At 64.5% G+C, this 57,065-nt stretch carries 53 protein-coding genes, 1 tRNA gene and 1 pseudogene (1 of these 55 cut by a window edge); 21 read left to right on the forward strand and 34 right to left on the reverse strand.

The window, feature by feature from the left end:
* Window position 1 precedes the first annotated feature (1 nt).
* From NO366_RS12060 to NO366_RS12070, 3 genes are all read right to left on the reverse strand, one after another.
* Window positions 2–268, reverse strand: coding sequence for a cytochrome C oxidase subunit IV family protein (locus tag NO366_RS12060; protein ID WP_256531038.1), 267 nt, complete (start codon window positions 266–268; stop codon window positions 2–4).
* Window positions 269–508: 240 nt separating this feature from the next.
* Entirely contained in the window at window positions 509–3,070 is a 2,562-nt protein-coding gene (locus tag NO366_RS12065) for a cbb3-type cytochrome c oxidase subunit I (protein WP_256531039.1), read from the reverse strand.
* On the reverse strand, window positions 3,070–3,996 hold the full coding sequence (locus NO366_RS12070; protein ID WP_256531040.1) for a cupredoxin domain-containing protein: 927 nt from the start codon (window positions 3,994–3,996) through the stop codon (window positions 3,070–3,072). Before NO366_RS12070 ends, NO366_RS12065 begins: the two co-directional genes overlap by 1 nt.
* A gap of 314 nt (window positions 3,997–4,310) precedes the next feature.
* Between NO366_RS12070 and NO366_RS12075 the strand changes: the two genes are divergently transcribed.
* The gene (locus tag NO366_RS12075; RefSeq protein WP_256531041.1) at window positions 4,311–4,958 is read left to right on the forward strand and encodes an adenylate kinase; all 648 of its coding nucleotides are present in this window, start codon (window positions 4,311–4,313) and stop codon (window positions 4,956–4,958) included.
* 89 nt (window positions 4,959–5,047) lie between these two features.
* Here the strand turns inward: NO366_RS12075 and NO366_RS12080 are convergent, their stop codons facing one another.
* The 3 genes from NO366_RS12080 to NO366_RS12090 form a co-directional block, all read right to left on the reverse strand.
* Window positions 5,048–7,642, reverse strand: a complete 2,595-nt coding sequence (locus NO366_RS12080; RefSeq protein WP_256531042.1) for a vWA domain-containing protein — start codon at window positions 7,640–7,642, stop codon at window positions 5,048–5,050.
* Window positions 7,643–7,821: 179 nt separating this feature from the next.
* Window positions 7,822–10,203, reverse strand: a complete 2,382-nt coding sequence (locus NO366_RS12085; protein ID WP_256531043.1) for a vWA domain-containing protein — start codon at window positions 10,201–10,203, stop codon at window positions 7,822–7,824.
* A 322-nt stretch (window positions 10,204–10,525) separates the two neighbouring features.
* A complete protein-coding gene (locus NO366_RS12090) occupies window positions 10,526–12,034 on the reverse strand; it encodes a DUF7289 family protein (RefSeq protein ID WP_256531044.1) in 1,509 nt (502 codons plus the stop codon).
* 685 nt (window positions 12,035–12,719) lie between these two features.
* Between NO366_RS12090 and NO366_RS12095 the strand changes: the two genes are divergently transcribed.
* The gene (locus NO366_RS12095; RefSeq protein ID WP_256531045.1) at window positions 12,720–13,376 is read left to right on the forward strand and encodes a potassium channel family protein; all 657 of its coding nucleotides are present in this window, start codon (window positions 12,720–12,722) and stop codon (window positions 13,374–13,376) included.
* Window positions 13,377–13,418: 42 nt separating this feature from the next.
* On the opposite strand, the gene NO366_RS12100 is transcribed toward NO366_RS12095, so the two are convergent.
* On the reverse strand, window positions 13,419–14,441 hold the full coding sequence (locus tag NO366_RS12100; protein ID WP_256531046.1) for a DNA methyltransferase: 1,023 nt from the start codon (window positions 14,439–14,441) through the stop codon (window positions 13,419–13,421).
* 130 nt (window positions 14,442–14,571) lie between these two features.
* Here NO366_RS12100 and NO366_RS12105 point away from each other — a divergent pair, with 130 nt between their 5' ends.
* Together NO366_RS12105 and NO366_RS12110 are read left to right on the forward strand one after the other, a co-directional pair.
* A complete protein-coding gene (locus tag NO366_RS12105) occupies window positions 14,572–15,564 on the forward strand; it encodes a glutathione S-transferase family protein (protein ID WP_256531047.1) in 993 nt (330 codons plus the stop codon).
* A gap of 98 nt (window positions 15,565–15,662) precedes the next feature.
* Complete coding sequence (locus NO366_RS12110; RefSeq protein ID WP_256531048.1) at window positions 15,663–16,130, forward strand: MaoC/PaaZ C-terminal domain-containing protein; 468 nt, start codon at window positions 15,663–15,665, stop codon at window positions 16,128–16,130.
* A 171-nt stretch (window positions 16,131–16,301) separates the two neighbouring features.
* Here the strand turns inward: NO366_RS12110 and NO366_RS12115 are convergent, their stop codons facing one another.
* From NO366_RS12115 to NO366_RS12125, 3 genes are all read right to left on the reverse strand, one after another.
* Entirely contained in the window at window positions 16,302–16,937 is a 636-nt protein-coding gene (locus NO366_RS12115) for a helix-turn-helix domain-containing protein (RefSeq protein WP_256531049.1), read from the reverse strand.
* 68 nt (window positions 16,938–17,005) lie between these two features.
* The gene (locus tag NO366_RS12120; RefSeq protein WP_256531050.1) at window positions 17,006–17,662 is read right to left on the reverse strand and encodes an HAD family hydrolase; all 657 of its coding nucleotides are present in this window, start codon (window positions 17,660–17,662) and stop codon (window positions 17,006–17,008) included.
* A 108-nt stretch (window positions 17,663–17,770) separates the two neighbouring features.
* Window positions 17,771–19,555, reverse strand: a complete 1,785-nt coding sequence (locus tag NO366_RS12125) for a DNA mismatch repair protein (protein ID WP_256531051.1) — start codon at window positions 19,553–19,555, stop codon at window positions 17,771–17,773.
* 582 nt (window positions 19,556–20,137) lie between these two features.
* Between NO366_RS12125 and NO366_RS12130 the strand changes: the two genes are divergently transcribed.
* Window positions 20,138–20,350 (forward strand): hypothetical protein, encoded by a 213-nt coding sequence (locus tag NO366_RS12130; protein WP_256531052.1) that lies wholly within the window; start codon window positions 20,138–20,140, stop codon window positions 20,348–20,350.
* Window positions 20,351–20,521: 171 nt separating this feature from the next.
* On the opposite strand, the gene gvpM is transcribed toward NO366_RS12130, so the two are convergent.
* The 7 genes and pseudogenes from gvpM to NO366_RS12165 form a co-directional block, all read right to left on the reverse strand.
* On the reverse strand, window positions 20,522–20,848 hold the full coding sequence (gene gvpM, locus NO366_RS12135) for a gas vesicle protein GvpM (RefSeq protein WP_256531053.1): 327 nt from the start codon (window positions 20,846–20,848) through the stop codon (window positions 20,522–20,524).
* A 2-nt stretch (window positions 20,849–20,850) separates the two neighbouring features.
* Complete coding sequence (gene gvpL / locus NO366_RS12140) at window positions 20,851–21,786, reverse strand: gas vesicle protein GvpL (RefSeq protein WP_256531054.1); 936 nt, start codon at window positions 21,784–21,786, stop codon at window positions 20,851–20,853.
* A gap of 13 nt (window positions 21,787–21,799) precedes the next feature.
* Window positions 21,800–22,141, reverse strand: a complete 342-nt coding sequence (locus tag NO366_RS12145; RefSeq protein WP_256531055.1) for a gas vesicle protein K — start codon at window positions 22,139–22,141, stop codon at window positions 21,800–21,802.
* Window positions 22,142–22,180: 39 nt separating this feature from the next.
* Window positions 22,181–22,579: pseudogene (gvpJ, locus tag NO366_RS12150) on the reverse strand (gas vesicle protein GvpJ); the annotation flags it as partial.
* The gene (locus NO366_RS12155) at window positions 22,579–23,496 is read right to left on the reverse strand and encodes a hypothetical protein (RefSeq protein WP_256531057.1); all 918 of its coding nucleotides are present in this window, start codon (window positions 23,494–23,496) and stop codon (window positions 22,579–22,581) included. The gene NO366_RS12155 and the pseudogene gvpJ, both read right to left, overlap by 1 nt.
* 57 nt (window positions 23,497–23,553) lie before the next feature.
* A complete protein-coding gene (gene gvpG, locus NO366_RS12160) occupies window positions 23,554–23,808 on the reverse strand; it encodes a gas vesicle protein GvpG (protein WP_256531058.1) in 255 nt (84 codons plus the stop codon).
* Window positions 23,805–24,431, reverse strand: a complete 627-nt coding sequence (locus NO366_RS12165) for a GvpL/GvpF family gas vesicle protein (RefSeq protein WP_256531059.1) — start codon at window positions 24,429–24,431, stop codon at window positions 23,805–23,807. The genes gvpG and NO366_RS12165 overlap by 4 nt, the downstream gene beginning before the upstream one ends.
* Window positions 24,432–24,847: 416 nt before the next feature.
* Here NO366_RS12165 and gvpA point away from each other — a divergent pair, with 416 nt between their 5' ends.
* The 3 genes from gvpA to NO366_RS12180 all read left to right on the forward strand — a co-directional run bounded on the left by gvpA (window position 24,848) and on the right by NO366_RS12180 (window position 26,160).
* A complete protein-coding gene (gvpA, locus tag NO366_RS12170) occupies window positions 24,848–25,138 on the forward strand; it encodes a gas vesicle protein GvpA (protein ID WP_256531060.1) in 291 nt (96 codons plus the stop codon).
* Between the two features lie 22 nt (window positions 25,139–25,160).
* The gene (gene gvpO / locus NO366_RS12175) at window positions 25,161–25,664 is read left to right on the forward strand and encodes a gas vesicle protein GvpO, halophile-type (protein ID WP_256531061.1); all 504 of its coding nucleotides are present in this window, start codon (window positions 25,161–25,163) and stop codon (window positions 25,662–25,664) included.
* Between the two features lie 160 nt (window positions 25,665–25,824).
* Window positions 25,825–26,160 (forward strand): CHY zinc finger protein, encoded by a 336-nt coding sequence (locus tag NO366_RS12180; RefSeq protein WP_256531062.1) that lies wholly within the window; start codon window positions 25,825–25,827, stop codon window positions 26,158–26,160.
* 51 nt (window positions 26,161–26,211) lie between these two features.
* On the opposite strand, the gene NO366_RS12185 is transcribed toward NO366_RS12180, so the two are convergent.
* The gene (locus NO366_RS12185) at window positions 26,212–27,546 is read right to left on the reverse strand and encodes a winged helix-turn-helix transcriptional regulator (protein WP_256531063.1); all 1,335 of its coding nucleotides are present in this window, start codon (window positions 27,544–27,546) and stop codon (window positions 26,212–26,214) included.
* Window positions 27,547–27,639: 93 nt separating this feature from the next.
* Window positions 27,640–28,158 (reverse strand): DUF7984 family protein, encoded by a 519-nt coding sequence (locus NO366_RS12190; protein WP_256531064.1) that lies wholly within the window; start codon window positions 28,156–28,158, stop codon window positions 27,640–27,642.
* Window positions 28,159–28,474: 316 nt separating this feature from the next.
* Here NO366_RS12190 and NO366_RS12195 point away from each other — a divergent pair, with 316 nt between their 5' ends.
* Complete coding sequence (locus NO366_RS12195) at window positions 28,475–30,412, forward strand: beta-CASP ribonuclease aCPSF1 (protein ID WP_256531065.1); 1,938 nt, start codon at window positions 28,475–28,477, stop codon at window positions 30,410–30,412.
* A 186-nt stretch (window positions 30,413–30,598) separates the two neighbouring features.
* Window positions 30,599–30,820 (forward strand): hypothetical protein, encoded by a 222-nt coding sequence (locus tag NO366_RS12200; protein ID WP_256531066.1) that lies wholly within the window; start codon window positions 30,599–30,601, stop codon window positions 30,818–30,820.
* A gap of 46 nt (window positions 30,821–30,866) precedes the next feature.
* Here the strand turns inward: NO366_RS12200 and NO366_RS12205 are convergent, their stop codons facing one another.
* The 5 genes from NO366_RS12205 to NO366_RS12225 form a co-directional block, all read right to left on the reverse strand.
* The gene (locus tag NO366_RS12205; RefSeq protein WP_256531067.1) at window positions 30,867–31,754 is read right to left on the reverse strand and encodes an endonuclease III domain-containing protein; all 888 of its coding nucleotides are present in this window, start codon (window positions 31,752–31,754) and stop codon (window positions 30,867–30,869) included.
* A gap of 93 nt (window positions 31,755–31,847) precedes the next feature.
* Window positions 31,848–32,783 (reverse strand): cation diffusion facilitator family transporter, encoded by a 936-nt coding sequence (locus tag NO366_RS12210; protein ID WP_256531068.1) that lies wholly within the window; start codon window positions 32,781–32,783, stop codon window positions 31,848–31,850.
* Window positions 32,784–32,801: 18 nt separating this feature from the next.
* The gene (locus tag NO366_RS12215) at window positions 32,802–33,272 is read right to left on the reverse strand and encodes a DUF371 domain-containing protein (protein ID WP_382274308.1); all 471 of its coding nucleotides are present in this window, start codon (window positions 33,270–33,272) and stop codon (window positions 32,802–32,804) included.
* A 137-nt stretch (window positions 33,273–33,409) separates the two neighbouring features.
* On the reverse strand, window positions 33,410–34,753 hold the full coding sequence (locus NO366_RS12220) for an alkaline phosphatase family protein (RefSeq protein ID WP_256531070.1): 1,344 nt from the start codon (window positions 34,751–34,753) through the stop codon (window positions 33,410–33,412).
* A gap of 214 nt (window positions 34,754–34,967) precedes the next feature.
* Window positions 34,968–35,102, reverse strand: coding sequence for a hypothetical protein (locus tag NO366_RS12225; protein ID WP_256531071.1), 135 nt, complete (start codon window positions 35,100–35,102; stop codon window positions 34,968–34,970).
* A gap of 265 nt (window positions 35,103–35,367) precedes the next feature.
* Here NO366_RS12225 and NO366_RS12230 point away from each other — a divergent pair, with 265 nt between their 5' ends.
* Complete coding sequence (locus NO366_RS12230; protein ID WP_256531072.1) at window positions 35,368–35,934, forward strand: DUF420 domain-containing protein; 567 nt, start codon at window positions 35,368–35,370, stop codon at window positions 35,932–35,934.
* 51 nt (window positions 35,935–35,985) lie between these two features.
* Here the strand turns inward: NO366_RS12230 and purF are convergent, their stop codons facing one another.
* The 4 genes from purF to NO366_RS12250 form a co-directional block, all read right to left on the reverse strand.
* Entirely contained in the window at window positions 35,986–37,497 is a 1,512-nt protein-coding gene (gene purF / locus NO366_RS12235) for an amidophosphoribosyltransferase (protein WP_256531073.1), read from the reverse strand.
* Between the two features lie 370 nt (window positions 37,498–37,867).
* Window positions 37,868–38,044 (reverse strand): 50S ribosomal protein L37e, encoded by a 177-nt coding sequence (locus NO366_RS12240; protein WP_256531074.1) that lies wholly within the window; start codon window positions 38,042–38,044, stop codon window positions 37,868–37,870.
* Entirely contained in the window at window positions 38,041–38,286 is a 246-nt protein-coding gene (locus tag NO366_RS12245) for an LSM domain-containing protein (protein WP_256531075.1), read from the reverse strand. Before NO366_RS12245 ends, NO366_RS12240 begins: the two co-directional genes overlap by 4 nt.
* 213 nt (window positions 38,287–38,499) lie before the next feature.
* Complete coding sequence (locus tag NO366_RS12250; protein WP_256531076.1) at window positions 38,500–39,762, reverse strand: DUF1129 domain-containing protein; 1,263 nt, start codon at window positions 39,760–39,762, stop codon at window positions 38,500–38,502.
* A 391-nt stretch (window positions 39,763–40,153) separates the two neighbouring features.
* Between NO366_RS12250 and NO366_RS12255 the strand changes: the two genes are divergently transcribed.
* The 7 genes from NO366_RS12255 to NO366_RS12285 all read left to right on the forward strand — a co-directional run bounded on the left by NO366_RS12255 (window position 40,154) and on the right by NO366_RS12285 (window position 48,042).
* A complete protein-coding gene (locus tag NO366_RS12255) occupies window positions 40,154–40,990 on the forward strand; it encodes an FHA domain-containing protein (RefSeq protein WP_256531077.1) in 837 nt (278 codons plus the stop codon).
* Between the two features lie 33 nt (window positions 40,991–41,023).
* Entirely contained in the window at window positions 41,024–42,397 is a 1,374-nt protein-coding gene (locus tag NO366_RS12260; protein ID WP_256531078.1) for a vWA domain-containing protein, read from the forward strand.
* Window positions 42,398–42,439: 42 nt separating this feature from the next.
* On the forward strand, window positions 42,440–43,693 hold the full coding sequence (locus NO366_RS12265; protein WP_256531079.1) for a serine/threonine protein kinase: 1,254 nt from the start codon (window positions 42,440–42,442) through the stop codon (window positions 43,691–43,693).
* A gap of 8 nt (window positions 43,694–43,701) precedes the next feature.
* Window positions 43,702–45,369 (forward strand): PP2C family protein-serine/threonine phosphatase, encoded by a 1,668-nt coding sequence (locus tag NO366_RS12270; protein ID WP_256531080.1) that lies wholly within the window; start codon window positions 43,702–43,704, stop codon window positions 45,367–45,369.
* A gap of 63 nt (window positions 45,370–45,432) precedes the next feature.
* Window positions 45,433–46,644 carry a serine/threonine-protein kinase gene (locus tag NO366_RS12275; RefSeq protein ID WP_256531081.1) on the forward strand — a complete coding sequence of 404 codons (1,212 nt, stop codon included), beginning with the start codon at window positions 45,433–45,435 and terminating at the stop codon, window positions 46,642–46,644.
* 61 nt (window positions 46,645–46,705) lie between these two features.
* The gene (locus tag NO366_RS12280; protein ID WP_256531082.1) at window positions 46,706–47,029 is read left to right on the forward strand and encodes a hypothetical protein; all 324 of its coding nucleotides are present in this window, start codon (window positions 46,706–46,708) and stop codon (window positions 47,027–47,029) included.
* Window positions 47,030–47,085: 56 nt separating this feature from the next.
* Window positions 47,086–48,042 carry a zinc-dependent metalloprotease gene (locus tag NO366_RS12285; protein WP_256531083.1) on the forward strand — a complete coding sequence of 319 codons (957 nt, stop codon included), beginning with the start codon at window positions 47,086–47,088 and terminating at the stop codon, window positions 48,040–48,042.
* Window positions 48,043–48,653: 611 nt separating this feature from the next.
* On the opposite strand, the gene NO366_RS12290 is transcribed toward NO366_RS12285, so the two are convergent.
* Window positions 48,654–49,205 (reverse strand): hypothetical protein, encoded by a 552-nt coding sequence (locus tag NO366_RS12290; RefSeq protein ID WP_256531084.1) that lies wholly within the window; start codon window positions 49,203–49,205, stop codon window positions 48,654–48,656.
* 102 nt (window positions 49,206–49,307) lie between these two features.
* Complete coding sequence (locus NO366_RS12295) at window positions 49,308–50,258, reverse strand: AAA family ATPase (RefSeq protein ID WP_256531085.1); 951 nt, start codon at window positions 50,256–50,258, stop codon at window positions 49,308–49,310.
* Window positions 50,259–50,378: 120 nt separating this feature from the next.
* Between NO366_RS12295 and NO366_RS12300 the strand changes: the two genes are divergently transcribed.
* A tRNA-Ser gene (locus NO366_RS12300) sits at window positions 50,379–50,463 on the forward strand.
* 183 nt (window positions 50,464–50,646) lie between these two features.
* Here the strand turns inward: NO366_RS12300 and NO366_RS12305 are convergent.
* From NO366_RS12305 to NO366_RS12315, 3 genes are all read right to left on the reverse strand, one after another.
* Window positions 50,647–52,236, reverse strand: a complete 1,590-nt coding sequence (locus NO366_RS12305) for a 2-isopropylmalate synthase (protein ID WP_382274330.1) — start codon at window positions 52,234–52,236, stop codon at window positions 50,647–50,649.
* Between the two features lie 177 nt (window positions 52,237–52,413).
* Window positions 52,414–52,764, reverse strand: coding sequence for a DUF192 domain-containing protein (locus tag NO366_RS12310; protein WP_256531086.1), 351 nt, complete (start codon window positions 52,762–52,764; stop codon window positions 52,414–52,416).
* A 174-nt stretch (window positions 52,765–52,938) separates the two neighbouring features.
* Window positions 52,939–55,506, reverse strand: coding sequence for a methyl-accepting chemotaxis protein (locus NO366_RS12315; protein WP_256531087.1), 2,568 nt, complete (start codon window positions 55,504–55,506; stop codon window positions 52,939–52,941).
* 288 nt (window positions 55,507–55,794) lie between these two features.
* Here NO366_RS12315 and NO366_RS12320 point away from each other — a divergent pair, with 288 nt between their 5' ends.
* Window positions 55,795–56,346, forward strand: a complete 552-nt coding sequence (locus NO366_RS12320; RefSeq protein ID WP_256531088.1) for a DUF7097 family protein — start codon at window positions 55,795–55,797, stop codon at window positions 56,344–56,346.
* 44 nt (window positions 56,347–56,390) lie between these two features.
* Here NO366_RS12320 and NO366_RS12325 read toward each other — a convergent pair whose 3' ends face one another.
* Window positions 56,391–56,588, reverse strand: a complete 198-nt coding sequence (locus NO366_RS12325) for a DUF5800 family protein (RefSeq protein WP_256531089.1) — start codon at window positions 56,586–56,588, stop codon at window positions 56,391–56,393.
* Between the two features lie 101 nt (window positions 56,589–56,689).
* On the opposite strand from NO366_RS12325, the gene NO366_RS12330 reads away from it, so the two are divergent.
* Window positions 56,690–57,065: the 5' portion of a polymer-forming cytoskeletal protein gene (locus NO366_RS12330; RefSeq protein WP_256531090.1), read on the forward strand. The gene runs 488 nt beyond the window's last position; only the first 376 of its 864 coding nucleotides appear in the window; it begins with the start codon at window positions 56,690–56,692; its stop codon lies beyond the right edge, outside the window.

Below are 57,065 nucleotides of genomic sequence, written 5' to 3' on the forward strand. Positions count from 1 at the left end.
CTCAGGTGCCCTGGATGGAGTATCCAGCCGCTGCGACCAGCAGGAGTACCATGAAGAACGCGGTGGCCATCATGTACGAGATCGATCGCGGTTCGTCGATCAGGTGCTGGAACCAGCCGGCGATGAGCCCGATTTTCATAACGGCGAGCACGCCGATGATGCCGACGAACATTCCGTATCCGAGGTCCAGTCCGTGGAAGGCGACCTTCGCCGTCGCGAGCACGAGAAGCGCGACGTAAATGACCGTGTATTTTCTGATGTCGCTCATTGACTGTGACTCTGTGAGGGCGTCACTTATAGCTTCCTCATACGCTCGGATGTCGCCACGTCGGGCGGTTTCCGAGGTACTGATCGGAAGCCACTGGGTCCCTGGCCGGGTCGACTCGACCACGTAATCGGGGTGCGCCTGTTTCGGTCACCGGACACCGATAGCTGGGGAGGATAACGCGTATCGAACGAACGTCCGTAAAAACGGCGACCGAGGCCCGATTCGACCGGGTCGACCCGCCTACAGCAGGTAGAACAGCGGGAAGAGGATGACCCAGACGATGTCGACGAAGTGCCAGTACAGGCCGAAGTACTCCAGGTGGCGACCGTCTTTCAGGTAGGCGTCGACGGTGTAGACGCGCCAGAGCATGAAGCCGCCGATCAGGAGGCCCATGATCACGTGCAGCGCGTGCAGGCCCGTGGTGACGTAGTACAGCGAGTACTCGAGCCCGCTGAACCAGTAGTCTCCGTCGGCGAACTTGCCGGCCCACTCCCAGCTCTTGATGCCGAGGAAGCCGATGCCGAGGACGATCGTCGCCCCGAGCGTCGCCATCAGCCCTTTCTTGTTCGAACGCTCGGCCATGACGAGCGCGAGGATGACCGTGAAGCTCGAGGTGAGCAACACGTACGTGTTGAGCAGTCCTGGCCAGGTGTGGTTCGGGATCGTGTGGAAGGATCCCCAGCCGGACCACAGTCGCATGAAGACGTACGCGCCGATCGCGGCACCGAAGACGATGACGTCGGACGCGAGGAACACCCAGACGCCGAACTTCGTGGTGTCGATGCCCTCGAACGGCCAGCGTTCGGCGACCTCTACCGTCGGTGCTTCGAACGGTTCGGTCCCCATCTTGAACAGGGAGGCCAGCAGGAGTCCGAGCCCGGCGATGAACGCAACTACGTAGGCCGGTCGGAACTCGGCGGTGTTAGCGACGAACTCCTCGACGCTGGGTGCAGGGACGACGGCCGGATCGAGGTTGTTGATGTAAGCATCGCTCAACAGATCGACGATCACGGTATCTAGCCCGGAGAGCCCGGCGAACATGACGAACGTGCTGAGTCCGATCATGAACGGCCAGATGCTGGCGTGATCGACGTGTTCGTCGTCGTGGCCCGTTTCGGTGGACCCGTGGTCCGCGTCGATCGTTCCGTCGGCGACGGCTCCGCCGTCCGTCGCGACGGTCGTGTCGTCTGCGCCACCGTCGGTGGCCGTCTCCGTCGAATCGTCGACGAACTCGAGCTGACCGGACCGGTAGGTCGGCCGGCCGGGCCAGTTGTCGAGCGGCGGCGGCGACGGAATCGCCCACTCGGCCGTTCGGGAGAACTTCCACGGGTTGTCCGGTGCTTTCGGTCCGTAGAGCAGGCTCCAGGCGAAGTTCCCGAACATGATCAGGAACGAGAACCCGAAGACGTACGCGCCGACCGTGGCCGTCTGCTGCCAGAGCAGGTCGCCAGCCTGGTAGTGGAAGACACGTCGGGGCGTCTCCCAGGCGAGGAACATCGGGAAGTAGAGCAGGTTGAACCCGATGAAGTACGCCGCGAAGTGGAGTTTCCCGGTGAACTCGTGATACATCCGTCCGGTGATCTTCGGCCACCAGTAGTAGATGCCGCCGACGAGGGCGGTGACGCCGGAGACCATCACGTAGTGGAAGTGAGCGACGACCCAGTACGTGCCGCGGAACTCGTAGTCCAGGACGACGGCGCCGAGGAAGACCCCGGTGATACCGCCGAGGATGAACAGGACGAGCGCACCGAGGCTGAAGAGGAACGGCGTCGTAAAGCGGACGCGTCCCTTGACCATCGTGTAGATCAGTGCGAAGACCATCAGGTCGAACGGTAACGAGATTCCGATGGTCGTCGCCATGTAGAGGGTCTTGATCTCCAGGTTGATCGTCGTCAGGAACATGTGGTGCATCCAGACCAGGAAGGACTGGACGGCCACGAGGACCATCGCGATGATGACCCACTTGCGCCCGACGAGTCGTCGACCGGTGAAGGTCTGGAACGTCTCGAACATGAGTCCGAGTGCTGGGAAGAAGACGATGTACACCTCCGGGTGGCCGAAGAACCAGAAGAGGTGTGCCCAGAGTAGCGAGGCCCCCTGATCGGTCGCGAAGTACTGCGTCAGGAAGACGCGATCGATCGAGAGCAAGAGCAGCGCCGCGAGCAGCGCTGCGAACGCGAACAGCATCATCCAGACGGTGAGCAGCCACGACCAGGTGAACAGTGGCATGTTCCAGAGGCCGAGGCCCTCCGCGCGCATCCGGTGGATGGTCGTCATGAAGTTGACCGTCCCCATCGTGATCGACATGACGAACATCATCAGTGCGATGATGGTCATATTCGATCCGGCAGTCGCCTCCATAGCCGTCGTGAACGATGGCACGTTGAGCGGCGCGTAGATCGTCCACCCGCCGCCGAACGCGCCGCCCTGGAAGAACGCGAGGATGAAGAGGATCCCCGAGAACAGGTAGAACCAGTAGCTGAGCGCGTTCAGCCGTGGGAACGCGAGGTCGTCGGCCCCGATCTGTAGCGGGACGATGTAGTTCGCAAAGCCGGTCGCGAACGGCGAGAGGAACCAGAATACCATGATGAGTCCGTGCGAGGTGACGGACTGGTTGAACTCGGCCCCGCTCAGGAGTCCCGTTCCGCCCGACTCCCAGAGGTGCGCCCGGAAGATGAGCGCGAAGAGTCCCCCGAGGAGGAGGAAGAACATCGCCGTCGCCATGTAGAGGACGCCGACGTCCTTGTGGTTGGTCGTCACGAGCCAGCGCTTGAGAGATCTGCGCGGTGGGAGGTCACTCATCAGTTGTCACCACCTGACTCGTTGTTCCCACCGTCGTCGGTCGTGCTCTCGTTTCCATTCGAGCCGTCAGTGTTTCCGCCATCGCTGGTACTTTCGTTGTTTCCACCATCGGTACCGTCACCATTTCCACCGTCGTCGCTCTCCTGGGCGGCCATGTACTCCTCGAACTCGGCCGGCGTGGAGTCGACCGACAGGTCTCCGTTCTGGATGGCGCCGAACAGGTCGCCGGTCGCCTGCGATTCAATCGCAGTGGTGTATAGGTCTTCGGAGACGACGATCAAGTCGTGGTTCATGCCGCTGTGGCCCCTCCCACAGAGTTCGTAACACTGGACACCGGTGTCGTAGTAGCCCGGTTCCTCGGCTTCGAACCACGTGTGTGAGTTCTCCCCGGGAATCGCGTCGGCTTTCACCCGGAACTCGGAGATGCCGAAGGTGTGCCAGACGTCCCTACTCGTCGCGTTTACGGAGACCGGAACGTCGGCCGGAACGACGAGTTGGTCGAACTCGTTCTCGACGGTGTTCCCCTGGTACTCGTGATTGTAACTGAAGGAGAACGCGCTCGCGTACACCTGGAGATCGACGTACTCGTCGACCTCTTCTTGATTTTGCACTTGTACGTCGCCTCCCTGTCCGATGCCGCCCGGGCCCTGTTCGACGAACAGCAGCATTCCGTACGTCCAGATGATCAGCGAGAGGACGATGATCGCCGAGAGGCCGAACGAGAGGAAGAGTTTCTTGCCGCCCTTTCCACCGACCGGTAGTTCCCCGACCGTCGGCCGACTGTCGGCCTTCGGATCTGCGACGCCGTCTTCGTCCTTGTAAGCGTACGCGTTGTACATAATGTACAGGACGACGACGATGCCGACCAGCGTGCCGAGCCCCAGGAAGACCTGGAAGATCAACTCGAACACATCAGCCTGCGTCATCTCCTGCGTCGGGGTCAGTAGTGCTGGATAGATTGTGTTCACCTCGATTGGATCGTTATCGGACGATGTCGTCCGTGTCTACTTATCTATTGGGACTTCACGCGGGCGGTCTTCCGACCGGCGCGCTCGGATACACGGATCGCCCGCTCTGTGAACGTCTGTTGGAGGGCCCGCTCTTTGTTCTGTCGTTCTCGGTCCGAGGGCCTGGCCCCGGTTTCGATGGTAATCTACCATTTCACGGTCGGACGTACGGCCCGGCGATGGGATCGCCGATCTTTCTTTAAGCATTTATGCGGGGCCGGTGAACCGCCTCTATGGACCACCCACGGATTCTCATCATGGGCGCACCGGGTGCCGGCAAAGGGACACAGAGTGCGAACATCACCGACGCGTTCGACGTCGAGCACGTTACGACAGGTGACGCGCTGCGTTCGAACGACGACATGGACATCTCGGACCTCGGTCTCGAGTACGACACGCCACGCGCGTACATGGATCGCGGCGAACTGGTTCCGGACGAGGTCGTCAACGCCATCGTGGAGAAAGCGCTTGCGGACGCTGCTGGCTTCGTTCTCGACGGCTATCCGCGAAATATGGACCAGGCGAGCGAACTCGAGGACATGACCGAACTCGATGTCGTCCTCTCGCTCGAGGTGAGCGAGGACGAGTTGATCGACCGACTCACCGGCCGGCGGGTCTGTGCGGATTGTGGTGCGAATTACCACGTCGACTTCGATCCGCCGGAAACCGACGGCGTCTGTGACGAGTGCGGCGGCGACCTGATCCAGCGCGACGACGACACCGAGGAGACGGTCACGGATCGATTGCGCGTGTACCACGAGAATACCGAACCGGTGATCGAGTATTACGCCGAACAGGGACGTCTAGAGCGCATCGACGGCGAGCAGACAGCGGACGCGGTGTGGGACGACATCAGGGAGACGATCGAACGGGCCGCGTGAACGCGGCCACCACGGGCTCTTGCAGTGTCGGGTCGTTCTGCGGCGTGTCGATCGAAGGGGGACAGTGGATACGGGGTAGCCTCAGAACCTCAGTCGTCGATGGTCACCGTCGTCGTCCGGACCTCGATCGCGAACTCGTTCGACCAGTCGGCCGTGGATTCGAAGGAGTTGACCGATAATGCGGTCATATTCCGCTCCTGGACGTCCTCTCCGATATTTCTGAAGAGTTCGTTGAGTTCACTCGCGTTGGAGACGTGGGTGTAGTTCCCACCGGTGATGTCGGCGATGTCCATCAGGAGCTCTTCGTCGATGTCTCGCTCGTCGCCGAGTCCAACAGTGTATATCGTCACGTTGTCCGTGGCGGCGTCGCCCGCGAGTTCCCGGGTTTCGCTTCCGTCCTCGTCGCGGCCGTCGTTTCGTCCGTCGGTCAAGACGATCATGATCTTCTCAGAGTCGTCCGTCGGATCGTAGTACTCGAGTGCTTCGTCGATTCCCGCGCCGATGTACGTGCCACCGTTCGCGTTCGCCTCCAGGGACTCGTTGAAGTCGTCGAAGTTCGAGTGGGTATAGAGCCGATCGGTCAATGGGGACGCGTATCGGTTGAACTCGACTGCTCCGGCTTTATCACCCGGTTTCATCTGCCCGACGAACGCTCTCGTGGCGTCGATTCGTTGTCCGGACGGGTCGTTCTGCGTAGAGATGTACACGAACTGTCTATCACAGCTATGACAACCCACCCTCGTCTCGTCTCCGGGTTCGATCACGCCGGACTCACCGGGTTCGACCGTCCTCACTCCACCCGACCCTCTCACGTCTACCGAGAATCGCTCGCTCGGATGGACCCTGAAACGTCCGGTAAACGAGGGTTCGATCCAATTCCGACCGACGTATTCGTACTGGTACAGTTCCATCGACCCCGACCGATCTAGCGCGAACATGACGTCGACCGGTTTCCGTTCGCCGGGGTGTGGGATCTCGAGGCCGCGATTCGCCTGCGGAATCGGCACGTCGGTCCGGAGCGTCCTGTCGAAGTGGACGGTGGCGTCACCCCCGATATCGGTCTCGCCGCCGACGACGGCACCGTAGATCTCCGCGTCTTCTTCGATCGTCACCTCGCTTCCGGGCGCGTAGAGGACGCCGTGGAACTTACCCTCGATTTTGATCGTTGCGTCTTCCGTCCCGTACACCCAGAGGCTGCGCGCGCGTTCGTCGTCGATGGTGACGTCCGTCAGGGTAATCGGTCCGTCGACGTAGACGTGCGCCTGTCCGTCCCCCGTGACGGTGACGCCGTCGAAATTGGCACCGTTCGAAGCGCCGATGTGAATCGTCCCGCCACTCGTGTCTATCGTATCGATCTGCCCGGCACCGATCCGTCCGTTCCCGTTCGGGCGGTACAGCGCGGTCGACTCTCCCGACGGTACCGAGAGCGGATCGTCGATCCGGGTGGGGTTTTGCTGGTCGATGGTTGTGATCGCTCTGGAGATGTTGGCGTCGATGGACGGGATCGGCGCGAACGTAGTGTCCAGCTTCGCTCCGTACACGTCGGCAGGATACGTCCCGGTGACGTTGTAGAGGGGCGTCCCCGTCTGGGTGTCGTCGCCGAACGAGGAGACGTCGAACGCCGTGGCGTACCCGACCGTGGTGACGTCCGCGCCGGGCACACCGGTGAGTTGTCCATTGGCGACCGGCACACCATCGACCGTCCCAGTCCCTTCGAGTGCGAGGCTCTCGTTGGTGATGAAGAGGTCTTCCGTGATGTTGTCCGGATCCGTCCCATCCCAGCCGACGCTGCCGTCGTATCGATCGACCGTGAGTCGATCACCGATCGGTCCGGTCTCTTCTGCGTAGAGTCCACCGTAGATGGTCGGGTCCAGATCGATGAAGCTCTCGAACGGTTGCGCCGCTCCGAGCGAGGCCGTGGCGGTAACTTTCTGCTGGCTCCCGTCGTAGGTTACGTGTGTGTCGCCGAACGTCGAATTGAAGAACTGGGCCCAGCCCTGATGGTACGGTGACCCGTCGACCGTCAGTTCGATCTCGGTGGCCTCGTTCACCTCGTCGGTACAGGCATCCGAACTCGCCCGCTCGTAGGATGCCCTGTGAGTGCCACTCCCGGCGGTACCCTGCAGATCCGTGAGTGACAGCTGGACACCGTTTACCTCTTCTCCGCCAGCTTCCGTCGTGTAGTACCGGATATCGGGGCCAGAGAGGACGCGCGACCCGCTATCGGTTTTCTGGAAGAGTCCACCCGCCTGGTGAGCGATCGTCGATCCATCTGATCGCTGTGAGCGCAACGTCCCCATCGATTCGTTCAGGAGGGTACACCGGGTTCCGGACCACGTCGTTACAGAGACGTTGATTCGTCCCTCGTCTGTGATGTTGTATCCGCCATCGTTCAGTAATTCGATCGCCCCTTTCTCGCTGGCGATGTCGTGGTCGACCTGCCGAAGCACCTGTTCGCCCTGTTCGTCCGACGTGGACGTCTGCAGGTCGTCTACGAGTGCCATCCCCGCCAGTGCCACGACGCTGGCACCGATCAGGACCATCCCGAACAGCAATATGATGCCGACGGTTGGGGACACGCCTCGTTCCTGCCCGCTGGCCGGTTGGTTCCCACCCTCGTCTCCGGCCCCCAATCGTTCTCCCCCCGAGTTCATACTACTATCAGTATTCAGGGTATCAATCATAATCTTATGGGAATGTACTGGGTAGGGGTATGTATAAAATAAATATATATGGGGATCGCACCATGGTGACGGAACGTGAATAAAACCCGTCGAGATCGAGATTCGATCCCACATCGAGTCGGAACCGTGGTTCCAGAAGCACCGTACGGCCCCGACCGGTGTGTCGATTTCGGAACCGGCTAGCTGTCGAGTGTGAACTGGAACGTCTGGACGTCGAACGCGTGGTGGTTCGGACGGGGTTTGGCCTCGAAATCGAGATTGACAGCGAGTTCGAGGCTCTCTTCTTCCTCGATGACCTCGTTCAGGATCTGTTCCATGACCGCCTCGATCTCGTCTGCACCGTGAATTTCGTAGTACTCGCCGCCGGTAGTGTTGGATATGTTTTGCATCATCCCGGCGTCGGCAGCGTCGAACGCGATAGTCCAGATCGTCACGTCGTCCGCTGCGGCTCGACTCGCCTGGGCGATCGTCGTCTCGTTCGCGTGTTCGTTCGCCTCCTCACAGTTCCAATAACACGGGACGTCGTTTGCGCCGTCAGTCAGGAGGATCATGTGTTTCTCGCCTCCGTCGTCGACTGCGGCGTGATTGTCGAGCGCGACCTTCATCCCCGTGCTGATGTTGGTTCCGCCCTCTTCCTCGGCGCGAACGGTCTCCTTTACCGAGTCGAGATCGTGGCTGATCTCGTGTCGCGTCCGTCCCTCGGTGTTGAACTCGAAGACGCCGGCTCGATGGTACCCGGGGCTGAGCATATCGATCGCGTTCTTCGTCGCCGGTTCGATCTGGTCGTACTCGTCGTTCCATTCCATCGACCCGGTCGCGTCGAGGACGAAGCTCACGTCCAGATCGTTGGGCTCGCTGGCAGACCACGACTGGTTGAGATCGTCGTCGGCCAGTGCCTCGGCGGATCTGAGCGCGCGATCGAAGTGGACGTCGACGTCGTCGCCGATGTCCGGTTCCCCGGCGACGACGCTGCCGTAGATTTCGGTCCCGTCGTCGAGTTCGAGCGACGTGCTTCCCGGCGCGTAGACGACGCCCTGGAACGTTTCATCGATCTCGATGTCGGCGTTCGACGTCCCGTAGATCCAGAGGCTACTTGCCGTCTGGTTGGGTATCGTGACGTTGGAAAGTTCGACGTCTCCGGTGACGTAAATGTGGGTCTGTCCGGACCCGGTCACGGCGACATCTTCCATCGTCAGGTCACCTGTTACGCCGATGTGTACAGCGGAGCCGGACCCCGTTTCGATGGGGTCATTCGACAGATCGACATTGCTGCTCGACACGTATAGCCCCTCGTCGATGGGCCCGTTGATGGGGAGTGGATCGGCGGTGCCGTCGAGGAGCCCGATCGCGTTGGCCACTTCGGTGTCGATCGAATCGATCGAATCGAAGCCGTTCCTGGTGAGCTTCGCAGTGAGGACGTCCGGGTTGTGCTGGGCGGACTCGTTCGCGTTCCCGTAGAACGCGAAGGGGGTGACGCTCGGTCCCTGACCGAATCTGATGCTTCCGTTCGACACCGGTAACCCGTCGATGTCGGCGCTCGGACGGAGATTCACGCGCTTGTCGTGGGGGACGTCGATGGTGAAGAGGTCCGGAGAGGCGTTCGAGGCGTCGTACGTTCCGTTTCGACTGTCGTAGTTGTCGACGGAGAGCGTGTTCGACTCGAGAGCCACGTTGCGCGTCGACTCGACGTGAAGGCCGCCGTAGATGTCCGGATAGACTTCGATGTACTGTGAGAACGGCCGGTCGTGATCGATGTCGGCGTCGACGACGACGGTCTGGTTCCCCGTGAAGTGGCTGACCGCGGAGGAGCCGAACTCTTCCGAAAGGAAGCTCGCCCAGGCGTGGTGATACGTCGAGTTTTCGATGCGGATCTCCACGCCGGTGACGTACGTGATGTTCTGGAGCGTTTCGCGGGATCGGTTCCGAGCCTGTTGTTCGACGCGATTCTCACCCTGACTGAGGTTGCCCTGGAGGTCGACGACGGAGAACGACAGCCGCTTCGATTCGACGCCGGAGGCGTTCTCCGACCCGTACCGAAGTGAGGGGTCTTTGTGGACGTAACTGCTCTCGTCGTCACCGACGAAGATTCCACCACCCTGGTATCCGACAGTGCCCTCACCCGGTGCGTCGAGCCGAACCGTCTGGAGCGGAAGGTCCGGAACGACCGGTTCTTCCGAGCCGAACTGTCCCTTCGCGGTGATGGTGAGCGTCCCGTCCTGTACCATCTCGTACTCGCCGGAGAGTGCAAACGAGCGGACGTCGTCGGGGTCGTACCCTTGCGTCGCCAGCGTGTGGTCCAGTTGGGACAGTTCGTTCAAGCCTTGCTGGTGAGTCGACTCCGCTTCCAGGGAGTCGACGAGTGCCATTCCGGAGACCGCGAGTACCGCGGCACCGATGGCCACCATGCCGAACAGGAGGACGATGCCGGCGACTGCGGAGATACTCCGATCCGTTCGTGCGTCTGTATCGGTGCCGAATCCAGCTTCGGTCGACGACGAGCCTGATTTGCCGGCCGACCACGAGTCTGTGTTCGACCGAGAGTCCCCAATCCCCAGCGTCATTGGTATCCCAGTAGTCGCTCCTTCGTTATAACATTATTTATCAGTATTACAAAATTATATCTCACTTCGCGGTGACGTTTCGGGGCCGGTGATAAATTATCGGTTGTATTATGTATAGAAATCGAACCAGTGACCCCCAGTTCGTCAGTATCGACTCTACCTGTCTCAATCCGACAACCTCGAATACCCCTTCAGGTACTGGTCCCACCGCAAGTGTTCCTGGGGACTGACAAGTGGATACTGTTCCAGGAGTGTCGACGTCCGAATCGGCGGGGAGTTCGGAGATGTCGGTGTCCCTCGGGTGACGGGATCGATGTGCAGGTTAGTCGTTGTCGACGTCCATCTCGTGGACGGCGACGTTCAGATACGTAAGCTGTGGCGGCAGCGAGTAGCCGTCCGGGTAGGGGTCCAGATCACGGTTCGTGAGATTCTGGTCGTAGTCGAAATCGTTTCCGTTCGAGTGGGCGCAGACGGAGTAGGCGATCATCGATCCGGTGAAGTCGGCCCCGTTTGCTTGCTCGCGGACCTGGTGATGATCGTCGCACCGACCTCCGGCGTTGTTCCACCACTTCTTCTCTTCATTCGATGCAACGTATAGTATTCCCTCGAACGTTCCACCAGATCCAGGGCCGAGGTCGACACCCATGGTCGACGGGCCGTAAAACTGGATCGCGGTAGCATCGCCAGCACAGCCCCCGCCGGACTCGATACAGATGTCTCCATCGAGGGCGAACTCGTCCCCGGCCGCGTATATGCGCAATACGTTCTTCTCCGCCGCGTCACGGTTGGTGACGTGGATACTTCCGGCGTCGAGTTTCACGTCGCCTCCGATCACGAGGGTAACGTTGCCAGTCGAGAGATCGACGTCTTCCTCTACGTTGCCGTCGATTTCGTCGACGTAGTATCTCCCGGCGGTGAGTGTCGAGTGGGTAGCGGGATCTTTCGTCGACGGATCGGTTTTCGCGTCCTGAACGAGCTCGGTAATCACGGGGTCCATCTCCGGGAGGAGCATCCCCATCCGGTACTCGTTGCCGATATTCCCGTGTTGATCGTGGAGGTATTTCGGGTCTTTCCCGCCGATCGTCGCGCCGTTTTGGACCGCTTCGTCGATGTCGAAGTATCCGAACTTGACGACGACAGTTTGGTTCGAGTGATGGACGGCGTCGACGACGCCGGATCCCGCTTCCTCCTCGAAGTACGTCTCCCAGCCGCGGTAGTACGGACTCTCAATTGTGACGGTGACGGTGTCGTTTCTCACGAGATTCGCCCGTTGCATCGGGTCGGTCGAGTTGGTTCGGATGGAGATCGGTCCGGACGACAGATCCTTCTGCTCTCGCAGGTTGGTGATCGGGAACCGAAGCGATTCGCCGTCCGCATCGTACGTGATCGGTGGACGAGACAGGACTTCGGTTTGATTTCCACGTTCGGCGAAGACAGCCCCGGCCTGGTAGGCGATGATACCTCCGTCCGTGTGTCTGTACTCGATCGCTCCGACCGACCGCGTGACGTTGACGTCTCCACCCTTGATGGTGATATTGCCCGCGTTGGTTTTCGTAATCGCCCCGGAGTCCCCCGCATCGAAGGACATCGAACTCGGCGTTTCTCGGTCCGTCGTTTCCGTCGTCATCGTCTGACCCAGCTGGACGAACGATTGCTGGACGCGTTCCTGCTCGGCCTGACTTTGCGTGTCGGAGACGGCTCCGCTCGCGACGAGCATCAGCCCAAGGGCGCCGATCGCGACGAGTCCGACGAGGAGAACGACGCCGATTACTTCCACCTGCGCCCGCCTCGGCGTTCCGTCTCCCCCCGGCGCAGGATTTCCGACAGTCATAGGTGAGAGAGTCTTTCCTATTATGATAAACGATGTGGCCCCATCATTCCGTTTTCACCGTTTATATCGTTCATGAAGGAGTTCAATCCAAAGCGCCTGGCAGAAATTATTGAAAGGTATAACTTTTCTCTGTTCGACAGCCGCGGAACGTCCTGGTTTGACGTCTCGATCGCCTGGTTCCGTTGCTGTCCTCTTTTTCAGAAATATCGTCGTCCGGAATAGTTGTCCACTGATCAGTACAGTGTATCCAGTACAGTTATGAGTCTACTCGGCACCATCCGAATATGGGCGTTCTGTGGCACGTCGTGTCCGTCGTAGCTGTACTCCTTGGTCTTGGCTATAGTATATTTCCGAAGCGGATTCACACGTCTGGATGTGAGTTTCTTCGGCGTTCATCAACTGACCACTACGATGCCTCGAACACCCCCGTTTGGCTGTATCGCGGACTGGGTGTGCTATTCCTGATCATCGGGATACCGGGCGTCCTCTGAGGAGTGTGTCACCGGTGTGGCCGGAACCGGATCTAGACGTCTCACCGTTTGAGGAGTTCACCAGCGCCGATAGTCTGCCTCGTTGGTTTCGTATGCCGCTGTAGGTTTCGTATGCCGCTTTCCGAGTTTCGCGTGCGGACATCCGATGCGAACCGTGGTCAGTTTTATGTATCGTCGTACCCGGAGAGATAGCTATGCACACTGTTATCGTGGGGTATGGGCGGGTCGGTCGTCGGACCGCTCGAATTCTGAGAGAAGAAGGCCACGGCGTGACGATCGTCGATTCGGACGCGTCACGGACGGATCGAGCGACGGACGCCGGATTCACGGCGGTGACTGGGAGTGGCGACGACGAGCACGTTCTGGTCGACGCCGGGATCGAGACCGCTGACGCGGTCGGTGCGTTCACACCCGACCTGAACGTGAACTTCTCGGCCTGTATGATCGGCGATCATCACGACTGTCGGACGGTGTTGCGAATCGACGAAGACTACCGTGCGGAGTTGTACGAACGCTACGCTGAGAACGTGGACGACGTGGTCTATCCGGAGCGACTGGGCGCAGCGGGTGCGAAAACGGCGCTCCTCGGCGGTAACTTCAACGTCGTGACCGAGCTCGCGGCCGATCTCCAGCTCCGCGTCGTCGAGGTGGAGGCGGGATCGCCGGCGATCGGCCGCCGCCTGACCGAACTCGACCTGCCGACGGAGGTCCGCGTGTACGCTCACGGGAGCGACGACGAGGCGCTAACCATCCCGCTGCCGGGGATCGAACTCGCCGCTGGCGACGAACTCGCCGTCATCACTGACGACGCCTCGGTCGAGTCGTTACGGACGCAGTTTTCGGCCGCCTGAAGTCGGCCGATCGGTGCCGGCGTCGGAGTGTGATCGTGCGTCTTACTTCGTATCGGCTTCGGTTCGAAAGACGAGCACGTTCTGGTGGACCATCGAGGGAACGAACGCGTAGGGGTACCCGTAGACGTGGAGGTCCTTCAACGGGTCGTACCAGATCAGATTCGCCTTGAGCGTCAACGGTGTCTCGGCCTCGAGCGTGCGAGCCAGGTCGGCCGAGAGGAACTCGTAGGACTGCTCGCGGTACATGTCGCCGATGAAGACGACGGCGTACCCGCCGGGTGCGAGTGCGTCCTCGAACCGGTCGAACCACGACCCCATGTCCGCCAGCCAGTCGTCCTTGTCCGGCCACGCGGCCGGACCATCGGTCGATTCGTCGAACGAATCGAGCTTGCTCTCTCGCACCTCCGCCCGGTTTCTGGTCTGTTCGAGTTCGTCCATGTGCCAGAACGGGACGTCCGTGAACAGGAGGTCGATCGACCCGTCGTCGATCTCGTCGATCAGCTCCGCACAGTGGCCGTGGCGGAGGTCCTGGGCGGCAAGCGGCGCGTCGCCACACTCGCGTCGTTCGTCGTTCTCTCGCTCCAGGACGGTCTCGTAGATCTCGATCCAGCGGGCAGTCCGCTCGAAGCCGATCGCCTCACGCAGGCCCGTTCCCTCGTGTTCGCAGAAACTCGCGCCGAGGAGGGTGCCGCCAACACCGGCGAACGGATCGAGCACCCGATCGCCGGCCTTGCTGAATCGTTCGATCAGGTCAGCGCAGAGACGCGGGGGCTTCTGTCCGCCGTGTTCGCTCCGGAGATCGTGCTGGACGTCGGGCGGGTATCGCTCGGTGATGACGGACTTCGTCGCGAACTTCCACTCGCGACCGGTGAGATCGTTGAGCCGGTTTCGCTCGTCGTAGATGCCCCGCCCTTCGAGGTGGGTCTGGTGATCAGCCAGTTCGTCGGCGTCGACGTCTCCACCGTCCGTGACGGGACGCGATCCCTCGCGTCGGTACGACTCGTCCGCCGAACCGTCGGTGTCGCTCGCGGCGCGTCGCGTCGGATCCCGCTCCCGCTCGTTCATACCCCGTGTGGCTGCGCGACCGTCAAAAACACTCCGTCCCGACGATCGACGGCCCAGACTGAGGCGGCGTTCGGCCGGTAACACCGATGTCCGCTGGGTGCCTAAGTACGCCGAGGCCCAAGCGCCGTCGATGAACACCCTCGTCGACGGCGAGTGGCGAACCGACGCGTTCGAAACGACGGACGAATCGGGGTCGTTCGACCGCCAGGAGACCCAGTATCGCGACTGGATACGGGACGATCCAGACGCGCGGTTTCGGCCGGAACCCGACAGGTACCACCTGTACGTCTCGTACGCGTGCCCCTGGGCGCATCGAACGCTGATCGCTCGCCGACTCCTCGGTCTCGAGGATGCCATTCCGGTGTCGGTCGTCGACCCGTTCCGCGACGAGGGCGGCTGGCAGTTCACGTCCGAGAAAGACGGATGTACACGCGACCGCGTCCACGACGTCGAGTACCTCCGCGAACTGTACGTGCGCTCCGATCCCGACGCGACGTGCAGGGTCACCGTCCCAGTCCTCTGGGACACGGAGACGGACACCATCGTCAACAACGAATCGCGCGAGATCATGCGGATGTTCGATACCGCGTTCGAGGAGTACACGACGACCGAGCGGACGCTCCTGCCCGACGGCACCAAACCGCGCGTGGACGAGATCCTCGACGAGATCTACGAGCCGATCAACAACGGCGTCTACCGCGCCGGCTTCGCCACCGAGCAGGAGCCCTACGACGAGGCCATCGACGACCTCTTCGATGCGCTCGATCACTGGGACTCCGTTCTGGCTGACCAGCGGTATCTGGCCGGTGATCACCTCACCGAAGCGGACGTCGCGATGTTCACGACGCTGATACGCTTCGACAGAGTGTACCACACACACTTCATGTGCAACGTCAGGCGCATCGTCGACTACGACCACCTCTGGCCGTACCTCCGTGACGTCTACCAGACGCCGAGTGTCGCCGAGACGGTTCGCATGGACCACATCGCAGAACACTACTACACCACCCATCCTGACGTAAATCCACACCGCATCGTCGCTCGCGGGCCCGACCTCGACCTCGACGCGGCGCACGACAGGGATCGGCTGGGCGCGGACGAACCACTCGCGTCGTCGGCGTGAGGTACGGCACCGCCGCATCGCGGCCGTTCGAGACCGACGACGATGATCCTGGCGTGAGTTCGGCAAGTATTATCAGGAGTGGTGAACTCGTTGATGGTATGCCCTATAGCTACGAACCACACTACTTCGAGGACCTCGAGATGGGTCAGACGTTCGAGAGCGCGGCCCGAACGATCACCGAGTCGGACTTCGTCTTCCACTCGATGTTTACCGGCGACTGGACGGAACTCCACACCAACGCCGAGTACTCCGAAGATGGCCCATTCGGCGCACGCATCGCCCACGGACCGATGACGTTCATCGTCGCGACCGGGCTCTTCCAGCGGACGGGCATCGTCGAACGTACCGTCGTCGCCTTCCTCGGGATGAACTACATGGACATTCCGAACCCGCTGTACATCGACGACACGATCAGCGGCGAGTACGAGGTGACGGAACTGCGCGAACTCGACAGCCGCGACGACGCCGGCTACGTCGAGATCGACACCACGATGACCACCGACGACGGCCGTTCCGTCTTCGAGGGTGATATGAAGTTCCTGTTCAAGCGCCGAGACGCCGAGTGATTGGCGGGCCGATCGAGGAACCGATCCACGGGCCGACCGACGAACCGATCTACTGGTCGACCGAGGAGCTGACCGACTGGTCGACCGACGGACCGATCTACTGGTCGACCGAGGAGCTGACCGACTGGTCGACCGACGGACCGATCCACCGGTCGACCGACGCGGCCGGCGTCACTCGAGCGCCCGCTCTAGCAGCGTCGCCTCCGCGCGTCGCAGTCGTTCTAGAAACGCCGACTTCGAAACCCCTAGCTCGGCCGCGACGGCGGCCGCGTCGTTCGTTCGAGGGACCTCGAAGTATCCCATCCGGTGGGCCGTCTCGAGCGCTTCGGCCTGACCGGCCGTCAGGTTCCACCGGGAGACGACGGGTGAGTCGTCCGCGTCGCCGAGGGGCGTGAGTCTGACCAGCTGGACGCCGACCGTCTCGCCGGCGGTCTCGAGGACGGCCTGCAGCACCGTCTGGCCGACGACCGCGCCGACGTGGCGCTCGCTACCGTCGCGGTACCGGATCGACTCGACCAGGAAGCCGCGATCGATCAGCCGGTGTACCACACACCGCTCCGTCGAGACACACCGGAACGTCGATCCGTTCTCGCCGCTCGTTCGGTGGAGGTATCGAATCCGGTCGTCCGCATCGAGTACGTCGCCGACAGCGCCGTCCGGCGTCGAGAACCGAAGGAGCGTCGTACCGTCGGCGCGTTCGAGCGGCGGCGCGGCGTCGATCGGCGCTTCGACGGCCGCGGACGCCTCCGCGAGCGGGCAGTCGTCGCCCGTGACGCGAAACTCGACGACGAGACACTCGTCGATCATAGTACCCGTGGGTACGCCACCGGCATCAATCCAGCGTCGGGCGATCGGGTCACGACCGCCGACCGCGGTCAGTCGATCGCGACGAGTTCCGCGAGCCGGTCGAGCGAGGGCAGCTCGTGCGTCGGCTCCGTCTCGAGTTCGTACCCTGTGCGGTGGTCGCGCCGGACGAAGGCGGCGTCGATGCCAGCAGCGCTGGCGGCGGTGACGTCGCTGTGACTGTCGCCGACGTACAGGGGGTTCGTCGCGTCCAGCGCGTCGACTGCCCGTTCGAGATAGTAGGGTCGCGGCTTCTTTCGTCGGATTCCGTCGAGGGTGGGCTCGCGTCCGATCCAGGGATCGAACCCGTCGAGTTCGAAGTGCTCGACGATGTTGCCGATCGTCTCGTGTTGATTGTTGCTGACGATCGCGCGGGGGACGTCGAGGTCCGTGACGGCCGCGACGTCGTCGTAGAGGCGCTTTTCGCCCGCGCGAATGGCCTCCAGCTGGGCGTCGATCGCCGCTCGCTCGCGTGCCGTCCAGAGGTCGGCGGGATCGACGTCGTGGGTTCGAGCGATAGATCGCAGACCCTCCACGGTCGGTCCGATCAACGTCTCCACGTGTTCGGGCGGCGGAGCCGCGACGCCGACGGTGGCGAACGCCGTCTCCATCGCCCGTTCGAGGACGGCCCGCTCAGTCGGTGTCGTGAGGACCCCGTCGTTGTCGAACACGAAGGCGTCGTATCCCATATACGCGTTCCTACGGGCCCGGCCCGTTTCTGCGTTACGTCGATACCGGCCCGAACGGACCGCGCTCGCGATCTCCTGGCTGGCTACGGCCTGATCACCGGCCGCGAGTTATTCGCCGGCCGCGTGTGACTCCTCGCCTGCCCAGCGCGCGTCGGCGAGCGTCCGCTGGACCACCTCCTGTCCGACGGCCTCCGCGAGCGTCTCGAAGCCGACGCGCTCCGTGCGGTCGTCGGCGTTTGCGACCAGCCGAGAGACGATGAACTCCGGTGTCGACCGGCCGAGCGTGCCGAACCGGGGCTGGTAGTCGACGCGCAGTTCGAGGTCCGGGTTCAATCCCTCCGCGAAGATACCGTCGACACGCGCCGCGTCGGGGAGTGGATCCAGGTCTTCGGCGAGGTGTGTGACGAAGACGCCGAGCGCGTCGCTGTCGACGGCCAGGGTCACCAGTCCGAGCAGTAAATCGGCGGCGCGGCCCGGTTCCGTGATCGCTTCGAACTCGTCGACCAGCATGAGGGTCCGCCCCTCGTCGGAGAGCGGCGGGACGATCGACTTGAGCGTCGATTCGAGGACGCCCGCGTTGAAACTGGCGTGGCGTCGGTGGAAGACGAGCGAGTCGACGGGCGTCACCTCGGCCCGCGACGCGGGGACGGGAAGCCCCATGCTCGCGAGAACGGTCGCCTGACAGAGCGTCTCCAGAAGCGTCGTCTTCCCGCCGCTGTTTGCCCCGGTCAGCACGCTGACCCGTTCGTCGCCCGGGGTCCCTGCCGCGGCCGGCCCCTCGTCGACGGTGTGGTCCCCGAGTGCGTAGGTGATCGGCTGGACCGATTCGTCCGACTCGGCGGCGAGTCGGAGGTTTCGCGCCTCGACGACGGAGATCGCCGGCGAGTCCTCGGCCGCGAACGTCGGCCGGGTGCAGTCGTAGGCGTCGGCGAAACGCGCCAGCGAGAGTTCGAGCGCGATGTCGTCGACCGTCTCGACGGCGGCGTCGATCGCTGCCCGGTGGTCCGCGATGGTGGCTTCGACGTCCTCGATCACCGTCGCTTCGCGCTCGTCGGCCGCCGATTGCACCGAGATGCGCAGTTGTCTGAGCGTCGCGGCGACGAAGTCGGCCGCGTCGGTCGCGTCGCGAGCCATCGCCTCGCGCACCCGGTCGACGGTGAGGTCCGTCTCCGACAGCAGTCGATCCTCGAACGCCTCGCGGAACCGATCGACGTCCGTCACGCCGCCGTCGCGCAGTTCCGAGACGAGCGAGTCGGCGTCCATCCGGTCGAGCGCGTCGAGCGCGGATCGCAACCGATCGAGGTCGTCGTCGACGTCGTCCTGAATCCGGTCACCCGCGCTCGCCTCCAGTGCCGTCGTCGCCTCGGCCAGCGCGTCCGTCTCGAGCGATGCGACGGGTTCGAACGGACCCGCCTCGATCCCGAGGTCGGCGAGCGTTCGGGCCGTCTCGACCGCCGCCAGCTCCGTGCCGGCACGTTCGTCGTAGGCGTCGTAGGCGGCGATCAGTTCGCGGCGGTCGGCGTCCGACAGCGCGGTCCAGACCTCGCGAGCCCGGTCGACGCCGTCCAGTCGCGATTCCATGGCGCCGCGGTCGGTGAGCGGCGTGAGGATCCGAATCCGATCCCCCGCGCGCTCCGTGAGTGCGTGATCGACGACCACGTCTAAGACGTCCTTGTACGCCGCCCTGGCGTCGGCGGTGGCCAGCGTCTCCATTCCGTCGTTACCGGTCGCCCGTCGCAGGATGTGGGTCGCGCGCCCGCGGGTGAGGCCGGCGTCGGCGAGTGCCCGCACGTCGCCCCGTTCGATGGCCGTTGCCGCCCTCTCGGCGCCGAGTTCCTGGACCAGGCGGTCCCGGGTCTTCGGTCCGACTCCCCAGTACTCCTCCAGTCGCATACCTGGTCAATGGGAGGGGACATACAAACGTGGTGGGATCGACGGTGTCGCGGCTGGCGTGGTATCGAGGCCGTCGCCAGGCAGGACACAGTTGGGGAGGGGAACGGGCGGGCGGTGCCCGCCCTGGCGTGAGAGACATGAGCGCACTCGAAGCGGGGGCGAGTCCACTTGAGCACTGGGCGCGGACCCCTGGCGGGCCGGTGGGCGCATGGTGGGCGGAGCCGAGGCCGCACCCGACGCGGGGCGTCCGCCCCGCACTCGACACCTCGCGACCCATCACTTTTGTTATGGAGCCATTGGACGATTCGCGTGGCGATTGTGCGGCCCCTACCGACGTAGTGCGGACCGTAACCGTGTCGTACCCGGTATCCCGACACGTCACCCGATGGCGGGGGTTCGACCTGTCGACGGCGCTGGATCGATCGCACTAGCAGTCTCCAACCAAATGGATCCTCTCGTACGGGTTCCTGTCGAGGGTCACCTCGGTCCGCCTTCGGTATCGCCGAGGTAATCGCTCGCTGACGGGCCCTGCAGACGAGTACCTGCTGGATAACTACGTCTCTACTCCGCTACCTCGCACCTATGATCGAGTGTACGAACTGCGAGACGGCCCAGTTCCTCCAGATCGTCCGGAGTCGGGTCTACTTCGAAGACGGGGAGGTGATCAACGAACTATCGGAACGCTACGAGTGTACGCTCTGTAACGCGACCGGAACCTACGCGCGGACCGACGACAACGACGTCGAGGTCAGTGGCGACATAACCGTGACCACGGAGCGCCCGAAGTACGCCTGACCCCGGAGGAACCGTACGCTCGTCGTCACCTTTCGGGTCGACCGCCTCGAAGGTACTCGATTGGTCTGTGTGGTACTGCCGTGTGGAGACCGTGACGGGCCGCCGAGGTTCTGCTGTTCGGTTTCGTCACTGATCCAGTGGTGTGCGGTCTCGTCGATGGCCGACGCCGATTCAATTCGACCCGTCCGTTTCGTCGGCCCCAGTTGGCGAATCGGGGGACGGGTTCGCCGGCGGGACACGCTGTGGCATCGTCCGGTGTCGCGGGCGACCCTCGTCCGTGTACTGTCGGCGGGCGACCGCGTTGGCCCGTTTGGCACCGTCCCACTCTTCGAGCATCCCGTAGGCGTTCATCGTCTCCATTCCGGCGATCGCCGCCGAGAGGCTGATTCCGACGAGCGGCACGTCGGCGACGCTCACGACGACGTCTGCCCTGAGAACGGCGCCGTCGCGGAGCAGGACGTCGACCAGGTCGACCAGCCCTTCGTCCGTCGGTTCCACGATCAGGGCCCCTCCGTCTCGTCGTCAGCGCCGTCGAACGAGGGGACGAACGAGTACGGTGGCCAGGGACCGGTGAACCGGACGGTGATCCCCTCCCGGTCGGCGACCGTATCGAGGATGGATCCGACGTCGTCGACGGCGTCGTCGGTCGCGAGCAGGGCGAACCGGCAGACGGGTTCGCCGGTTTCACCGTCTTCGTCAGCTGCGGTGCCTTCGCCGGGTGACTGGCCGCTCTCCGCGTCGGAACCGTTCCTCGCGTCTCCGAGCGTGACCGACGGCCGTCTGTCGAGCACTTCCAGTCGCGAGACGAGGCCGTCGATCCGCTCGCGAACGCTGCTCGCCAGCCGACGATCACGCTCGCGGCGCCGTTCCGACAGTTTCCCCTCGTACTGCTTTTCCAGGAGGTGGGCGGTCCCCTCGGTGGCGTCGTCGATCCGGTTCCGGAGGTCGGCCAGTTCGCCGTCGGTCGCCTCGAACTCGTCAGCGGGTATCGGCTCCGTTCGGCGAACCTCGATGCGGTACTCGTTCGCACCAGCGACGTCGTCCAGAACGGTTCGGAGCGCGTCCCGTTCGGCCGCGAGCCACTCGGCGACGGCATCGTCGCCCCCACGGACGATGGTGTCGAACTGGAACGGGATCGGCGTCCCGAACGTCTCGGTGGCCTCGTCCACGACTCGCTGGTGCTGGACGAGCCACTGCCGGACGATTCTGGGGTCGGCCGCGTCGTAGAGCGCGTCGCACCGGTGAACGATCGCCCCGAGCGTGGAACCACCGTCGGCATCGGCGACCACGGTGACGGGTTCGTCGTCGACGCCCGTCACCTGCAACTCGTCGTCCGTGTCACCGAGCGAGACCACGCTGTAGAGGTACCGGCCATCGGTGAGGTCGGGGCGACCGTCTTCGGCCGCAGCAAAACCGGCGGGTGCGTCGTCGGTCACGGCTGTTCACCTCTCACGGCCGCTCACCTCCCGGGAACTGCCCCGGAGTATCCCCGTCTCCGAACTCGACGTCGCCGAGGCGCTGGATCGCGTCTCCGACGAGACCGTCGAGTTCGCCCCGAACGCGATCGACGTCGTCGGTGATCTCCTGATCTGCCTCGATCTCCGCGATCTGGTCCTCGATGGCCGCGAGCTGTCGCCCGAGTCGGTCGACCTCCTCGTCGGTGAGTCGTCCGGACTCCATGCGCCTGACGGCCTCCCGCTCCAGCGCTTCGACGAGTATCTCGACGACGGCGAGGACGAGCGTGAGGAGGCCGTCAGCCGCCGAGTCGCCGTCGACGTCGATTCGCGTCATGCTGAACCCTCTACGGTCATTTAGATTCCCCCACGGTCATTCTGGGTCCTCCTCGGCCGCGTCCGCGTCGGCCGTTTCGAACTCGTCCAGCGTCCGGGAGTCGCCGGTCGGCCGCTCGCCTTCCGCGGCCTCGTCCTCGGCGGTGACGTTGACGCCGCGGGTCGCGTCGATCGGGACGTTCGGACGGTCTCCCTCGGCCAGTTCCGGCTCGTCGACCGCCTTCGCGAGACGGTCCATGTCCGTCCCTTCGGGGAACGCGAGGCCGTACTTCGCGGCCGTCTCGAAGGACGCGATGGCCGCCCGCACCTGCACGCCGAGCAGTTCCGTGTCGCCGATCGAGACGGCGATGTCCGCGTTGATGACGACGCCCTTGTCGAGCAGGAGCTCCAGGACGTCGGCCAGGTCGGCCTGCTGGCGGCTCGGCTGGAAGTCGGTCATCAGTCGTACCCCCGCTTCTCGCGTTCGCGGCGGAACCGGTCGCCGTAGATGTGCGTTCTCGTCGGCCCGTCAGAGTGGCGGACCGTCCGTGGCATGGTCGCGTAGTTCGGTACCGAGGCGACGTCGCTTCGCGTCGTTGGGATGGTCGAGGCGGCCGTCGGATTTCGCGAGTGCGGCGAGCGGTCCTGCTGGCGCATCTTCTCGCGGTTCGCCTCGACGATCCGCTCGAATGTCCCGTGCGTCTTCAACAGCGCCTCGCGGAACGCGTCGACGCCCTCGATCGCCTGCTGCTGGATCACCGCCTGGTACTCGGAGGCGTCTCCGTCCGCGATATCGACGTCTCGTTTCAGCTCGTCGGCGGCGGTGTCGGCGACGTCGTCCATATCCGTCTCGATCAGGTCGCCCTCGGCCAGGTCGCCGGCGACGTCGTCCAGCACTCCGTCCCCACCGCCGAGCAGTCCCGTATCGTCGTCCCCGCCGCCGAGGACACCGCCGAGCGCCCCACCGGTATCCTCGTCGTCGAGTTCGTTCGTCGCCGACTCGATCGCGCGTTTCGACTCCCAGACGTCGGTCACGTCCATCGCGCCAAGCGTCCGACCGAGATCGATCGCCCGGATCACCTGTCTGAGTTGCACGACGGTCGCGTCGTCGCCGCGTAACGCGTCCGGGATCTCTCCCAGCTCGATCGCCTCGCGAACGGTGGCACCGTCTATCGCGTCCGGAAGCTCGGAGACGTCGATCGCGTCGAGCAGCTTCTCGGCCTCTCGAAGTATCGTGACGATCGCCTCGACGTCCGTGCCGATGGCGTCGCTGTCGTTCGCGCCGTCGGCGTCGCCCAGATCGTCGGCGACATCGGTCGCCAGCGATTCGAGCGTCGATTCGACGGCAGTCAGTCGGTCGGTGAAATCATCTGTCATGGGTGGATCACTTCGTCTTCGCCGGTCCCGCTTCGGTCACGTCGGCATCCAGGTACGTCACCGCTTCACCTCGACACGACCGCTAGAGAGCCAGTCGCGTACCTCCTCGGCCACGTCGAGTTCGGCCTCGAGAGCCGCTCGATTTCGCTCGTACTCCTCGCGCGAGCGCTCGCCGAGTTCGAAGAGGAGGCGATTCTCCGCGATGTCGTCCTGGATCTCCTCGACGTCGTAGAGTTCGTCGAGCGCGGTCGCGTGGAGGGCGTTCGCGATACTGACGATCGGCCGAAACAGCAGGTCGTCGACGACGATCATCCCTGTGCCCCGATTGTGACGTCCACGAAGCTGTACGGCGCGAAGGGGCCGGTGTAGCGGACGATGGCGTCCCCGTGGCGCTCTTCCAGCCGGCCGACGGCCCCGTCGAAGGCGTCGCGGTCGTCGCGGTCGACGAGGTAGGAGCGGTTGACGACGAGTCGGTCGCTGAACAGCCGGTTTCGCGCGACGTCGCGGGCGATCGGATCGAGTTCCGCGTCGACCGTTTCGCGGATGGCGTCTTCGTCGATCGAGTCGTTCGGCGGCGTGACGACGGAGACGCCGAGTTCCTCCGCCCCCTCTATCTGGCGCAAACTTTGGGTCAACGCGGATGTTGCTCCCTCGAGTACGTTCGTCACCGTCTCTTCGTTCCGGAAGATCATGCCGTAGCGCATGGGGACGACTGTACGCCCGCCGTCGGCAGTCATCACCTCCCGCAACACCTCGTCGTGGCGGCGAACGTTCTCGTCGGAGCGCTCGGGATCGGCCGACGTGACGTCCGAGACCAGCGCGGCGATCGAGCCGTTCTCGATCGGGTAGACGCGATCGCCGTCGCCAACCCCGTCCACCGCCAATACGATCGCCTCGTCGACGTCGACGACGCCGTAAGCGTACGGGCGACTCACTCGGGTCCACCTCCACGCCCCGGTCGTCGGCACCCGTCGGTGCGCCAGCGGAACCGTCTGTCAGACCCGGGTGGTCTGCCGAACCGTCGACTGTGTCTGGCGATTCGATCCGATCTTGTGGGTGGTCTCGGTGTCTTCATGACTCGACTTCGCCTCTCCTCGCGTGGACGCCGCCGACCGATCGGCTGCCCGCTCCGTCGTCCCACGTCACCAGTCGCGTATCGCTCTGGACGACCTCCCAGTCCCGGGCGTCGGTACCCGTCAGCGTGCTGGACGTCCCGGTTCCGGTCGTCGATCGAGAGCGCTTCGGTCGGCACCTGTGCGTCACGGGCGGACTCCAACGTGACGGCCCCTTACCATACTGCTTGCACCGGCCACGTCAACGATGATACGTCGGCCTGCGGGACTACGGATGCATGGCATCACCACAACGACGGCCGGACTCCTCGAGTCTCGCGGAGGTTCTCGACCGGATCCTCGACAAAGGTGTCGTCATCGACGTCTGGGCGAGAGTCTCGGTCGTGGGGATCGAACTCCTCACTGTCGAGGCCCGCGTCGTCGTGGCGTCCGTCGATACGTTCCTGCACTACGCCCACGAGATGGCCAAGATCGAGCGAGCCACCGCCGACGGTGAACTGTCGGACCTGGAGGAACTCGACATCGAACGGCGACCCGAATCGTCGCCGGTGTCAGCGGAGACGTCCTGATCGCTCGAATCGGGTGTGAGCAATGGCACAGACCGTCGCGTCCGACGATCGATGCATCGCACTCACCGCGGCCGGTGAGCGGTGCTCGCGTTCGGCCGGCGAGAACGAGTTCTGCTACCAGCACGACGAGAGTGATCCAACTGTGAGCGAGGCCGAGACGACGGAGGACGAATCGACCGACGACCAGTCAGGCGCATCCGACGCCGACCCCGAGATGGACGAGATCGAGGTGACGGCGGACGTCGACGACGAACGAATCGAGGGGATCCTCTCGATCCGACAGACGGTCAAATCGACCGCAGGCGACCTCGTCGGTCACCCCTTCGACGGCGTTTCCGAGATCTCCGCCGCGGAGGAGGGCTGGAGCGCCGTCGTCGAGGTCGTCGAACGCCGGTCCGTTCCGGACACCCAGGACGTCATCGGCCGATACCGAATCGAACTCGACGAGGAGGGGACGGTGGAGGGGTACCGTCGCATCGACCGGTATCGTCGCGGTGACACGGCATCCTTCGAACCGACGCAGTAGGATATCGCGTATCGGCGATGCATCCGTGACCGCCACAGCCGAGTCCCGCCACGCCACCGGGCGTGTCGGTGCGTGCTCGACCCGGTCCGAAAGCTGCCGCGACGTCGCGGACGAGGTCCGATCGGAACACTCACGTCGACGCTTCCACGTCGTTTCCCCTGTGACGATCGTTCACGGAACGCCGGTGTCCGGACTCGCGGTCGACGACGAGACGCGGTGTGCCCACTACCGGACGTCGCGGGACGTCGTCGCGCTTCGATTCGGGTGCTGTGAGTCGTACTACGCGTGTCACGCCTGCCACGACGCCGTCGCGGACCACGACGCTCGCGTCTGGCCCCGATCGCGGTTCGACGAACCGGCCGTCCTGTGTGGCTCCTGCGGCGAGACGATGACGCCGGAAACCTACTTCGACGCCGGCCACGCCTGTCCGGCGTGTGACTCGCCGTTCAACCCCGGCTGTCTGGCTCACCGGGATCGTTACTTCGAGTCCCGGTGAGTCATCGCCACGCGACGTGGTCGATCCGAACGATGGATCCGGGTGAGACGCTCAATCGTCACTGTAGACGGCGACCGGTCCGTCGCCCGTCCGCTCGGTCGCCGATCCGGTATCGGTCCGTTCGTCGAGCGCATCCGCGACGCCCGGTGCCAGCGTGTTGACGACAGCGCGGCCGTCCCGGTGTCGTTCGACCAGGCCGTCGTCTTCGAGGGCGGACAGGTGGTGAGAGACGGTACTCGGATCGACGTCGAGCGCGTCGGCGATTCGACCGTTGGGCGCTTCGTCCAGCTCCGCGAGGACGGTTAGCACGCCGGCCTTCGCGGGTTCGTCGAGCGCGGCGGCGAGCTCGACGGCCTCGGAACGCACCGGATAGAATCTCCGTTTGCCGTGTTGCTTTCTGGCCTCGACGAGGCCCTCGTCTTCGAGGACCGAGAGGTGGTGTCTGATCGTCGAGAGTGAGACCTCGACGCTCGCGTCGAGGGCAGAGAGGTACCGGCCGGGCTCGGCCTCGATGCGTTCGTAGAGATTGCGGCGGGTGTCGTGTTCGAGCGGGTCCGAACCGTCGTAGCGGCTGTACCGGAGCACGCCGAGCGGGAGCTTGTACGCGAGGCCGGAGACGCCGCCGAGGAGTCGCAGAAGGGTGCCGAGAGTCCGACCGACGAGTCTACTCGTCGCCCCCGCCGACCCGCCTGCGGTAGCCCCAGTGGCGCCCGCCGCAGCGCCGGCCGTCGCTCCACTGCCTGCCGCGCCGGCACCCCCGAGGAGTGTCAGGCCCCCGAGCGCGCCGACGAGCCCCGCATCGACGGTGTCACCTGGTCCGTTCCCGGACCCAGCGGACACGGGGCCGCTGCTACCATTGCTGTCGCCGGTTTCAGTCGGCTCTTCCCCGATCGTTGCTGGGTCGATACCCGCCTGTACCGACGCGTTTGCCGGTCCGGTTTCGACGTCGAGTCGCGCCCGGGACGATCCGTTCACGCGCACGGCGGCGCCACCGCCGGGGCGAAGCACGCCTCCGATCACCGAGGCGGTGTCGTCGATCTCGCCTTCGATCGGCGAGTCGTCGACGATGCTGTCGACCTCGAGCGGGTCGGTACCGTCGGTATCGGTGTCCGGTTCGGACGCAAACTCGTCGTCGACGGGGTCGAGTTCGCCAGCCGCTCCGGTATCTCCCTCGTCGTCCGTGGCGTTTCGGAGGTCCTCGACTGGATCGGTCAGGCGTTCGTCCGTTGCAGCCGGTTCGCCGTCCGCCTCGGTGGACCAGTCGACGGTATCTACTGACACCGTCGACGGGCCAGCCCCAGCCGCGGTCGCACCGCCGGTGGCGAACGCCAGCAAGAGCACTGCTCCCGCCACGAACACGGCTCGAGACGATACGGAGACTGGCATATCGGTCGGGTCCGACGCCAGTCTTCGTAATATGCTTTCTCTTTCGGGTTGGCTTGGTCGAGTGCGAACGGTGTCTCATCCGCCATCGTCTGCTCAGCTGTCGTCGGTATCACAGTCGTCGGCTTCGCCGGTGGAGACGGCAAACGGGGCGGGTTCGTCGGTCCAGGGCCAGCCCGGGAGTCGGGTCTGGAACCCGGCGGCCAGCGCGGCGTCCAGGTCGTCGAGGCCGGCGGCTTCCCCGTCTTCGCCGTGGACAGAGACGTCCGCGTAGTGAAACGTCGCTTCGGCGAGTGTTCGGCGGGGTTGCGTGCCGGCGAGCATCGCGGCGAGTTCGCGACCGAGGAGTTCGTCGACGACGAACCCGGGATAGTCCGCCTCGACGTCGAGGTCGCGGAGGAGTGAGACGAGGGCCGCGACGTTCACGGCCAGGTCGCCGTCGGCGAAGACGTCGTCGACGGCGGATCGATACTGCTCGGGCGTGATCGGTGCGACGTCGGCGTCGAACTCGTCCCCGAGCGCATCGCGGACGTCGTTGATGAGGGGGACGATGGGGGTCGATCGGTTCAGTATCCAGTCGCGTTCGGCTTCGACGCGGGTCGGTGTGAGCTTCATAGTGCTTCTTTGCGTGTGCGTGGCCCTGACGTTTGCGAAGGCTTTTATAGCGTGGATTGAGTATCTTCGGGTAAGCGGGTTCTCGCTGGAGTCCTCCCGTGCTGTCCGGACGAACCCGGTGAGCGTCTTCGTCGCCCGATCGACGATCGTGACACGATGAGCAGAACCGACCCGACTGACGTGGCCGACGCCGCGTCGGCGATCCTGTGTCCCGTTGCACTCGACGGGGGTGCGAGCGGCGACGTACCGGTGCGACGCCATCGACTGCGGCCTGGCGTCGCGTTCCGTCTCTCCGGCGAACCGACCACCTGCGATTATGAGTACTGTAGAGCAGCAACTCGACGATTTGAAAGCAACGATCACCAGCGAACTGCCGAGCGACATCTCGGTGTCGTCGGTGAAGTACGAAGGACCGGAGCTGGTCGTGTACACCCACGATCCCAAGAAGTTCGCCCAGCAGGGCGATCTCGTCCGGAAACTCGCGAGTAAACTCAGAAAGCGAATCACCGTCCGGCCGGATCCGAGCGTCCTCTCCCGACCGGAGGAGGCTCGCGAGCAGATCATGGACGTGATCCCGGACGACGCCGGCGTCGAGGACCTGGACTTCCACGCCGACACCGGCGAAGTCGTCATCGAGGCGGCCAAACCGGGGATGGTGATCGGGCGCCACGGATCGACGCTCCGAGAGATCACCAAGACCGTCGGCTGGACGCCGGAAGTCGTCCGGACGCCGCCGATCGAGTCCTCGACGGTGTCGAACGTGCGGAACTTCCTCAAGCACGAACGCGACGAGCGCCGCGACGTTCTCGAACGCGTCGGCCGACAGATCCACCGCGAGGAGATGTCCGACGACGAATACGTCCGCATCTCGACGCTCGGGTGCTGTCGCGAGGTCGGCCGCGCGTCGTTCATCCTCTCGACACCCGAGACGCGGATTCTCATCGACTGTGGCGACAAACCGGGTGCGGAGGGTGAGGTGCCGTACCTCCACGCGCCGGAGGCGCTCGGCGCCGGTCCGCAGACGATCGACGCCGTGGTACTCACCCACGCCCACCTCGACCACTCCGCGCTCATCCCGCTCCTCTTCAAGTACGGCTACGACGGGCCGATCTACTGTACGGAGCCCACGCGCGACCTCATGGGACTGCTCACCCTCGACTACCTCGACGTCGCGGCCAAGGAAGGGCGAACGCCGCCGTACGAGTCCGAGCAGGTCCGCGAGGCTATCAAACACACCATCCCGCTCGAGTACGGGGACGTAACAGACATCGCGCCCGACGTCAAACTGACCTTCCACAATGCCGGGCACATCCTCGGCTCGGCCGTCTCGCACTTCCACATCGGCGACGGGCTCTACAACGTCGCGTTCTCCGGCGACATCCACTACACCGACACGCGCCTGTTCAACGGCGCGGTCAACGACTTCCCGCGCGTCGAGACGCTCGTCCTGGAATCCACCTACGGCGGCCGGAACGACTACCAGACCGACCAGGAGGATTCCGAACGCAAACTGACGGAGGTCATCAACGCCGCCTACGATCGCGGCGGTAAAGTCGTCATCCCGGCGTTCGCCGTCGGGCGCTCTCAGGAGATCATGCTCGTCTTAGAAGAGGCCATGCGGGAGGGCGACATCCCGACGATGCCCGTCCACCTGGACGGGATGATCTGGGAGGCGACGGCGATCCACACGACCTACCCCGAGTACCTCCGGGACGACCTGCGCGATCGGATCTTCCACGACGACGAGAACCCCTTCCTCGCCGACCAGTTCAACCACATCGACGGCGGGGAAGAAGAGCGCCAGGACGTCGCCGACGGCGAACCGTGTATCGTCCTCTCGACGTCTGGGATGGTCACCGGTGGGCCGATCATGTCCTGGCTGGGACACATCGGACCCGATCCGGACTCCTCGCTCGTCTTCGTCGGCTACCAGGCCCAGGGGACTCTCGGCCGGCGTATCCAGAACGGCTGGGACGAGATTCCGGTCTCGGACATCGGACGCCACGACCGGGGTAGCAACGGTCGCGGCACGCTCTCGCTCAACATGCACGTCGAGACCGTCGACGGCTTCTCGGGCCACGCCGACCGCGCCGGTCTCGAGAACTTCGTCAAGACGATGAACCCGCGCCCGGAGAAGGTGCTGTGTGTCCACGGCGACGAGCGCTCCGTCCAGGACCTCTCGTCCGCGCTGTACCACGACTACAACATGCGGACCTTCGCGCCGAAGAACTTAGAGACGTTCCGCTTCCTCTAACGGCGCCAGCGGACTCGTTCGTCCCGTTTCGACTCCGATTTCGCCTCGCCGTTTGAGTCGCCTCCGAGGCGAGAGGGGTCCAGATATCGGCCACAGGCTGGTGTCCGTAACCGGTGAGTGGTCGTCCGTCTGTACGAGAGCCCATCCCCTCCGACACTAAGTACTCACGCGTGGGTCGTTCCCACGATGTCCGACACCGACACTCCCTCCGAACCCCACTCGGCGTCCGGGGCGTCGACGGACCGCGACGAACTGCGTACGATCGCCTTTCGCATGCGGGAGATTCAGCGCCTGCTCAGCGTCCGGGTCGAACAAGAGAACCGGCGACTCGAGGCTGATGGCATCGATCCAGTCACCAACACGCGGTTCGTCGGGGAGTCGATCACCGACGACAGGCAGGCCGAGTGAGCGGGAATTCGACCGTCGACTGTGGTCGGTGGCTGAGGCTCGCGGGTCAGTCCGCGTCGGCCGGATCGACGACCGTCTCCTCGACGAGGTCCACGCCGATCCGGTCGCACTGGTCCGCGAGTGGACACGCTTCGGGGCCGTCCAGACACGCCGGTTTGCGAGCGGTGCAGTACTCCCGTCCGAACTGGATCATGGCTGTGTGGCCGAAGCCGCACTTTGCGCCCGGGATCGCCGTCTCCAGGGCTTCACGAACGCCCTCGTGGTCCGCGTCGGCCGGGGCGATGCCGAGTCGCCGACCGATCCGGTGGACGTGTGTATCGACGGGGAAGACGCCCTCGCGACCGCCGGCGAACAGCAGGACGCAGTCGGCCGTCTTGGGACCGACTCCGTGGACCGAGAGTAACTCCTCTCTGACCGTGCCCGGATCGGACGCTTTGACGTACGCATCGAAGTCTGCGGCCGTGTCGAACTCCGAACGAATCCACTCGGCCGCTTCCTGTATCATCCGAGACTTCTGGTTGTAGAGGCCGGCCGAGCTGATCGTCTCCGCGATGGCGTCCCGGTCGGCCTCGGCCAGCGCCGTCGCGAGGTCGGCCGCCGCGTTCGAGTCCGTGGACGCTGCGCCACGGCCGGAACTCGCGTCGTCCGGTCCGTACCGCTCGATCAACGCGTCGTGGGCCGGCTGGCTGGCCACGTCGCTCGTGTTCTGACTCAGGATCGTCCGGACGAGGCAGGTGAAGGCGTCCTGGCCCCCGTAGGTCTTCTGCCAGTACAGCGCCCCGAGTCGATCGACGATCCGTTCCGCGCGGGTGTCGGCCGCCCCCGGATCGAACGTCGCCTCGGGCCCGCCGCCGCCCTCGCCGCCGCTTATGTTGACGGCGGGTTCGTCCGCGCCGGACGCGTCGACCGGATCGACGTCGGACTCCTCGCTCATGTCCGACGAGAGGACCGGACCGAAGAAATGCCCTGCGGTCGCCGAATCGTCGCCGCGCACCGTCCCTGTTGTTGCGATCGGGCCCGGACCGGATCAGGAGCGACCGAGTAGCGTGGATTCACCCGCCCACCCGCCGTCGGTCGCGTCCTTCCACTCGCCGATCCCGGACGGGTCGAGGTGGACGTGTGCGTCACCGACCGCGTCCAGCGCACGTACGCCTTCGACGAGATCAGTCTCGATGTCGTGGGCCTCCCGGAGCGTGAGGTCGCCGTCGACCTCGACGTGGGCTTCGACTTCGAGAACGGTGCCGTCGTAGAAGACGACGAGATCGTGGACCCCTTCGACCGCCGGGTGGGCGCGGAGGATCTCGAGTATCTCGTCTCGGTGGTCCGCCGGAGCGCCGGCGCCGGCGAGGTAGCCGACGTTCTCGCGGGCGATCGAGACGCCCTGGTAGACGACCAGCACGCTCACGAGGCCGCCGGCGATCGGATCGAGCGGCGGGTAGCCGACCATGAGCCCGACGATGCCGACGAGCGCGGCGATCGTGGTGTAGATGTCGTTCCGGCAGTCGGCCGCGAGTGCGGCGAGCGCCGTGGAGTCGAGGTCGTGGTTGATCCGAACGGTGTACGCGTAGACGGCGTACATGAGCGCCATCGCGAACGCGAGGGCGCCGACGAGGGCGACGCTGAAGGTGGCGCTCTCCCCGGCGAGGAGTCCCTGGACGGATTCGTAGAGCAAACTTCCGCCGAGAACGACGATCGTCGCTCCGACGAACAGCGCCGTCAGGGGTTCGATCCGCGCGTGACCGTGCGGGTGGGAAGCGTCCGGATCCTCGAATCGCGTATCGCCCCAGACGAGGACGACCACGCTGGCGACCAGGTCGCCGACAGAGTGAGCGGCGTCGGCGAGCAGGGCCACGCTGCCGAACGTGAGGCCGACGATCCCTTCGACGACGATCTTCGCCGCGTTGCCGAGGACGTTCACCCAGGCCGCCCGGGCGAATCGTCGGCGGTCGTCGGCCGGTGCCATACCGACACTTGCCTCACGCTAGCCTTCAGTGTTGTCGTCTTCGACAGTTAGGGTCACCTGGACGTCTGCGCCGTCGGCCAGCGCGTCCACGAGTGCCCGGTCGACGTCGGTCGCGGCGGCGTCGGCCTCGAGCATGACCGTGCGATCGTCGACGTAGTCGCTGGTTCTGCCCACGGCGCTTCGTTCGCTCTCGAAGGTCAGCCGCGGATCCCCTCGACCGGTGACCGTCCTCTCGTGGTCGCCGACGGTGACGACCATCGTGATCGTCGCGCTCGTGTCCTGGCACGCGGCGACGAACGCCGGGTCGAAGTCTGCGGGTGCGCGGTCTGCCTCGATCGCGAGAATGCAGTCGCCGGCGGGCGTGAGAAAGTCGTCGGTCGTCACCTCGAACGTGCTAGCGTGCGTGGCGGAGACGTTCTCGTGACCGCGCGCGTCGATTCGTTCTGTGCGGTGTTCGGCGGCCGAGTCAGGTGATTCACTCACGTACACTGAGGCGACTCGCTCGCTGAAAACGGGTTCGATGCTGGCCGACCGTCGACGAGCCAGTTCGAACCGGCGTCCGGGTCAAACCGTACAGGCGCCGAGCCAGCCCGAACCGGCGGTGAGAGACGATCGGTCGAGCGGCCTCAGACCAGACTCGCGCCGTCGAAGTCGCCACGTCGATAGTCGACGTCCATGAGGTCTAAGATCGTGGGCGCGATGTCGAAGAGGTCGACGTCGTCGATCTCGACGTCGGGATCGTCGACGTACAGCGACGTGTCGTCGAAGCTGTGCATTCCGTTACGGGGCCCGGTGTCGAAGACCGGTCCCTCCCCGCTGAAGCCGGACTTCAGGTCGAATCCCTTGGTCGGAATCGCAACCAGGTCTGGTGCGATCTCGTCGTGGTCGCCTCGGAAGGCGGTCTCCTTCTCGACGACGCGATCCACCACGGGGGTGCCGTCTGGCCCCTCTAGCGACCGAAGCAGCTCGGCGAGTTCGTCACGGACCTGTTCGTAGTCGTCGGGTGAAACCGACCCGCGAGGTTCGCGCCCCTCCAGGTTGAGGTAGAATCGGCCCGGGATGAACGAGTACGCGCGCGTCTCGTCGGCGATGTCGTCGAGTTCTTCGGGGTCGTCCGTCCGATAGGAGAGCCACCCCTCCTCGGCGAGCCACTGGTTGCAGTGAACCTCGTAGTCGAGGGTCGTAAAGCCGTGATCGGAGGCCACGATGAGGGTGACGTCGTCGGGGAGCATGTCGCGAAGCCGGCCGACGTACTCGTCGACGGCGCGGTAGAACTCGAAGAACGCGTCGGCGTACTCCCCGTCGCGCTCGTAGTCTTCGAAGAGGAAGTGGTTCACGCGATCGGTCGTCATGAAGACGCCCATGAAGAGGTCCCAGTCGTCCTCCTGGACGTAGTGGGCGAACGCGTCGAATCGGGCATCGAGCGTCTCGTGGGCGTCCTCGATGAAGTCGGTCTTGTCGTCGTCGTGGCCGAGTTTCGGATCGACGTCGATGCGATAGCCGGACGACGCGAGCTCGTCCCCGACCGATTCCGGGTGCGAAGCGGACTCCAGGTCTGGTGAGAGAAACCCCGACACCATTCGCTGGACGTTTCGCTGTGGGGGGAACGTCACCGGAACGTTGAGCACGGTCGCCTGTCGTCCGGCGTCGGTGACGCGGTCCCAGATGCGGGTTGCCTGGACGTCCTGTCCCATCGGCACGTACGTCTCGTACGTTCCGACCTCGCGGTCCTGAAACCCGTAGACGCCCGTCGACCCCGGGTTGACACCCGTCGTCAACGCGGGCCAGCAGGCGCTCGACTCGGGCGGCACGATACTCGAGATCTCGCCCGCGCTCCCCTCGTCCGCGAGTGCGGCAACGTTGGGGAACGCCTCTGGATTCTCGGCGAGGAGACTGTACGGCACGCCGTCGACGCCGATGAACGCGACACGGGGGTCGTCCTCCCCCCGCAACCGGTCGAAGAGACCCATGGGTGCCCGTAGCCTAACCGGATACAAGAAGGTTCGTCTTCGGACACTGTTTTCGAGAATCGCGAGCGGGAACGCCGCGAGAGATATCCGCCGCAGTCGCCGACCGTGCCCGCCGCAGTCGCCGACCGTGCCCGCCGCAGTCGCCGACCGTGCCCGCCGCAGTCGCCGACCGTGCGGAGATATCGGAGCGAGTCGCCTGTGCGCTGGAGCCCCGTTACGAGTCGTCGCCCGATCCGTCGAAATTCGACGGAACGACCGTGACGTGGGCCATTCCGACCCCGTCGACCTCGGTCGCGGTTTCGGTGTCGGCCGTGTGCGCCGGTCGTGGGGACCGCTCACTGGTTGCCATACACGACTGTGTACGCACGCACCACTCAAAAGATTACCCATGCTCATAATGCATGCCGGCCAACGAGTCCATTACTCCGAAGTATGATCCGCGACCTCGTCGGCCACGGACGTCGATCGATCGGTCCGCCGCGACCGGCCCCGTGTGTACGGGCGCAGTTCGACCCAAGCGTAGCAGCCACTACGGCCGAGAGTCGAACCAACAGTGCGAGAGCCGAACCGACAGTGGGACATCTCTAAGGGGGACGACTGTGTCACCGCGAACGATGCCTTCACTTCCCCCGGAACGGGTGCCGATCGTCACTGCGATCCTCTCGACGCTCTCCGTGGCGTTCGTCTTCTCGGCGGCGGGCGGGTACGTTCCGTCGTCCGTCCTCCCCGGTGCACCGTCGGCCGTTCTCGACGCGATCCCCACCGTCAACGTCCTCGTCAGTGCCGTCGCCATCGCCACGATCGTCACTGGCTGGCGAGCGATTCGCCGCGGCCACGTCCGGTCCCACCGGCGAGCGATGCTCTCCGCAGTCGGTCTCTTCGTCACCTTCCTCACCCTGTATCTGTACCGACTGATCGTCACCGGAGGTGCCGCCGCGTTCGACGGACCCGCGGCGGTCTATCGGTTCGTGTACCTTCCGATCCTTATCGGGCACATCGGACTCGCGATCGTCTGTATCCCGCTTCTGTACTATACGATCGGCCTCGCGGCGAGCCACGACGTGGCGTCGCTTCGCGAGACGGCGCACGCGAGAGTCGGTCGCGTGGCGGCCGCGCTCTGGATCACCTCGTTTTCGCTCGGGATCGTCGTCTACCTGCTTGGCCGTGTCGTCTTCGGGTGAGGTCGGCGTCCGCATCCGGCCCGACCGACGTCCGCCGACGGCCACCTCTCGTCAGTCGTCCGCGTGCGCACGCTGGCCATCGATCACGGGCCGACTCACGTCCCGGTCGGTTGCTTCCCCGTCGATGTCGTAGGGGTACTCGGCCGTCACGCAGCCCAGACAGAGGTCGTCCCGTTCGGTTTCGAGTGCCGATGCCACGGCGTCGGTCGAGAGGTACGCGAGGCTGTCGGCGCCGATGGTCTCTGCGATCTCGTCGACCGACTTGTCGCTGGCGATCAACTCCTCGCGGGTCGCCATGTCGATGCCCATGTAACAGGGTGACACGATCGCCGGTGCGCCGATCCGCATGTGGACCTCGGTCGCACCGGCGTCTCTGAGCAGGTCGACGAGCTGGTTCGAGGTCGTCCCGCGGACGATCGAGTCGTCGATCAACGTCACTGACTTGCCCTCGACGGTACTCTTGATCGGATTGAGCTTCAAACGGACCGCACGCTCGCGTTCGTCCTGCGTGGGCATGATGAAGGTCCGACCGACGTATCGGTTCTTCATCAGCCCCTCGGCGAACTCGGGACCGTCGTCGCCGTCCTCGCGCGTGCCGCCGTCGGGTGCGGTCTCGCTTGCGGCCTCCGCGTAGCCGCTGGCGAACGCGCGACCGGAGTCCGGTACGGGCATCACGACGTCGGACTCGACCCCGCTTTCGGCCCAGAGCCTCCGACCGAGTTCGCGGCGAGCGTCGTAGACCAGCGTGTCGTCGATGGTGGAATCTGGCCGGGCGAAGTAGACGTGTTCGAAGAAGCAGTGAGCCGTCTGCTCGCGCTCGACGAGCTGGTAGGAGTCGAACCCCGATCCGTCCCGATCCAGCACGACGAGCTCCCCGGGACGGACGTCTCGGACGAGCTCACCGTCGAGCGTGTCGATCACCGCTGATTCGGAGGCGATGACGTAGCCGTCGTCGAGCGCTCCGATACACAGCGGCCGGTTGCCCTCTGGATCGCGCACACCGAGGACGACGTCGTCGTGGCAGATCGTCAGCGCGTACGAGCCGTGGATCCGGCTCATCGTGCGCTTGACCGCCCTGATGAGGTCAGATTCCAGGAGGTTTCGCGCGAGGTCGTGAGCGATCACTTCGGTGTCGCCGTCACTCGTGAACGCGTGGCCGAGACCCGCGAGCTCGTCGCGGATCTCGTCGGCGTTCACCAGGTTGCCGTTGTGCGAGAGCCCGAGTGAGCCGCTCTTGAACGAGACGGAGAAGGGCTGCGCACAGCCTTTGTCGACGCTCCCGGCCGTGGGATAGCGGACGTGACCGATCCCGGCCTCGCCGGCGAGTCCGTCTAAGTCCCCCTCGTCGAACGCGTCGCCGACCAGCCCCATCTCGACGTGACTGTGTTGCTGGAACCCGTCGTGGGTGACGATCCCGGCGGATTCCTGCCCCCGATGCTGGAGCGCGTACAGCGCGTAGTACAGCGGTCGTGCCGCCGATCGGCCGTCGAGAGAGACTCCGACGACGCCACACTTCTCCGTCGGTCCGTTTCGGAGGGGTGTCTCGCCCCGTCCGCCAGTCATGTCCTTCGCTTGGGTTCCCAGCAGATAAAAGACTCCGTATTTTCCTCGCGCGCCTGTCGGGGAGCGGACCTGGTTCGATCAGCGGGCGGATTCCGCGTGAGGCCAGCCGACATCGCATCGATGCTCGTCGGCGCCGTCGCATCGAACTCGACGTGCTCATCGAGTCGTGCGCCGTCGGCGTTCGGCGGTACCCCGACCCACTCTGGAGAACGGGCACCGTCTAGCGATGTTGAGAGCCGATCTCTCACTCTCACTCTCACTCTCTCTCTCGACAGCGTACCGACTATCGGTGTACTCTAAACACGGGTGTCGAGGGGTTCCCGGTCGAACAACTGCGTGCAGAAACGGGTGGCGTCAGGGTCGTCTGTGGTCAGTTGTCGCCGGCTTTGCCTTCCCAGGCGTACTCGCGCCGTTTCGCCGACTTGCCGAAGCCGCACGCGGAGCACTTTTTCTTCTTCACGTGGTAGGATGCCTCGCCGCAGCGGCGACACGTCACGTGAACCGTCTTGTTCTTCTTGCCCTGACTCGGGGTTCCTGAACCAGTCATGGATTGATCGACACGACGTTATCGCCGCGTATAATCGTTGTGTCTTGTGCCGATCCGCCGTCTCCCTCGGGGTCGTCGCGGGCGCTTCCAGCGGAAGACGCGTCGCGCGCTCCCTGGAGGACGAGGTTCATGTGTTGATCGTAGCCCGAGAGTTCGCCGACGTACTCCTCACCGGTCTTCAGGTGGACGTGAACCCGGTCGCCGAGCGAGGCTTCGAGGACGTCCAGCGGTCGTCCGCTCATACCCATGTCGCCTGTCACCGCGCACTTAACGATACCGATCGGTTCGACACCCGATCAGGGGAACCGAGGCAGTCAGGACTCCGCCTGTTGGGTCATCGACGGGTCACTTGCGGTGGTCCCCTGGGACGGAGACGGAACCTGTGAACCCAGGCGTGCGTCGTCGCGGTAGCGCTGCGATCGGTCGGCACGCTGCTGGCGACGTCGTCGCGTCCATCAGAGCTGCGTCCCACACTGGGGACAGTACGAACCGTCCCGAGGTACGTCAGTACCGCAACTGGGACACGAGTCGCCCGATCCGGACCCGGACGATCCCCTGGATTCCGTCGCATAGTCGTCGAAGTCCCCCGTGAAGATTCGCGTTTCGGAGCCGGTCGGTTCCGGACCATCTTCCGAACCGGTGTCGGCTGCGGCGTCTGTCGACGCGTCGGTCTGGTCGGTCGGGGGGTCCGACGAACTGGAATCGACCTCGGCACCTGCGCTCGCACCACCGTCGTCGGTCTCCGACGACCGGCGGGCGCGATTCGAAGACGAGCCGGTGTCGACCGACCGATCGGTGTCGCCCGACGTGCCCGACCCGCCCCCACGAAACGCTGATCGAACCGGCCCATCGGTCCGATCGGTGGCGTGATCCGCCTCACCAGCGTGCGGACTGGAAGGCGGCGGCGCGACCGTCGGCTCGCTTCGAGTTGACGAACGGCGTGCTAGCGACCGGATGCGTTCGTCTGCGACCCGGACGAGACCGAACAGCGATCGATCTGCCGTGGCCGGGAGCGAGAATCGACGCGCGTCCAGGTCGAACCCGTCGGTTCGGATCGAGCCCACGTAGAGGGTGGCGACGACGACGGGGGACAGAGCGAGGAGTACCGGTTCGAGCGGGACGCCGACGGTCGACAGTCCGGAGACGACGCGGTGTCCCGCCTCGTTCACTCCAACGTCGAGTATTTCACCGGTTACCAGCGTGACGAGTGCGAGGACGGCCGGGAGCGAGGCGATCGCCCCCACGCGGACGCCCGTTCGCCTGTCGTGATCGAGCATCGAGTAGACGGCGATCGCCCGAAAGGCGAGAGCGTGTGCGCTCACGATTCCGATCAGAGCCAGCCACCAGGGCGGTGACAGTGGCTCGAACCGACCGGCCGCGACGACGATGGCGCCGACGAAGGCGACGAAGGGGACCGCACAGATGACGAGCGGATCGAGGGAACTGAACGTCCGGTCGAAGTATCGGTGATACCCACGTATCAGCCATCCGCCGAGCGTGCCCAGGGCCACGATCAGCACGACAGTCCCGACGATCCCGACCACTGACCCGACCGCCTGCCCGGCACCGAATCCACTGGCCACGAGATCGATTCCCGCCAGCAGGCCGCCGCACATCAGTAGCGCGAAGAAGATCGCCAGAAACGAAAGCGGGACGAGTGCCACCTCGTAGAAGATGAGGACTGCGTGCGACACGAGTGCCCGTCGTGGAACCTCCATCACGGATTACATACGACTTCTCACGTATATACTTTCGTGAGTGGTAGTGAGTTGAAGTGTCACTGGCACCCTGACGAAGACAGTGATCTGCGAGCGCACGAAAACCGAGTGCAAGGGGTTCGGGGAGTTGACCGCAGTGATGCTGTCTGTTCGTGGGCACGGTTCGCTGTGCAGACTGGCGCCCGGCGTGGCGCCGGCTCGACCCGACAGCAGCGAGGTGACCGACTGACCCGACACCGCGTTGCGGTTTCGATTCTGCCGCCCGGTCGGGGACGGAGGAGTGTCGGTCTCCGATCGTGTCGACGACACAGAATGCGAGAACCCCGCCCCACAATATAAAACGAATCGACAATACTTTTTTCTATAGTGACTGTGAACGTCTCGACCTACTATGTCAGACCAATCAGAACTGGTGTGTGTCTCCTGTGACACCTCGTTCGATCCGACACCGAACGGTGGATTCTGCCCGGACTGCGATACACCGCACCCCGACTTCGAGGCCGAGTCAGACGAGGAGCCGACCGACGAGGGCGCGGACGACTCCGAATCGACGGACGCCGAGACGACCGAAGACGAGATCTCGGAGTGGGCCTCGGACGCCGTGTCGTACTGTCCGGACTGTGGGGCCGACATCGCGGCGGCAGTGGCCGACGCTGGCGACGAAACCGACGGCGACGTCGATGCGTGCCCGGATTGCGGCCGTTCGGTGACGGACGAATCGTACTGTCCGGACTGCGGGACCGATCTGGACGCGGTTCGAGACGACGCGTCCGACGACGAGTCCGACACGGACGAGCCAGCGACCGACGAGGGGTCGGATTCGGAGGCGGGTTCCGACGATTCGACGGACGAACAATCCGATGCGGCTGGGGACGAAGACTCCGATGGGCCGACTGACGACGAGGACGACTCCGACGCCGAACCTGCATCCGTGACCCTCACCTTCGAGGGTGAGTCGCACAGTTTCGGCGACGGCGACACGTTCGGCCGACAGGACGAAGACTGGCTCGAAGCGCTCGTCGAGGCGAGCGGTGGCTCCGACGACGTCGCGTACATCTCGAGCGACCATCTGACGTTCTCCGTCGACGACGACGGCGTCTACGTGGAGGATACCAGTCGCAACGGGACGAAGCTGAACGGAACCGATCTCGACGGCGACGAAGCGGAACTCGATGACGGAGACACGCTCGAACTCGCCGAACGTGCGGAGATAACCGTAGAACTGTAGGACTCCGAAGCGATCGGGTCCTGGGACGGTCGGGTGCTGAGACGTCAGCGGTCGCTCGTATCGAACGGGCGGATCTCGCTGCCCGGTCTCCGTCGCGTCGGTCGAACTACGCCAGCGGATGCTTCACGTATCGCTGGTGTCACACCAACTGAACGCTCCGAAAAAGTTATCCGACTATCCTGCCACGATATACCAGTCACAATGACGACGAGTATTTCGACGAAGGTCAACCGACCGTACCTCCCCGAGGACGGCGGTGGCATAACGTGTGAGTTGCTCATCGAACCGGACGCCCGGGACGAGGCGACACAGCGTCACATCGCACTCTGCGTCGACAGCAGCGGGTCGATGGCCTACAGCAAGATGGACCAGGTTCAGGACGCGACGAAACTCGTCTTCGGCCTGCTCAACGACGACGACTACCTGAGCATCATCACGTTCGACAACGAGGTCGACGTCGTGATGAACGCCACGCGCTGGGGTGATATCGAGCGCGAGGAGGCCGAGGATCTCCTCGAGAACATCGAGACCGGCGGCGGGACCGACATCTACGCCGGGCTCGAGGAGGCGCGGAAGTCGCTGATCGAACTCGACGAGGGCGAAGACATCTCGAAACGCATCCTGTTGCTTTCGGACGGTCGTGACCTTCGGGCGAAGCCCCCGGATTTCGAACCGCTCGCGAAGGCGATCGCCGACGCCGGCATCTCGGTCTACTCCGCCGGGATCGGGACGAACTACGGCAAGGAGGTCATTCGAACGGTCGGCGAACACTCACAGGGTCGCTGGGCACACGTCGAGAAACCGACGGACATCAGATCGTTCTTCGGCGACGTGGTCCAGGAGGCCTCGACGGTGCTCGCGAACAACCCGGAGTTGATCCTCGATCCGATCGACGGTTGCGAGGTCGGGATGGCGTTCCGCCGACTCCCCCAGGTGCAGAAGGTCGACGTCGAGACGGCCGACGACGGGAGCGTCGTGATCGGTCTTCCGGACCTTCAGGACCGGGAGCGACAGGAGGTCGTCCTCAAGATGGACGTGCCGCCGGGGACCGTCGGCGACGAACGGGTCGTCGCGTCCGTCGAACTCGACTCGGAGACCGTCGACGCCTCGACGGACCTCGCCGTGACCTACTCGGACGACGCCCAGGAACTCTCCCAGCACGAGACCGAAGTTACGCTCGCGTACCACGATACCGACCTTCGCACGCGCATCGCCCACGCGGATTCCTCCGACGATCTCGAGGAAGTCAAAGCCAAGATCGACGAGACGGAGGTCATCACGGGCGAGACGGAGATCGCCGACGTCCTGCGCGAGAACGTCACTCGCATCGAGCAGGGTGACGAGAGCGAAGCTCGTAAGGTCCAGGAGAACACCACCGTCGTCTTCGACGACAGTCAGTACAATTGATCCGACTCGCCGGATCACGCGTCCACAAACAATTCCGACATCATGTCTGATCCATCCGCTGGAGACGTACTCGCCGGCCGGTACGAACTCGAATCGGAAATCGGCCGCGGCGGCTTCGGAGTCGTCTGGCGCGCCCGCGATACGTCGACCGATTCCCCGGTCGCGCTCAAGTATCCGAACTACGAGGGAAGCGCCCCTGCGGAGATGGTTGATAAGTACTTCGACCGCGAGCGGGAGGTCCTCTCCGATATCCGGGCGGCCGGCGGCCACCCCCACATCATGGCGTACCACGGTCTCGAGGACGGATTCGGCACGTCCGTCCTCGTCGTCGAACTGATCGAGGGTGACGAACTCGGAGCGGTCGTCAGGAACGACGATCCGATCACGGATCCCGACGAGGTTCGCGAGATCGGAATCGGAGTCTGCGACGCCCTCTCGTTCCTGCACGACCACGACATCATCTACCGCGACCTCAAACCCGACAACATCATGCTCGACGGCTCGTACGAGCCGAAGCTCATCGACTTCACGACGGCGAAGGGGTTCGTCGACGAGGTCGGTGGTGCCGAGTTCACGAGCGGGACCCACTCCCACCCGGGGGCGAGCTCCGAGGGGGATTCGACGGTTCCCGGGGAGTTCAAACCACCCGAACTGAATCGTGGTTCGGACCAGCGCCAGGGCCCCTGGAGCGACGTCTACTCGATCGGCAAGATCCTCTGCTTTCTCCAGGTGGGGTGGGTCCCCGACGACGACGGCGTGGCGCCGATCGACTTCGGTGTCGAAAGCGCGGACTACCTGGACGAGATCGTCCGGACGGCGACCCAGCACGACCAGACGGACCGGTATCCGAACGCGTCGGTTCTGAAACGAGCGCTGGAGACGCGCGACTCGACGATGCCGGCCCAGGCGTCGCTCACGTGGCTGGGGCGGGACACGCGCTGGCGGATCAGTCCCGGTGATACGATCGGCCGAAAGACGCGGGACGGCCCGCGTCCGTCTATCATGTTCGACGACGACACACACCGGGCGCTCTCGGCCGTCCACTGCCGGTTCGATACCGACGCAGACGGGAACTGGACAGTGATCGACACGAGCCTCAACGGCACGTACATCAGCAAGCACGACGAGCGATCCTGGGATCGCCTCCTCTCCGAGACCGGTCAGCAACGCCAGCGGGAGAAGGGCGAATCGGTGCCGTCAGACCTGGCGGCAGAACGGACGCTGTCTGACGGTGACGTCGTCGCCCTCGTCAGTCCGAGCTATCCCGAACGATTCTACGTCCAATTCAACACCTAACGGAGATCATGGAACACGCGAGCACGGTAGACATCGGTAGACGAAAGCGGAACGCGAACGGTATCAACGAAGACAGCGTCGCGACGGCCGTCTTCGAGAATCACCACCGTGGAACGGGTCGATCGGTCGGGGTGTTCGTGCTCGGTGACGGCGTCGGCGGCGAGGCCAGCGGTGACGTCGCCTCGTTCTTGACGACGACCATCGTCAGAGCCCACCTGTCGAACGCAGTACTCGGCGACGGAACCGACCACCCCGACCGGTTCGACATCGGCGCGTACGACGACACACCCCCGACGGTCGAGGAGTCATCGGCGCTCTCCGAAGAGGGCGTCCGTCGTGCCATCCAGACGGGGATCGACGAGGCACACTCGCACGTACAGGAGTACGCCAGAGACGTCGGTGAACGGCCGGCGACGACCGTCGTGGCCGCCGTCTACGCGGACGGCCAACTCCACTACGGGTGGGCCGGCGACAGTCGACTGTACGTCGTCAACCGGGAACACGGCACGATCGAACAGCTGACGCGGGACCACGCGGTCACGAACGACCTCATGGCCCAGGGAGAGATCGAAGACGAAGAACACGCCCGGGTTCACGAGGACGCGACCGCTATCACGAACGCGGTCGGCGGTTCGGGTCACGGTAAGCCGACCGTCGACGTCCAGTTCGGCTCCGCGCCCGTCTATCGCGAGGACGTCCTCCTGCTCACCAGCGACGGGCTGATCGACGCCTATCCGAACGTCGCACCGCTGCGGGCCGCCTACGAAGCCGCGGACGACACCGAACCCGTCCGGGCCGATATCCGGGAGACGCTCGTGACCGACGACGAGATTCGCGACTTCGTCCTCCAGGCTGACGACCTAGGTGCAGCCGTCGAGGCACTCGTCGACTTCGCCAACGAGCGTGGTGGCAAGGACAACCTCTCGATCGCGCTCGCGACGGATCCGGATGCGGCCGCGACACCGGCCGACCTGTCGCCACGCGGCCAGGGCGAGTCGCCCGAACTCGTCGATCGGGAGACCCAGATCGAATCACCGCCAGATCCGGACGGAGAAGACGCCTCGAGCACGACGGGTGCGGGCGCCGGCACAACCGAGAATCTCGACACAGTGACAGAAGCCGCCGATTCCAACACGGAATCAGAGCGCGTACCGGCCGAGAACGTCGTCCGCCTCTGTGAGGGCGATCCGCCGACCGTCGCGGTCGCCGTGATCGGCGAGGACCGCGTCTTCGAGGTCGGTGACGGGGTGACGATCGGGCGTGTCACGGACTCGGCCGACGACCGCCCCGATATCGGTCTCGACGTCGGCGGCGACGGGATCGTCGAACCGTTACACACGACGATCCGGTACGACGAGGCCGCAGACGAGTGGCGCGTCTACGATTCGAGTTCGTCGGGCACGTACGTCGAGACAGACCCTGGCGAGTGGCTGTTGCTCCTCTCCGAGGAGGGGGTCGAACTCCACCGCGAGCTCGGATTCGATCCGGGAGCCGCAACCGAGGAGTCCATCACCGACTCGACGGTGTTAGCCGACGGGACCGCCTTCACCCTGCAAGATCCCCGCGACGACGAGACGGTGACGTTCCAGTTCTTCCGGAACGTTTCGGACGCACAAGATCCCGATAACCGAACGGAGGAGACGGGTGAATCGACGTTCGAGCGCTTTCTCGTGTGACCGTCCCCGTGGATTGTTCCCGTGGCCGGGTCGGCTCACACCTCCCGCCGGACGTGGGTGGCGATGAGTGACGACGGAGCGCCGGATCGCATCGTCGGCGATCGCTACCGACTCGAGGACCGACTGGCGGCTGGTGGACTGTCGACGGTCTGGCGCGGAACGGATCTAGAGCGCGAGTGGCCGGTGGCGATCAAGGTCGAGCGGGACGGGACGAACGAGCCCGCTCAGGTCACACGACACTTCGAGCGGGAGTGTCACTGGATTAGTCACTTCGCGGACGCACCGACGCCAGCGTCGCTCGTTCAGTTCGTCGATGCATCGATAGACGGTGCGGACCGATACGTCGTCTCTGAGTTGATTCGCGGCGGCGCACTCGCCGATCGGATCGTCGAGGGTGCGACGCCGGGCGTAGACACCGTCGCGTCCCTGGGCCGACCGATCTGTCGAGCCCTGGCGTTCTTACACGACAACGGTGTCGCACATCTCGATCTGAAGCCCGCGAACGTGCTGTGTCGTCGACGCGGCCCACCCGCCGTTATCGACCTCAACTCGGCGGTGAGGGTCGGCGATGGCTCGTCGCCGCTCTTCCATCACGATCCGTACAAACCGCCGGAACTGTCGCCGACGGACGCACAGGACGAGCCGGCTGGCCCACACTCGGACGTGTACTCACTCGGCGTCCTCCTGTACGTTCTGCTGGCCGGTTCTGTTTCGGGCTGTGACGGCACGAAGCTGGCCGACTGGGCGCCGATCGATCCGTGGTCACGCGGGATCGAGTGTGCGGCCGACCTCGCGACGGTCGTCAGGCGGGCGACGGAACCCCTCCCATCGGACCGGTACGAAGACGCGAGGGTCCTCCTCGACGCTCTGGAATCCGTGCTCGACGGTTCCGCCCGGATGGCGACGCTCACGGCCGAGTCGACCGGAGTGAGAATCGGCGTCCGTCCGGGCGAGTGCGTGGGACGATTCGACCCCGCCGGTGAGATACCGGCGATCGTCCTTCCGGACGAGGACGGATACCTCTCACCCACGCACGCCCGAATCGACCGGACTCACGAGGGGTGGATCCTCGTCGATCGGAGCCTCAACGGAACCTACGTGGAGCGTGACGGTGAGTGGCGCTACGTGTGTTCTCGCGACGGTCTCGAACGGCGACGATCGGCTGGCGAGGCCGTACCGGACACTCGGCCGGCAGACCGCGTTCGACTCACCGACGGTAGTCGTATCGCGCCGGTGCGTCCCGACTCCGGTCCGGTCCTCAGGTTCGAGTGCTGACCGGTTCGTTCGGTGGCGGACGGTCACAACGGCTAAGTGTCCCTCTGTGGACAGACGACGTATGGGTGAGAAGAAGTACACTCTGCTGGAGTTGCACCTGGACGGAGACACGCAGATTGGCCCGGGTACGGTCTCCGAACTGCTGACTGGTGGCGATGCGGATACCGACGGGATCGGACCGTCGCCGTCCGCTTCGTCGTCGGACGCCGACGCTGCCGGTGTCGGGACGTCGCCGGCCGAGGACGAGGAGGGCGAGTCGGGCCGTCGGCTGTTTCCGCTGGTCGCCGGAACGATCGCCATGATCGCCATCGCAGTCGCCGTCCGGCGCTATCGCCGCGACGACGGGGCGGAATCACTCGACGAACGCGACGTCGTCGTCAACTGATCGGTGTCGCCGTCCGGAGCCGAACCCTTTTGCCCGGTACCTTCGTACGGAGGGATGTGAACCTGTATCGCAGCGCGCGTGCCGTCGCGTCCGCGTCCGGCGAACGCGCGATCGACTGGGCCGCGGTGGCGAACGCGGCGAAGTCGTTGACGCCGCCGGGATCGCTCGATCTCGACGAGATCGACGAGGCGGGGTACAGAGACGACGTCGATGAGGCGCGGCGGTCGATCGAACGGGTCGGCGCGGTCGACGTCTCGCTTCCCGACGCGATCGAAGTGCAGAACCGCCACCACTGGATCGACGCCAACGTCGAAACCTTCCAACGAGTGATGGCGCCGATCGAGCGGTCGATCGGACCGTTCCCTGGCGTCGCCCGGACGATCAACACCGGGACCATGTCCGTCCTGCTCGGCGTTCTCGGTCGGAACGTCCTGGGCCAGTACGACCCGCTCTTGCTCGCCGACTCTCCGGACCACGCGTTGTACTTCGTTCACCCGAACATCGTCCGCGTCGCGTCCGAACTCTCCGTCGACCGGGATCGATTTCGTCGCTGGATCGCGTTTCACGAGGTCACCCACGCCGCGGAGTTCGCGACCGCGCCGTGGCTCACGACACATCTCGAACGGGAGGTCGAACGGAGCGTCGAGACGCTCTCTGCGGGTTCGTTCGACGCACAGTCGTTCGAAACCCTGGACGTCACGATGACCGTCGTCGAGGGCTACGCGGAACTCCTGATGGATCACGCGTTCGACGACGAGTACGTCGACCTGCGCAGGAAACTCGACGATCGTCGTCGATCCGGTTCGCCGATCCAGCGACTCGTTCGCCGACTGCTCGGTCTCGGACTGAAACGTCGCCAGTACGAACGAGGGAAACGCTTCTTCGAAGCGGTCGCGACCGAGCGAGACCTCGCGTTCGCCAATCGGGTCTGGGACGATCCGTCTGCACTCCCCACCTCGGCGGAACTCGACTCGCCACACCAGTGGGTCGACCGGGTATCGGGGGAGCACTGACACATCAACGCGCGTCACAGACCCGTCTCGTCGTTCGATCGCTCCCTGCGTGATCGGCTCCGTGTCAGTGGATCACTCGCTACGCAGCGACACGTTTCGTCTCGGTGAGTCGCCGGTGGCCCTCGACACCGGATTGCCTCCTGGTACCGACCCACGTATCGACCTCCTCGAAACCGGATTGCCTCCTGGTACCGACCCACGTATCGACCTCCTCGACACCGGATTGCCTCCTGGTACCGACCCACACACTGACCTAAACGATTAGGCCATACTACTACGTAGGTATGAACGCTACCCGTATATGGCACCAGTAGTGGGGTGCCTGCCTCTGACATGGCGGGATGATTCCCGCCGTTTTCACGACCCCATCTGCCGTCGCATCGACCACGTCACACTGGGTAGATGAACGATTAATCGACTGGACGGCTGTGGGCCGCACTGGAAACGGGTGATGGGCCAGTACGTCGACCTGACCCAGCGCCCGTACGAGCGCCCGTAAGAGCGACGTGCGGAGCGCGTCTCGACCGGGAGGGTGCCGTTCACAGTCGGTACGAGGCGGATACCCTGACCCGGTGGTGGGGGAGGAAGCCGGGTCGATATCTCGAACCACGTCACATGAAGCCCCGGTCGACGTCGTGGGTCTCGATGAGGTCGTCGAGCTCGGCGTCGAGAAGGGAATCTGCATCCTCGAAGCGCGCTGAGAGTTCGTCGAGTTCGTCGGGTCGGTCGTACCCGTCGTAGGTCATCGGACCGAACGCCGGACTCTCCAGGGCCTCCATCACGTCGTCGAAGAAGTCCGCTGGCGTCGTCGGTGCGTCGGCGTGCGTTTCGACGACCGTCTGGAGTCGGTCCGTCACCGTCTCGGCGTGGTCGTCGTCTTCGGGTGGTTGTTGCACGGCGAACCGACCAGTCGCCTCCCCGGCCGGGAGGAACTGTCCGATCTCGTCGTCGAACGAGCGGGCGACTTCCGCCCCGTAGCCGTGCACCTCGTACGGATTCTTCGCGTACGTCTTGAGGAGGTAGACGCCTGCGGACGGATGTGCGAGGTAGAGGTCCTCACCGACGCCGGCGGCCCGGTCGCCGGCGATGGCTCGCCACGCCCCGGGGTCGGTCGATTCGTCGCTGACGTCGTCGAGCAGATCGTTCCACTCTCGAATCCGCATACACCGTGGTTTCGATGGAACGGAAATGAGCGTATCGGCTCGCGGCGATCGCGGGGAATCGGCGACGTCTTCCGGACCGCTCTATTCAGGGCCGAGTGCGGGTCACTCGACCGTTGGAACCGGAACTGATTCGAGAACGGTGTCGACGATCTGTGATTTTCCGACCTCGTTTACGGCCGCGTCCGGCGTCAGGACGAGGCGATGGGCGAGGACCGGTTGGGCGACGCGTTTGATGTCGTCCGGGGTGACGTAGTCACGCCCCTGGAGCGTCGCACACGCGCGTGCGGCCTCGAACAGTCGTTGCGTGCCCCGCGGTGAGACGCCGACCTCGACGCGACCGTCGGATCGGGTCTGTCGGGCGAGCGCGGTGATGTATTCGAGCAAGTCGGGATCCGTTCGGATCGTCTCGGGTGCCCGCCGGAGCGCTCGAACGTGGCTCTCCTCGAACACTCGTTCGACGGAGGGACTCTGTTCCTCGCGTGCGCCACGGCGTTCGAGGAGTTCGACTTCGCCGGCCTCGTCGGGGTAGCCTATTGCGGTCTTGATCAGGAATCGATCGACCTGTGCCTCCGGGAGCGGGAAGGTACCCTCCTGTTCGACCGGATTCTGCGTGGCGATGACGATGAACGGTTTCGGCAGTTCTCGCGTCTCGCCGGCGACGGTTACCTGGCCTTCTTCCATCGCCTCGAGGAGCGCGGCCTGCGTCTTGGGCGGCGCGCGGTTGATCTCGTCGGCCAGGACGATGTTCGCGAAGATCGGGCCCTCGCTGAACTCGAACGTCCCGTCGGTCTCGTTGTAGACGTGCGTCCCGGTGACGTCCGACGGAAGGAGATCGGGCGTAAACTGCACGCGTGCGAAGTCGAGGCCGAGCGCCTCGGCGACGCACCTCGCCGTGAGCGTCTTCCCCGTTCCCGGGACGTCCTCCAGCAGTACGTGTCCCCGGCTCACGACCCCGATCAGGACGTCCTCGAGGAATCGACGATCCGCGATGACCGCCTCGCCGATCGTGTCGAGGACCCGTTCACACTCCTCGTGGGCCTGTCTTGCGTCCATGTCGGATTCTGCCTCTTTCGACAGATAATATTTCCGATTCGACAGGAAATCCGAACGGGGCCACGACGCCTGCGCCCGAATCGAAACCACTAAAATCGTACCCCGGCTACTCCGAGACGAGCCGAGATAGCCTAGCCCGGCCAAGGCGGCAGATTCGAAATCTGCTGTCCTCACGGACACGGGAGTTCAAATCTCCCTCTCGGCGTTTTTCGCGACGCAACACGGCGCGTGGAGCGGACGCTGCGTCGCGAAAATCCGAAGTGGAGATTCGAAGGCGTGGTTCATACCTCCCGTCCTCGTCGTCCGGGATGAATGCCATTCGGGCGACCCACCGTCTGTGGCCTGCGACCGAACTCCGTTGGCCGTGGGTAGCCTGCGACCGAGTCCCTCAGTCCGCTGGTGACAGGTCGACCGTCGCCTCCTCGTCGAGCAGCCGGTCGATCGAATCGACGACCGCCGCGACGCTCGCCCGGGTGATGTCGGCGTCACTGCGGACGACCGTGACGGAGCGGTCGTCCCGTCGGAGTTCGACTTCGACAGTGACGACGGCGTCGGTCCCGCCGGAGACGGCATCGACCCGGTAGGTGTCGAGTTCGACGTCGGCGGCCGGTCCGAGTGCCTCGCGGACGGCGGCGATGGCCGCATCCACGGGTCCGGCGCCGGTGCCACTGGCGACGCGTTCCTCGCCGGCCACCTCGAGGCGGACGCTGGCCGTGGGAACTGAGCCACCGCTCGTCGCGGTGAGGTTCGTCAATTCGACGGTGCGCTCTCGGTCGTCACCGGTGACGTCGTCGGCGATGGCGAGGAGATCGGCGTCCGTAACGCGCCGGCCCCCGTCCCCGAGTGCGGTCACTCGTCCGGCGATGGCGGCGACCTGGTCGTCGGTCGCAGAGACGCCGAGGTCTGCGAGAGCCGCTCGCACGCCGGCGCGACCGGCGTGTTTTCCGAGCACGAGTCGCCGTTCCCGACCGACGGTGTCCGGCGGGTAGGGCTCGTACATGCGGTCGTCCTTGAGCGTGCCGTCGGTGTGAATGCCGCTCTCGTGGGTGAACGCGTTGTCACCGACGACGGCCTTGTTCGCTGGGAGCGGGATCCCCGAGGCGCGGGCGACGAGTTGGGCCAGATCGTACACCTCGTCGAGAGCGACGGTCTCGACGTCGTAGACGTGTGAGAGCGCGATAGCGACCTCTTCGAGGGCGACGTTTCCGGCGCGCTCTCCGATTCCATTGACGGTGCAGTGGACGAGGTCGGCACCGGCGTCGGCCGCCGCTAGGGCGTTCGCGACACCGAGTCCGAGGTCGTCGTGGGTGTGCGCGCTCACCGGCCCTACCTCGACGAGACGAGCGACGGCCTCGGCGGTTCGTTCGGGGCCGGTGTGGCCGACCGTATCGGCGAAACAGAAGCGATCTGCGCCCGCTTCAAACGCGCGGGCAGCCAGCGTCTCGAGGTACGCGAGGTCTGCGCGTGAACCGTCCTCGCCGATCACCTCGACCCAGAGGTCGTGGTCGACGGCGTAGGTGACCAGTTCTGCGGTTCGATCGAGGTTCGCCTCACGGGAGGTTCCGACTTTCCCCTCCAGGTGGCGGTCGCTCGCGGGGACGACGATGTGAACGCCGTCGACGCCGCACTCGCGTGCCAGGTCGACGTCTTCGCGTACCCCCCGACAGAAGCTGGTCACCCGAGCGTCGAGATCGAGTGCGGCGACTCGAGTGATCGCGTCGCGTTCACCCGCGCCGGTGCACGCGCTCCCGGCCTCGATCACGTCGACCCCGGCTCGGTCGAGCGACCGGGCGATAGCTGCCTTTTCGTCGGGATCCATCGAGACACCCGGCGCCTGTTCACCGTCACGTAACGTCGTATCGAGCAGGCCGAGGCGGTCGCGCTCGAAGAGTTCGGCGGCGCCTCCTGTCTCTGTGGCGGGCGGATCGAGCGCGTCGCGTCGTGAAGAATCAGTGGAGTCGGCGAATTTCCCGGCCAGCCGCCTTGCGGCGACTTCCTCTATCCTCGTCGGCGTGAGAGTGATCTCGTGCCATGTGTACTGTATACGTCTGGCGAACGGGCTTAACCCCGTCGACGGCCGTGATATTTGCCACGCCGCTCGGGACCCGACTTCGAGCACTCCGTTCGACCGTTTCGGGGGATGGCCCGCGACGTGTCACTCCTGCAGCCTGACCCCGTCGCCCGGCTCGACGTCGGTTGCGGCCCCGGCGGGAAGTTCGACGATGAGATCCGCTTCGTCCCTGCCGAACCCGCGCCAGGGTTTCAGGGTCTCGACCCTGGTGACGACGTCGTCGACGACCCAGACCACGTCGAGCGCCACGAAGACGAACACCATGTGTACGTCTCGAACCCGCGCATCGTCGAATCGAAACGCGATCGCGTAGTCGTCTGGGATCGATCGTCGAAACATCAGGCCGCGAGCCTTCGCGAGGAACGAGTCCGCGGTGTCGACGGTCGACGCCACGGTCGTCCGGTTGCCGGACGCCGGTTCGTGAACGAGCTGCACGCGTCCCGGTGGGTGTGGCGACACAATAAGTCCTCTCCCGATTTCGACGACACCGCCCGACGCTTGGGTGGAGCGATGACAGTGGGTTCGGTCGTTCGGACGTTGTGACCCAGCCGTTCGAATCGATCGGTACCTCGTAGGTGGCGAAGACGGGGCGGCCGATTCGCTCGCAGCTTACCCGTCCAGCGAGAAGGTTTCGGAATCGTCGTCGGCTGCGTCCCACGTGGCGTCGCCGTCGTCCGACGGCGCGTCGTCGGTTGCAGACGTCGAACCGTCCCGGTCGTCGCCAGGACGACCGTCGTCGGCGTCGTCTGGAGACGCGGTGTCCTCGTCCCCTGGTTCGCCGAATGCGAACGATTCGCCGGCTCCGCCGTCGTCTGTCTCGTCGTATTCGAGGCCGACGACGGAGTCGTCAGCGGGTGCATCCGTGTCGAACCGATCGAGCGCCTCTGAGAGGGCCAGCGCCTGTTCGGTCAGGTCGTTCGCGGAGTTTGAGACTTCGGTCATCGCCGTCGTCTGTTCTTCGGCCGCGGCGGCCACGCCCTCGGCTTGCGTCGTGGTCTGCTCGGCGATCGATGCGACGTCGTCGATCATGGCGACGACTTCCTCGGTCGATGCGGCCTGTTCTTCGGTCGCTGCGGAGATCTCCTGGACGCCGTCGTTGGTCTCCTGGGCGTATTCGGCGATCTCCTCTAAGGCGTCGACGGTGTCGGTCACCAACTCGCCGACGCGTTCGATCTCCTCGCTGGTTCGTTCGACCTCCTCCGCAGAGCGTTCGGTCTGGGTCTGGATACCCTCCAGCTGATCGTCGATCTCCTCCGTCGCCTCCTTGACGTCCTGGGAGAGCTCTTTGACCTCGGCGGCGACGGCCGCGAAGCCGCCGTCGTCGTCGCTACCCGCGGAGCGAGAGGCTTCGATGTTCGCGTTCAGCGCGAGCATGTTGGTCTGTTCTGCGATCTCGCCGACCCGTTCGACCAGCTGGTCGATCTGGGCGACGTCGTCGCGGAGCTGGGCGAACTCCTCGACGACCGACTCCCGTTCGTCCTCGAGCGTTTCGACGGCATCGATCGCCTCGCTCGCGGCTTCCTTCCCCTCACGTCCCGTCCGTGCCGTTCGTTCGGCGACGTCCGCCACCTCGTTGGACGAAGCGGCGATCTCTTCGGTCGTCGTCGAGAGGTTGCTCATCTCGTTGTCGACCGAGCGGAGCGACTCGTACTGCTGGTTCGCCCCGTCGGAGATCTCCTGGACGGACTCACTGACCTGTTCGCTGGCCGAGCGGACTTCTTCGCTGGAGGCGGTCACCTGTTCGCTGGCCGTGGCGACCTCTGTCGCGAACTGGTTCAGACTCTCGACCGTCGCTTCGATCTCCGTCAGCATGTCGTTGAAGTCCTCGCCGATTTCCCGCATCGTGTCGTTGTCCGTCGCGTTGGGATCCATGCGGACGGTCAGGTCACCGTCGGCGGCGTCGCCCATCACGCCGCAGTACGCACTCGCGGCGGACTGCAGGTCGTCGTTGAGTTGCTGGACGCGTTCGCGTTCGCGTTCGGCCTCGGCGCGTGCCTCCTCGGCTTCGGTGATCTGTTGTTTGAGTTCGTCGCGCATCTCCGCGAAGCCGTCGTACAGACGTCCGATGTTGTCGATCCTGCCGGTCTGGAACTCGACGTCTAAGTTCCCATCTTCCATCTCCGCTACCTTTCCGGTCAGCCGGTCGATCGAGGAAGCGGTGTTTCGACCGATCGCCGCACCGATCAGCACGATGAACAGGATTCCCGCCACCGTCGCGTATATTCCGTACTGATTGACCGAGTTTACGAACCCGAAGGCCTCGTCCGTCGAGGTGTGTACGAGGACCGTCCACCCCATCTCGGTGGTGTGGTACGACCCGACGAACTCCTCGTGGTCGAAGTTGTGGGGGTCGTCGCGAATCGAGGCGCTGGACCGCTGGTCGACGACCATCGCGTCGCTCTCAGACTGACCCGAGAGGGCCTGTGCAATCCACTCCTGGTCGCTTTCGTAGGGCTGCAGGAAGACGTCGTCCAGGTAGCCATCGATGAGAACGTCGCTTCCGCTTCCGGTGAACGTGTCGTCAAGTACGATTTCCCGATCCTGGTTGAGCGCTAGTACCGTCGTTTCGCCACTAAACGTGTTGCCGAACCGGCCGGACAACTGTTGGAGGTCGTACGTGATCACCAGTGCGGCGTCCTGGGAGTATCGATCCGAGTCCTCGTGACCGATGCGGATGTAGTAGGAGACGACGGGCGTGCCGTCGGCGACGTACGCGTCGGTGTACGTTGCGGACGAACTAGAGAGGTCCGACGAGAGTTGATCGGGGAAGTCGACGTCTGAAAGCGACTGGCCGTCGGTCGTCGTCGCCGTCAACTCACCGGAACCGATGTCTGCGACGTGGAGGCTCTGGACGTCGTCGCCGAGTTCGAGGTCGAGATTCACCAGGCGATTCTGTATCTCTTCGTCCGTCCCTCCTTCGATTATGGGTGTGTTCGAGTTGCTCTCGACGGTCCGTAGGTTCCGATTGTGCCAGTTGTCTATCGTCGCTGCTTCCTGTGCTGTGAGCGCCTCCTGATCTTCGAGCGCGTTGTCCTGTACGCTGTCCGTGATCAACGAGGTGCCAACGAATCCGACGAGCCCCACCGCGAGGCCGATTACGAGTAGGGCAATTGCGAACTTCGTTGCGTAACTCCGTCTAATTACCGTAGGTATCAAACTCCTGATGATATTGTTCATTTCATCCCCCCGTGTATGCGAGATACAGGTACGTTACAGTACGAAAGTGTTGTGGCCGCCTTACCTGTTCACTATCCAAGTAGTTCACTCAATGTGGTATTATCATAATGTGTTCATATCTTTTGCAGAGAGGTGTCCATCACACCGAGTGAGTACTGCGCTCACCGACCTGCACCGTTCGAGCGTCGGTGGATCGGACAAGAGTCTCCACGCAGGGTCCGGGTATCGGCCCAGCGGTGAGACGCCGGACCGCGACACTCTTTTCCCTGGCGATACTGGTCTCGATCGATGGAACGAACGCCGAATGGCACGTCGGTCGGCGTCGACGACCCCTACGAGCACGTCGAACGATGTGACCATCTCACCGACGATGGGACGTGTCGGTATGCCGTCGAGCACGCGGCGGACGATCCGGCGTTCGCCCGGGAGCGACGTGCGGAGGACTATCTGTGTCTGGCCGTTCCGTCGGGAACTGCAGCGGATCTCGACCCGGCAGACTGGGCGACCTGTCCACACTTCCGGTGTCGCAACCGTGACCGGGAGTGCAGCAGGTGCGGGCTCGAAGAACATCGGGTCGCTCACTCGGACGAGCGGCCGCTCCTCGAAGAACACCACCTTTCGTACGCCGATTCGGTGGGCGCGGTTTCGACGGCGTGTTCCCACGAGATCACGGTCTACCTCTGTCGGTGGTGTCACGCCAAGATCCACGACTCGTGGGCACGGATCGACGACGACGTCTCGCCGGATCCCGACGCGATCGCAGCGCGGGAAGCTCGTCGGAGTCGTGAACAGGCAGAACTGTCGTTCACCACGGCGGCGGAGCGAAACGATCGGTGCTGATTACGTGTGTCGATCGGCTGTACGCAGGAATGCGTCCGGGACAGTCAATCGAGAATGTCGCCGATTCGGCGTGGCTCGCCGCTCAGGTCGGGGTGTTCGGCGACGAGTTTCAGGACCTCGTGATCCGTCACGTCGTGATAGCGTTTGTCCGTCGCCTCTTCGATGAGCGCCTTCTCCAGGTGAAATTCGGTCCCTTCGTAGACGACATCGACTCCGTCGTCGTCGAACGCGAGCGACGTCATGCCGACGCGTAGGACGGGTCGACACAAAAACGAGTCGCTCGACCGCCGTCTGCCGCGCGTCTGACGGCCGTTTATTAGGGTTCGGCACGCGCGTTTCGCCTGTGCCCGGACACGGAACTCCCCTGGACGAACTCGTCGTACCCGACGGGACCGAAGCTCAGGAGCGCGATCTGGTGACCGATGGGGACGTTCTGCTCGGAACGCGCGCGACGGTCGAATTCGGCGTTCGCGGTCGGAACGTCGTCGCGAGCGAGGGCGTCCGATTTGGCGGCGCGATCGAGGCCGAGGGCGATTGCCGCCTGGACATGTGGGCCGACGTGGCGGAGAGTGTCCTCGTCGGTGGCGACGCGTACCTCGGCGAGCGGGTTCACATCGGCGGCGAGTTGATGGTCGCGGGCGACCTGGACATCGGCGACGACGTCGACATCGAGGAGGGCTTCGAGGCGAACGGCTGGATCGTCATCCGGAATCCGATGC

Source organism: Halovivax cerinus (assembly GCF_024498195.1).
GTDB classification, from domain to species: Archaea; Halobacteriota; Halobacteria; order Halobacteriales; family Natrialbaceae; genus Halovivax; species Halovivax cerinus.

Bases quoted from the DNA above. Each gene is read 5' to 3' on its own strand.
- NO366_RS12270 (WP_256531080.1), top strand. From the start codon at position 43,702: ATGGAACACGCGAGCACGGTAGACATCGGTAGACGAAAGCGGAACGCG.
- gvpO (WP_256531061.1), top strand. From the start codon at position 25,161: ATGGCACAGACCGTCGCGTCCGACGATCGATGCATCGCACTCACCGCG.
- NO366_RS12195 (WP_256531065.1), top strand. From the start codon at position 28,475: ATGAGTACTGTAGAGCAGCAACTCGACGATTTGAAAGCAACGATCACC.
- NO366_RS12290 (WP_256531084.1), bottom strand. From the start codon at position 49,205: ATGCGGATTCGAGAGTGGAACGATCTGCTCGACGACGTCAGCGACGAA.
- NO366_RS12255 (WP_256531077.1), top strand. From the start codon at position 40,154: ATGTCAGACCAATCAGAACTGGTGTGTGTCTCCTGTGACACCTCGTTC.
- NO366_RS12110 (WP_256531048.1), top strand. From the start codon at position 15,663: ATGCCCTATAGCTACGAACCACACTACTTCGAGGACCTCGAGATGGGT.
- NO366_RS12085 (WP_256531043.1), bottom strand. From the start codon at position 10,203: ATGACGCTGGGGATTGGGGACTCTCGGTCGAACACAGACTCGTGGTCG.
- NO366_RS12060 (WP_256531038.1), bottom strand. From the start codon at position 268: ATGAGCGACATCAGAAAATACACGGTCATTTACGTCGCGCTTCTCGTG.
- NO366_RS12120 (WP_256531050.1), bottom strand. From the start codon at position 17,662: ATGGGATACGACGCCTTCGTGTTCGACAACGACGGGGTCCTCACGACA.
- NO366_RS12125 (WP_256531051.1), bottom strand. From the start codon at position 19,555: ATGCGACTGGAGGAGTACTGGGGAGTCGGACCGAAGACCCGGGACCGC.
- NO366_RS12320 (WP_256531088.1), top strand. From the start codon at position 55,795: ATGGAACGAACGCCGAATGGCACGTCGGTCGGCGTCGACGACCCCTAC.
- NO366_RS12225 (WP_256531071.1), bottom strand. From the start codon at position 35,102: ATGGCAACCAGTGAGCGGTCCCCACGACCGGCGCACACGGCCGACACC.
- NO366_RS12090 (WP_256531044.1), bottom strand. From the start codon at position 12,034: ATGACTGTCGGAAATCCTGCGCCGGGGGGAGACGGAACGCCGAGGCGG.
- NO366_RS12220 (WP_256531070.1), bottom strand. From the start codon at position 34,753: ATGGGTCTCTTCGACCGGTTGCGGGGGGAGGACGACCCCCGTGTCGCG.
- NO366_RS12295 (WP_256531085.1), bottom strand. From the start codon at position 50,258: ATGGACGCAAGACAGGCCCACGAGGAGTGTGAACGGGTCCTCGACACG.
- NO366_RS12210 (WP_256531068.1), bottom strand. From the start codon at position 32,783: ATGGCACCGGCCGACGACCGCCGACGATTCGCCCGGGCGGCCTGGGTG.
- NO366_RS12230 (WP_256531072.1), top strand. From the start codon at position 35,368: ATGCCTTCACTTCCCCCGGAACGGGTGCCGATCGTCACTGCGATCCTC.
- NO366_RS12145 (WP_256531055.1), bottom strand. From the start codon at position 22,141: ATGACGCGAATCGACGTCGACGGCGACTCGGCGGCTGACGGCCTCCTC.
- NO366_RS12275 (WP_256531081.1), top strand. From the start codon at position 45,433: ATGAGTGACGACGGAGCGCCGGATCGCATCGTCGGCGATCGCTACCGA.
- gvpG (WP_256531058.1), bottom strand. From the start codon at position 23,808: ATGATCGTCGTCGACGACCTGCTGTTTCGGCCGATCGTCAGTATCGCG.
- NO366_RS12080 (WP_256531042.1), bottom strand. From the start codon at position 7,642: ATGATTGATACCCTGAATACTGATAGTAGTATGAACTCGGGGGGAGAA.
- NO366_RS12155 (WP_256531057.1), bottom strand. From the start codon at position 23,496: ATGACAGATGATTTCACCGACCGACTGACTGCCGTCGAATCGACGCTC.
- NO366_RS12130 (WP_256531052.1), top strand. From the start codon at position 20,138: ATGATCGAGTGTACGAACTGCGAGACGGCCCAGTTCCTCCAGATCGTC.
- NO366_RS12105 (WP_256531047.1), top strand. From the start codon at position 14,572: ATGAACACCCTCGTCGACGGCGAGTGGCGAACCGACGCGTTCGAAACG.
- NO366_RS12240 (WP_256531074.1), bottom strand. From the start codon at position 38,044: ATGACTGGTTCAGGAACCCCGAGTCAGGGCAAGAAGAACAAGACGGTT.
- NO366_RS12070 (WP_256531040.1), bottom strand. From the start codon at position 3,996: ATGACGCAGGCTGATGTGTTCGAGTTGATCTTCCAGGTCTTCCTGGGG.
- NO366_RS12065 (WP_256531039.1), bottom strand. From the start codon at position 3,070: ATGAGTGACCTCCCACCGCGCAGATCTCTCAAGCGCTGGCTCGTGACG.
- NO366_RS12265 (WP_256531079.1), top strand. From the start codon at position 42,440: ATGTCTGATCCATCCGCTGGAGACGTACTCGCCGGCCGGTACGAACTC.
- gvpA (WP_256531060.1), top strand. From the start codon at position 24,848: ATGGCATCACCACAACGACGGCCGGACTCCTCGAGTCTCGCGGAGGTT.
- NO366_RS12205 (WP_256531067.1), bottom strand. From the start codon at position 31,754: ATGAGCGAGGAGTCCGACGTCGATCCGGTCGACGCGTCCGGCGCGGAC.
- purF (WP_256531073.1), bottom strand. From the start codon at position 37,497: ATGACTGGCGGACGGGGCGAGACACCCCTCCGAAACGGACCGACGGAG.
- NO366_RS12115 (WP_256531049.1), bottom strand. From the start codon at position 16,937: ATGATCGACGAGTGTCTCGTCGTCGAGTTTCGCGTCACGGGCGACGAC.
- NO366_RS12245 (WP_256531075.1), bottom strand. From the start codon at position 38,286: ATGAGCGGACGACCGCTGGACGTCCTCGAAGCCTCGCTCGGCGACCGG.
- NO366_RS12325 (WP_256531089.1), bottom strand. From the start codon at position 56,588: ATGACGTCGCTCGCGTTCGACGACGACGGAGTCGATGTCGTCTACGAA.
- NO366_RS12315 (WP_256531087.1), bottom strand. From the start codon at position 55,506: ATGAACAATATCATCAGGAGTTTGATACCTACGGTAATTAGACGGAGT.
- NO366_RS12095 (WP_256531045.1), top strand. From the start codon at position 12,720: ATGCACACTGTTATCGTGGGGTATGGGCGGGTCGGTCGTCGGACCGCT.
- NO366_RS12185 (WP_256531063.1), bottom strand. From the start codon at position 27,546: ATGCCAGTCTCCGTATCGTCTCGAGCCGTGTTCGTGGCGGGAGCAGTG.
- NO366_RS12280 (WP_256531082.1), top strand. From the start codon at position 46,706: ATGGGTGAGAAGAAGTACACTCTGCTGGAGTTGCACCTGGACGGAGAC.
- NO366_RS12190 (WP_256531064.1), bottom strand. From the start codon at position 28,158: ATGAAGCTCACACCGACCCGCGTCGAAGCCGAACGCGACTGGATACTG.
- NO366_RS12200 (WP_256531066.1), top strand. From the start codon at position 30,599: ATGTCCGACACCGACACTCCCTCCGAACCCCACTCGGCGTCCGGGGCG.
- NO366_RS12075 (WP_256531041.1), top strand. From the start codon at position 4,311: ATGGACCACCCACGGATTCTCATCATGGGCGCACCGGGTGCCGGCAAA.
- NO366_RS12100 (WP_256531046.1), bottom strand. From the start codon at position 14,441: ATGAACGAGCGGGAGCGGGATCCGACGCGACGCGCCGCGAGCGACACC.
- NO366_RS12250 (WP_256531076.1), bottom strand. From the start codon at position 39,762: ATGGAGGTTCCACGACGGGCACTCGTGTCGCACGCAGTCCTCATCTTC.